Here is a 57,671-nt window from a genome sequence, read left to right on the forward strand (position 1 = left end):
AATCGTTAGAATATAAGTCTGTCTCAGATAAGTCAGGCTTAAATAACTCAGGCAGATGTTGCTTGAGCTGCAAATTGACATCTAACTCTGTGGCAAGGTCTTTCAATTGCTGAACATGAGCTAAGTTCTGCACCCCTTGCCCACTAAATAATATTGCGAAATTCATGTTCCACCTTCAGCATGAACAAAGTCACCCCCAATAAATCGGCACTCCCCCCCGGACTTAAGCGATGCTGAACGAAATAATCTTCCACTTTAACCACTTCTTGCATCCAATTGTGTTGTAGCACACCGCCTCGCGCTAAAAACTGCTTCGCCATATCTTGCACAATATATAAAGCCGATAAACCGCCACGCCAAACAATATTGGTATCTTGTAAATGAGACATTAATGCAAATAAGGCTTGAAGGGAGGCTCGCTTTTTATCTTCCGTTTTTACATAAATTTCTAAATAATGTGGAACAGCAACATCTAAAACAGTTTTAAAACCTGAAGCGACTTCCTCAATTGCACCTGTAATGCCGTATTGACTGCGCATGCGTTGCCCGTGGCTGTTTGGATTACGCTCTAAATGATGCAGTAATTCCTCTTGCCACGTCTGCTGAATCATACGACCCATGGAAATCGCATTCACAGAAATATCTTGAGCTAAGCATTTTCCTACCGCTGCGCTGGCAAAGCCTAAATTAAAAATTGCCCCTTTGTGGGTATTAATCTGAGCGGTTGCGGTCATCATTTTTTGTTCAGCTTGAATGCCACATTGCTGAATATTTTCAAAAGCAACGTCCTGATAACCGTTTAAACATTGCGATTGAAAATAACCATGTAAAGCATGAATACTGCGCTGAAATAAAGGGAAATCCATATCGGTATGGCTACCCTGCGTACTTGGGCAAACCAAGCCGGGCTTTTGTTCTAAACTGACTTCTTCATAAAGTGCTGTTCGCGCTAAAAGGTCTAATTGCATTGCATACTGTGAAATGTCTAATACACTTTCATGCTTCTGTATAATCTGCATCTTCAAGCGTCCCTTCTAATAATTGTTCTAATCTCAGCATATCCACCCTCTGCAATCCTTTTACAATAATGCTCTGTGCTTGGTCTGGATAAATCATCAGGAGTTCATTAAACGATACATGCCAAGCTGGATGTATTTGAATTTCTCCATCCAAACGTATCTGGCTCAGTGCTTGAGCCTGTTGAAGCAGATTTAGAATCTCAGGAATTTGTGTTAAATTTTTTGGATATAACACCAAATCCAAGTCGGATGTCGGGCGCACATAAGCTTCTTTACTAAGGTATTCATAGGCATAAGACCCGTAGACATACACTTCGCAGCCAAGCAGTTGCAAAGCCTCCGCAAAATCATGAATTACCGTATCTGAAAAGGTGTTTGCATGCTCTTTTAAGAGCGTATGTAAAGATAGTGGTCGGGTGATCAGTTCAATTTCAGCAATATCGACTAAACAGGCAACCCGATATTTGCAACCCTCAACCAAGCAGTTGATCGCCAGCTTAACTTGTCCATCTGCCGAACTTTCCTGCCGACATACCGTCATTGGAATATTCTGACTCAGTAACTGAGACACTTTTTGTTTAGCAGGTTCAGGTAAAGTACTATCCAAAAAATGTAATGTCGCTGAATCATAGAGATAAGCTAAGTCATGACGATCCATTTTCTACTCCTTAGCTCAGTGCCACTTTCTCGACAATTTGATTACAAAGCATACGCCCCTGACGCTGCTGTCCAACGACACGGCGCTGATCTGTCAAATAAGCTTCAAGATGTTGTTGTTGATTTAACAGTGCTTGGCTGACCCAATCGGTGTCCAAGTTTTCCCATACGGCGTTGATTGCGCCCATCTTGTAGAAATTTTCGACTCCTGGTGCAAAGATGGCTGAGCTTTGCGACAGTTGTTTCAGTTTTTCTACAGGAATTTTGGTCACCCGTGCCATCGCGTTCAGGTCCATGACTTTGACTTGAGAATCACTGAGTGCATAGACTTCATTGGCCATTAAGCCATAAGAAAGGAATCCACCACTGACCGCTTGACCGAAAATAATGGCAAGATTGGCATGTCCACTACGGCGTAATAGATCTACACAAGATGCCAAATGTGCAAAAGTACGGTTGAGGCACAACAATTCATCGGCACGGGAAAGATCTTGGCCTTGCGTATCAACAATAAAGACCACGGGAGTTTTATTGCCTTGTTGTACCAATTTTAAAATTTCTGAGGATAATTGAATGGCAATGTCCTGATTGATGGGTGCAGCATTAACCGTACCCAAAATTCGTACTGGCCCTGCGTCTGTCTGCGCATTGCCCTTAATCACATAACCTTCGATTTGATAATCCAGTTGACGCGGGAACAACTGTTGTAAAAGTAATTCTGTATTCATGAGCTCATCCTTGCTTTAACAACACAACTTCATGCGCAGACAACATCGGAATTTTTTCTGGTTGTGTAATTCCCATGTCATGCCAAATCTGTAAACCATCATTTTTACCAAACCAGCGTTGGTACTGCTGCTCAAGCTGTTGCTGTTGCTGCAATAATTGTTCTAAGTCTAAAGGAGCTGCCTTAGCGTCTAGCTGCGTTAAAATCGCATCACGAATATCGGCAATATCATCCTCAACCAAAGCCTGCACATGATTGAGTAAATAACGATGTTTCCCGCCTGTGACACGCCAAACCAAAGCACGATCTTTCGAGTCAAACTCTTCCACACCTTTGACTGTTTCAATCACTTCTGGGCCAGACAGTGCCAAACGTCCTTCTTCGGTCATGATAATGGTACTGCTTAAACACGCACTGATACCCATACCACCAAAAGCACCACAGGTTCCGCCAATCACGGTAATAATCGGAATCCCCGCATTTCGTACTTGCAACATGGCACGCATAATTTCGGAAATGGCGATGAGACCTGCATTGGCTTCATGCAGACGCACACCACCTGAGTCGACAAAAAACAGTACTGCTTGCGCTTGATCTTGAATGGCTTTATGTAAGAGACCGACAATTTTCGCCCCGTGGATTTCACCCACAGCCCCACCCATGAATTGACCTTCTTGGGCCATGATATGTACTGGTGTTCCGTTTACACGCGCTGTACCAATAATCACGCCATCATCAAAACTACCTGGAATATCCAAAGCAGACAGGTGCGGGCTAACCTCCACCTCCGTCGGCTTTAAGATTTCATTAAAACTCTGAGCATCGATGACCGCTTGAATACGTGCACGTGCGGTTTTTTCATAAAAACTATTTTTGAGCATCACTTGATCCATGTTCTATACTCCCTTAAACATAGATATTGCTTGGCTTAAACGTAGGTTCACCACTGCTGGGGTTGCGCCCATATCATTTAACTGAAATTTAAGCCCTGCTACTGCATGACGTTGTGCAAACTCATTCAGCACAGACTGCCAAACATGTTGAAAACCGACGGCTGATGTCGTGACTTCAATCTGACAAATATCCGCCTGATCATGCTGTGAAACCAAGACTTCTAAATTTCCAGAACCGACCACACCACAAATGACCGCCGCTTGTTCAGCGCTCAGTGGCGCTGATTGCAATTCAAATTTTAACTTTTCCATCTCGATCACCAGTTTCTAAAGCGACTTGGGGGACTATATAAACCACCCGACCATTTAACTAAATCTTTCACCGATTTTGCCGCTAACAAATCACGACTGACCTGTGTTGGATCGATACCCAAATCTTCTGGACGTTGAATAATGCCACGCTGACGTAATTCTTCCACTTTGGCCTCATCACGCTGCATCCCCACTGGGGTATAACCTGCCACACCACGAATGGCTTGTTCCCGTTCTTCTGGAGTCCGACATAACAGCAAGTTGGCAATCCCTTCTTCCGTCACAATATGCGTTACGTCTTCGCCATAAATCATGATTGGCGGCAGTTCGCTGTCCATTTTGTCCTGTAACTGCCACGCATCTAACTCTTCCACAAAAACGGGATGCATATGTTCACGGTATGTTTCGACCAATTGCACGACCAACTTACGCCCTTTAATCAGTTTACCGTCGACCGCTTCACGGCCAGCTTTGGTATAGGCATAACTGGCATGACGGCGTCCATGCGGGTCAGAGCCCATATTCGGCGCGCCACCAAAACCAGAAATACGGTCTACCGTGGCGGTTGAGCTGTTGCCTTGTAAATCAATCTGTAAAGTCGAACCAATGAACAGATCACAGGCGTATAAACCTGCGGTTTGACTAAAGGCACGATTGGAGCGCATGCTGCCATCACTGCCTGTAAAAAAGACATCTGGACGTTCTTTAATATAGTCTTCCATCCCGACTTCAGAACCGAAGCTATGAATAGATTCGACAAATCCACTTTCAATCGCTGGAATTAAAGTCGGGTGCGGATTCAAAGCCCAATTGGTACAGATCTGCCCCTTTAGTCCTAAGGATGCCCCATACGTAGGTAGTAAAAGTTCTATCGCCGCGGTATCAAAGCCAATGCCATGATTTAAGCGTTGAATTTGATACGGCGCATAGATGCCTTTAATGACCATCATCGCCATTAAAATTTGCACTTCGGTAATTTGTGCAGGATCACGGGTAAATAACGGTTCTATATAGTTGTGCTTGGGACTTTCAATATAAAAATCGACCCAATCCGCAGGCACATCGACACGTGGTAACTTATCGACAATTTCATTGACCTGTGCAATCACAATGCCGCTTTTAAATGCAGTCGCTTCAATAATTGCAGGGGTATCTTCGGTATTCGCACCCGTATAGAGGTTGCCCTCACGGTCTGCCGCATGTGCTGTGATTAAACATACATTTGGCGTGAGGTCGATAAAGTAGCGACCATATAACTCTAAATAGGTATGAATTGATCCAATACTAATTTTTTGCTGCTGAACCAATTGAGCCAGACGCAAACTCTGTGGGCCAGCAAAGGAAAAATCAACCTTAGAGGCAATGCCTTTTTCAAAGACATCTATGTGGCTGGGTAAAGCCAATACAGACTGTACAATATGTAAATTATTCACCACATCTGGATTACATTGACTTAAGCTCTTGGAGAGAAAATCGGCCTGCTTTTGGTTATTACCTTCCAAACAAACGCGATCACCACTGGAAATCACCGTTTCCAAAAGTTCAATCACCCGAGCATGCTCAACTTGTTTTGCAAAACCTTTTTCTTTGGCAAGATTCAGTTTTTCTTGTCGACGGGTGCGCTGCTTATCCCATAAGCGTGTCTTAACCATTTGGTTCATGGGGTCACCTTTATGCTGTGCTTAGCCGAAGATGGCATTAATTGTGAGAAAAAATACAGATGGCCCAAGTAAACAACCAAGACCGGTATAGAAGGTTGCGACCAATGCACCATAGGGTACTAAACGCACATCAGTTCCTGCCAAACCTGCTGCTGTACCACTAGTCGTTCCCGCCATTCCACCAAAAACCATGGCAGAACGTGGACTTTTGAGATACATAAATTTTGCGAACAACGGCGTACCCACCATGAAAAACACCGCCTTGATCAAACCAATTGCAATCGATAATGCAATCACTTCTGAGCTTGCACCAATGGCTGAACCTGTTACTGGTCCAACGATATAGGTCATCGCACCTGCGCCAATCGTGGTCATCGAAACGGGATCTTTATAGCCCATCAACCACGCCACCATTGCACCAATCAAAAATGGAATCACGCAGCCAAGTGCAAGCGCGATCAAGCCCACCTTTCCTGCTTTTTTCACTTCTTTGACGTCGACTTCAAACGCCGTTGATGCAATGGCCAAGTCACGAATCATGGCACCACCGAGTAAAGCAAAACCTGAGAAAATGGCGATATCTGAAATGCCCTTTTCACCTTGAGTATAAATCCCTGCAAAATAAGCCAAGACTAGCCCCATAGTGATGGCGATGGCTGAGCTTTGTAACTTCCCTTTGGTGAGATATTTCGACAAAAGATGCGACACATACATCATCAAACCAGTCATTGCGAGCGCCGCGACGAGGGCATTTTTGGTAAAAACCGTAATTATTTCTTCCATTGTGTTTCTTCCTTGTAACCGTACAACTGATTGTTATTTCGTGTTATGACAACACCCTTGTCCTTAAGTGGCTTTTTCAGTCTGCTCTACAGCCCATTCATAGCTTTCATAGTCGCCACTGGATTTATTCAACCAACGAATCACCAAGACGGTGCCAATCAAAGACGCAAGCGAAACAATCAGACCCAACATCCCGCCTGACATAGCAGCAACGACGTTTTGGCCTGCCGACATTGCAACGACAATCGGGATATACATACCTGACCAGTACAACACACCAAATTGAGTCACTTGAGGTAAGTGCCCGCGTTTAGCTAACAGTTCCTTCGATAGAATTAATAAAATCATGGCGATGGCCACACCACCTACATTGGCTTGAACACCGAGGGCAATGCCGAGTGCATTGCCTAGATAAACACCAAGTAAATGGCAGACTGCCAATATAGCTGTTCCGTAAATAATCATTGCTGAATCCTCCCTGGATCATGCAGCGCTTCTAATAATCTGACTTATAATTTGCTATAGTTATAGCTTATCTGTATCCAGTGTACAATATTTTGTACTCAAATAAACATAAATTGTATACAATTTTTGGTGATGTATGACTTCAATTGCGGAACTTCCTCTTTCTATTCAAATTAGTAAAAAGTTAGAGGATGATATTATTTATGGCTTTTTCCTGCCCGGAACTAAGCTAGATGAACAAGAGCTTTGCGAACGCTATGGGGCTTCACGTACCCCGATTCGTGAGGCATTAAAGCTATTGGCCGCTGAAGGATTGGTGGAAATTCGTCCACGTCGTGGCGCAATTATTCCAGCCATTAACTCACTCACCCTCTGTGAAATGTTCGAGGTAATGGCTGAGTTAGAAGCCATGTGTGGACGTTTGGCAGCACGTCGCATTCAACCTGAAGAAAAACAAGAATTACAGCGCTTACATCAGTTATGTCAGGACTATTTAAAGCAAAATGATTCGGAAAATTATTATGAGGCCAACCGTTTATTTCACTTTGCCATTTATCAAGCCAGCCATAATGCCTTTTTAATTGAGCAAGCGTGTACTTTGCACAAACGTTTGCATCCCTATCGTCGTCTACAACTCCGCGTCAACCATCGAATGAATCATTCTTTTTCAGAGCATAGCGCAATTTTAGACGCCATTTTTGCAGGTCATGAACAAGAAGCTGAGGCTTTGCTGAAAGCACATGTGGTCATACAAGGTGAGAAATTTACGGATTTTATTTCGACAATCGAGAGCATTCAGCTCAAAAGTTAGTCTTTTGTAGAGATTCGAGCACCAATCTGGGTGCTCCTCAGTTCAGCCACTTAAAACGGCTCCTGTTTATGAAGCCGTCGTGATTTTTGAATGATTTAACTCTGCAAAACTTTGAATTTTATCAATGTCTTTTTGAATCGAACTCGACACCACATTGGGTAATATCTGATTCACTTTGACAAAGATTTTTTCAGGATACCCGACTTGATAGTACAACTTGTCGTTCTGTAAAAATTGATACAACTCTTCAGCTACAAAAACAGGACTATCCATTTTTACACCCAACTTGGCATTCATTTCTACCACCACTGGACTGTTCATGGTGGTAGCGGTTGCCCGAGGTGAAAAGTATTTAAACTGAATTGGTGAGTTGGAATATTCACGTGCCAAGGCTTCGGTTGCACCGCGCAAGGCAAATTTACTGGCACAGTAGCTCACATAACCTGGATAACCAATGCTGCCAAAAGTCGATCCCATATTAATAATCTGGCTTGGTGCGGTTTGTGACATTAAAGGAATAATTTTCTGAATTAATTGTAGTGGGTACACCACATTAATCAGCATCATTTGTTCAATCGCTTCACTCGACTGGTGGCTAAACAAAGAAAAATCATTCACCCCTGCATTGTTAATATAATAATTGATCTGAATCTTTTGCTGCGTCAGTGCTTGGATAAATTGCTCACAGCTATCAGGATCACTCAAATCGCAACACAGACTTTGTAGCTTTAATTGCGGATATTGCGCGTGAAGTTCTGACTGCATGGTTTGCAATGCTTTGGCATTACGTGCCACCAAAACTACATTCACATTGTTTTTGCATAAATTCTCAACGATGGCTTTACCTATTCCACCTGTTGCCCCAACAATCACTGCGGTTAAATTTGACATAACCCTATTCCTTTTCATTGTATTAAGACTTAGTGCTTAAAATGTTTCGTTCAATCCTAAACCCATACTGATATAGAGTTTACGCTGCTCAAGAGGGACTAAAATTTCACGTCGACCATGCATAAAACGTTTGTTGTCGATGATCGCAACATCACCATCTTGCCAGTCAATTTCCTGCGTATGCTGTTCACACAGTTCCGCAAGTTCAGCAATCAGTTCTTCGCTAATAATGCTGCCATCCGCAAAGGTGAATTCCGGTTTTTGATAATTATAAGATGGTCCTAAAATGGTATTGGCAAATGCAGGGACACCTTTCAAATTATCTCGGCGAATCATATTCATTTGCAGGTGGTATTCCACACCTTCATCGTGAGATGGAGTAATCGCTTGTCCTGGAATCATCTGAATAAATTGGTTTAAATCCGCCCATGTCACCGTCTCCGCTTCCGCAATATTGAAAGCAGTCGCCACATATTTCTGCCAAATCTGTTTTGGTAAATAACGGCTGATGGTCATTGGTGCTGCAAACTTTTGTTTTAATGGATCAGATAAGTTTTTCCATACCGCATGTCCATCACACACAGTGGTTTGCGAACCTTGGGAAGCGCTAACTTCACTAAAAAAAGCAATAATATCTGGAGGTAATGGCGTTGAACCATTTTCAATATGCAACCCAACAGCCTGAGTGCCTGCATCCACTTTCTGAGACTGTTGTGTGATATTTTCACGGGCAGGGTCATAGGTCAGCTTTTGGCATAAGGCTGTCATCAATTCACTAAAACGGTGCACGTCATAATGTTCATGTCTGAGTAAAATCCAACCTTGCTCACGTAAGGTATTCTTGATTTCTGCATGACTTGAAGCTGAGTAACTACGACTCTGCTCAAGGTCAAATATGGATTGTTCAATATTCATATCTTTACTCACTGTTTAGTGAAATTTTATGCTTTGAAATTAAATCGTCAGGTCTTATTGCGGCTATCGCTTGCTTAGCTGAACTACAGCTCATTGAAGCGACAAATACTGCCCAAATTGCTTTTTAATTTCGTTGCGTCTCAATTTCCCGTTGTCGGTTAACATCTGATTATTCAGTGAAAATGGTTCTGATGATCGATACCATTGCTTAATTTGGGCATAGTCAGGCATGCGGTCATTCGCTTTCTGTATCGCTTGCGCTAACATGCCATCCGAAATATTGTCTTTGGCATAAATCACCGCAGAAAGATAAGGCTGTGCTTCACCAAAAATGGCAATCTGGTTAATTTCGGGTTCACTCGAACCATTCGATTCCACCCATTCAGGTGAAATATTTCGCCCAAAACTACTGACAATAATTTGCTTAATACGCCCCGTAATAAACAGATAACCGTCTTTATCAAAGAAGCCTGCGTCACCTGTGTGAATCAGAGGATCGACTGCGACCTCATTGAGATAACCCTGCATGGCATTGCCGCGTACAACCACTTCACCATTGTCCGCAAGTTGCACATCTACATGGGGTAATGGCTTGCCTACACTGCCAATTTTTCTGGCATTCGGCAGATTGAGGCTAACCACCGAAGCGCATTCTGATAGTCCATAACCTTCATAAACAGGCAAATTCAACTGTTGCGACTGCAACAACAAATCAGTCGAAACCTTACCACCACCCACTGCAATAAATTTCAAACTCGTAAAAGCCTGAGCACCAAATTGCTGAATATATTCCACCATTGCCTTGAGCATTTGCGGCAATAAAATCACGCTCTGAATCTGGTATTGCTGTACCGTAGCTGCAAAGTTTTCCACCTTAAACTCATGATTCGATACCAGTCCAAAATGACTGACATTCCCTACAACGATTGAACGCCCCATATTCAAGGCAACATAAATCCCTGCAATGTTTTCCAATAAAGTAGCGAAGGGAATCAAACATAAATGTCGTCGCAATTGGCTCGACTGTAATGCTGCACTGAGCGATTCTGTAATCGACTGAATCGTGTCTTCCGCCAGACATACCCCTTTAGGTGTACCGGTGCTGCCTGAGGTATACGTAATCTTTGCGGGAACGGCAGAATCTATCGTTGTGGGTGCAGTCACATTTAAACGAATAAAAGTACCAGAAGCCTGTTCAGCATTAAGTAATTGTTGAATACGGCCCTGCTCATTCAAGCTATGCAACCATGTATGATTTTGTGCCACACAATCAAGGTGATACGCTGACAGGGTAAGATTTACATCTGCCATAAAAATCGTATCGACTGCACTGTCTTTTAACAGATGTAAAATCTGCTGAGCACTAAAAAATAGAGGGATCGGGATCACGGTAATCCCTGCTTTTTTAGCAGCTAAATCAATCAATACCCAATCAATACTATTCATGCCCCAGATCGCAAGTTTCTGCGTCTGTAACAGCCCCAGTTCCTTACTGAGGCGTTCTACAGCATGATGAAGTTCTACATAACTTACTGTACGTACTTCGGTCACAATCGCTTCACGTTTAGGCATTTGCTTAGCGTACGCTGCAATAACATCAAAAAATTGATTCATAGACTTCACCCACGGATTGCAGCACGATTCACTTTGAAATCATAATGTTGTTGGGTTACAGCCAAAGCATCAGCAACATTAATTGCCAACACCAATGGTTTTTGCTGATAGTAATTACCCCATTGTTTTTTGGCTTCACCCAACACGTCTGGATTTGCTTTTTCTAATACATGAAAATGCAACCCCATTTGCTGTAATACATAGCGTACGGCAATCGTACCCGTACATACCGCCCACTCGACTTCCGCTACCGTGAGATAGAACACCAAAAATGCCACGATCATTTTGGCGTATTCCATGTTCTGAGAAGCAAGATTGCCAATTTCAATAATCTTTTCTCGAGCTACATCGCGTTGAATCATTTTCGTTAACGTCTGTTCAATCGGCTGTACGAGATATTGTTCTAAAAATGCCTGATGGGATTTGAGCGGTTCAATGCCAATCGCCACTTGAGTTTGCTGCTGAAATTCCCCCACAAATAAGGTGGAGGAAAAATGTGACAATGTTGCTTTATGCATTTCCTGATACTTAGTACTGATAAAAGCTTCCACCTGTTTTCGCTCAGGTTGACCTTCTTGCACAGCATGAATGTGAAGCAGCATCTTTTTTTGATGTGATAAAACTTGATAGGTTTTCTGGTTGTCTAATAGATTTAAATGTTCTAGCTTTGCTGTAGAATTTTTATAAACTAGATGATTCTTATAATAATTCAGACCATTAAATTTGGTTGAAAAATCTGTCCCAAAGATGAATGTCGTCATAGTCATCTCGCCATAAATTAATTCATTAAAAAATAAGTTTTGAAACTTAAAATTTACTTAAATCTTTATGACAATTTTATGACAACGCCACCACAGAAAAATTACAAATCATTAATATTCAATATCTTAATACATTTATACTTGTTTACATGAAATTTAAGATACAAAACAATATATTTAAACGGAAGATCAAAAAAACTAACTGAAAATTGTTATCTTTTACACTCTTCATTATACCCACCAATTGCTGATGAGATCTTTTATAAAGCCTAATCTGAGAAACCAAAATAAATACATGCTAAACACTTAAAATAATTATATTTTATTAAAATATATAAAGTATAAAATGACCATCTCCAATTTTTTAATTCACTCAAATGAAATTGATTATAGCTTACACTTAGTTTTAGTCTTGAACAAAAAAACTGTAAAATTCGTTGATAAAACAATATATTGAATAATTTAACCCATAACTACCCATTACGTCATAGGTCAAATATTGAATCTATTAAGCTTGAACTAAAGCAATCGCCAAGTCACCTGTACCGTCTAACTCCGAGACTTGCCCATCCAATGGCTGACTGAACTGAATACGCTTGATTTGAGACGCTTTTTCTTCAGAAAAGACTGGAATTTGGCTCATAGCGAATTCAGACAGTGCTGTGATGGTTAAAGATGGATTTACCCCTAAATTCCCCGGAACAATTGAGCCATCAATCACGCGTAGGTTTTTATAACCGAAGACTTGCCCTGTAAAATCCACCACACCATTCAATTGGTCACGCCCCATCGGCACACCACTCATAATATGAGCTGTGGTAGGTGTTCCCAATATAATTTCTGTCAATGCAGAACCAGGTTCTCCACCCAGCTTTTCAGCAATCAGTTTGGTGGCTTTTTCTGCCGCAGGGAATGAAACTGTCAATGGCGTGTCTTCGGGCTTTTGCACCGCAGTAATCCTATTTTTAAACAATCGATACCACTTACGGCGCCATTCCAAATGAATAAAGGCTTCTGACTTTTGCATGACCAATAAAATAATAGAATTTTTAGCTTTACCCTTGTAACGCAGGACTTTGTAAGTTTTCCACGGATGTAACAGTGTATTGAACACAAACTTCATAAAACGAATAAAACCTTGTCCTGTTACCATGGGTACATAAGGAATGTAGATCCAAGAAGCATCCGCCCCTTCAGGGAAACGGGTCACCTCAATATTGGTATCTGCATCGACTGAAATAAAGGAACTGATCGCTACGCCATCGTCTAATCGTTCACGCGTGTTGTTCGCTGTGGTTAAGGTTTCCGAATTGGTTCGAATCTCTTGCCCTAACAATTTTGAAATATTTGGCAAAGTCTTATATTGATCCCGCATTTTTAACAGCATCGGTACAGTGCCCATTACTCCTGCGGACAACACCACCCCACGACTGCGTAGACTATACTGACGAACGTGTTTCGCTAAAGTTTCTTTAACAATGATTTCATAACCTGCACTGCCATCTTCATTCAGTGGCGTGATTTTGATGACTTCAGAACTTGGACGAATCTCCACCCCATTACGCTCAGCAAAATACAGATAATTCTTCATCAGGGTATTTTTCGAATTATTACGGCAACCTAGCATACATGCACCACAGTAATTGCAGGTTTTACGTTCTGGTCCATCACCATTGAAATACGGGTCGTTCACCGTTTTATTTTGCTGACCATCCACTTGCGGAAAAAAGACGCCTGTAGTCACCGTTTTAAATGAATTTGCATAGCCCATCTCTGCGGCAACTGCTTTTAAGGTATGGTCTGCTACATTGGTATAGGTATTATGGGCTGTTCCTAACATGCGCTGCGCCAAACCGTAAAATGGTTTGAGCGTTTCTTTCCAGTCTTTCCGAATTTTAGTCCATGCCTCTGACTCAAAAACCGCATCGGGTGGAATCAAATGTACATTGGCATAAATTTGTGAACCGCCACCCACGCCTACGCCATGTAAAATGGTCGTTTTACTGGTAAAGGTAAATTGCATGGTGCCTTTCAGTCCCAACTCAGGCATCCACAAATAATTTTTGGTATCTAAATTGGTGGTTGGAAAATCATGGTCTTCACGGCGTAAGCCCTTCTCTAAGATCAGGACGTTATAGCCTTTTTCACTTAAGCGTAGTGCACTGACTGAACCACCAAAACCAGATCCGATGACAATCTGATCAAAATCAAAATGTTGATCACGCATTCTATTAACTCCTTTAATAGCTTTTTTTTATTTTTTAAACATGCGTCAGTCCTGAGCTTCAAAAATCATTCTAAAGCTCAACTGCCCTATTTAAGGGTTTAAACAGTAAAACTAAGACTTCATACGAATTAAAAAATTCAGCACCCAAGTGGCAAACTTGCCATACGGCGGCGCCAGAAATTTCAAACTCGAAAACCCTGCCTGATAAAATACTGGTCGCATTTTTGAGAACGTAAGAAAACCTTCATAACCATGATAATGCCCCATACCACTTGCACCCACACCACCGAATGGTAAGTCGTGTTGTCCAACGTGGAATAATGCATCATTCACAGACACACCACCCGACATGACACGACTGATATAGAACTCGACTAAACGCTTATTGTGACTAAATGGATAAAATGCCAGAGGTCGATCACGCTGCACAATATAGTCCACCACTTGTTCAGGGCTTTGATAAGTTTTCACCATCAAAATGGGACCAAAAGTTTCGCGCATATCAATTTCCATCTCATCTGTGCTGTTGAGCACCAGAGTCAGCGGAATTTTTCGTGTAGTGGCATCAGCTTCTTGTTGGTTTAAATTAATCAGCGTTGCCCCTTTGGCTTCTGCATCAGCAAGACTGTGAATTAAACGTTGATAAGCACGATGATCAATCACCGAAGTATAATCTTTACTATAAATATCAGGCACATGCTCTTGTACCCAAGCCTTTGCAGTTTCAATAAATTGCTGAAGTTTCGCTTCATGCACAAATAAATAATCAACATTGGTACAGATTTGTCCCGCATTAAACTGCTTCACGAACATAATCCGCTCAACTGCTTTGTCAATTGGGTATTCTGGATCAATGACCGCGGGTGATTTACCCCCGAGTTCCAAAGTCACAGGAGTTAAGTTTGCAGCCGCAGCCGCCATCACTTTACGTCCTGTAGCACCTGAACCTGTAAACATCAGATGGTCAAATGGCAGTTTGGAAAACGCGACGCCAATCTCACCCGTTTCATCAAAAATTTGTAATTTTTCTTTGGCAAAATATTTAGGGCTAATCTCAATGAGCAACTCTGCCAAATGACGCGAATTTTCCGACATTTTCACCATAGCGGTATTCCCCGCAGCAAACACGGCGGACAATTGCGAAAACATCAAATTAATGGGGAAATTCCACGGCACAATAACGCCAATCACCCCCAGCGGTTGAGGAATTAAGCGGTTCTTGGCACCAAAGTACATGCTGTGATCGACTCTGCGCTTTTGCACCTTCGTCCATTGGTTCAAATGTTTAATACTGCTATTGATATCGTCAGTTGCTGTAATAATTTCTGCCAGTAAAGTTTCATGACGTGAACGATTGCCATAATCACGATTTAAAGCTTCAATAATCGCTTCTCGATGATTCGTGATCATAGCTTTTAAATTCAATAAATGCTGTTTGCGTTGTGTATTGCTTTCAATGCCTTGCTGATGAAAGCTCGTGCGCTGTAATTGGAAACAGTCTTGTAATGTCTGTTCGATAACTGTTTGCTCTAAATGCGACTGAACTGTAAGTTGCATAGTCTTTCCTTTTAACGGCTAACGATTATTGACTCGTTCTTGATGCCTAGATGGAGAAAATCTCTCACTCTACTTTAACAAAACACTTGAATTGAGCTTGACTTTTTAGGACACTAACTTGATCTTTTAGGACATTCAGGAACATTGTTATGGCAAGTTATATCCGTGCAGCCAGTCTTGGCGGGTTCGAAGAACTTGTTCGTAGTTACGGTGTAAATCCTATAGAAATATTAAAAAAAGTCGGTATTTTGCCATCTTTGTTACGCGATCCAGATGCTTTCATTCATTATGATCATTATTTAAGTTTATTAGAAAATGCTGCGTTGCGCTGCCAAGAAGAATGTTTTGGTTTAAAACTTGGCGCACTACAAAATATTAGCACGATTGGTTTAATTGGCGTGTATATGTCCCGACAAGCGACCATTTTAGATGCGTTGAATGTTGCCCAAAAATATGTTTATTTACATGCCGAAGGCATCGTGTTTCAGGTTTCACAAGTAAATGTACAACTGTCTAAACTGACCTTTGTTCGTTTAAACGAATACAATGTCGATGTCCCACAAAAGTCACAACTGGCAATCTGCCTCGTGACGAATATTTTAAAAGATTTGATTGGACCGACTTGGCATGCAGAAAAAATCCATTTGAAACAACCGATGCCCAAACACCCTAAAGTATTTACAGACCATTTCGCTTGCCGAGTTGAGTTCAAAACAGAAGAAGATGCTCTCTATTTCCCAGCCAGTTTTTTAACACATAAACCCTACGCATTTAATGAAGATTTGGTAGATCAACTGATCGTACAACGACTGGAAACTCAGAGCAGCACCAAAGCTACTCTTGATCCTACATTGATTGAAAGCTCAGTCCGCATGTTAATGGCAACAGGTGATTGTAGTATTGAAAATATTGCTTTATGTATGGGTATGCATCCAAAAAAGTTACAGCGACTCTTAAAAATGCAAGGCACGACTTATCGAGATTTACTCGAAAACGTCCGCAAGAAAGAAGCGCTTCGTATGATTAACGCGGGTAATGTCAGCCTCACAGATTTAGCCTTACAACTCGGTTATGCAGAACTCTCAATTTTCAGTCGTAATTTTAAACATTGGTTTGGCATCAGCCCTTCCGAATGGCGTGATCATAATAAACAAGCGTTTACGCATTAAAACCGTATTGAGTCTTTTAGCATGATTTGATTGGCTTCAATCCGTGCCAACTGACATATGCTCATAGACATGGCATCACGCTAAATTCGCGAGAGAATACTTAACGCTTTCATTCAAAATTATTAAGATTAAACAGAGACTTATCGCATTAAATACTTTTCACAAAAATCAATATATAAAAATATAATATATTCATGATAAACATGGTAATTTAAAATAAACCCATACAAAATATAAGGTGATTTACCATGAGCTACACCGAACTTACACAAGAAATTTCTGCCAACATCAAAAGTATGCGTGATCAATCCCCCGATCTGATCAAGAGTTTTAATTCACTCTCGCAAGCTGCCATGAAAGATGGCATTTTGGATGCTAAAACCAAAGAATTGATTGCCCTTGCCATTGGCGTTGCCAACCGTTGTGATGGCTGTATTGGTTTTCATGTGCGTACCTTGGTCAAAATGGGCATGAGCTTTGAAGAACTGAATGAAGTGCTAGGTATCGCTGTGTATATGGGTGGTGGGCCATCGTTAATGTATGCTGCCAATGCTGTAACTGCATTTAATGAGTTTAATCATGCCGAATAATTCAGATATGCCTATAACGAATGAATGGGATGCTCGCTATGCCGAGCAAGATCATCTTTATGGTCGGGACGCCAATGTGTTTATTCAGCAGATCGCACAAAAAATTGACATTTTAGGTAATACCCTTGGGCTTGCCGAAGGTGAAGGTCGCAATCTGCTGTATTTGGCTGACTTGGCAAAACAACAGCAACGCCCCTTTCGCGCTGAACTCTGGGACTATGCTCAGGTTGCGCTAGATAAAGCACAACGCCATGCAGTTGAACTCGGCATCGCACTTCATACGCATAAAGTGGATTTAACTCAGGCAAATTGGCAAGAAAATCAATATGACAACATCATCTGTGTATTTGGGCATTTTAATGCGATAACACGCCAGCAGATGTTGCAAGGTGTTCGCAACAGTTTGGTTGATGGCGGATGGTTTATTGGTGAAGTTTATTCCACAGAACAGCTTGCCTATCAAACTGGTGGACCTCGGGTCAAAGCAATGCTGTACGATCCGATAGAATTTCTAAATCATTTTCAACACGACCATATTCAGCACTTTTTTGTCGGTGAAGTTGAGCGCTTCGAAGGACAGCTCCATCATGGCTTATCACACGTCATTCAATTTGCGATTCAGATCCGTAAGTCCGACGTATCTCAATAAACAACAGCACAGGATGATGATTCGTCCTGTGCTGTTTGAGTTGCATCTTCAGATTTGGCTTAGCTGGCTTAATTCAATATAGGCTCTTAATCAAACCAAAGCTTTCACCAACATTGAAATCGCCACCACAATCACGGTAATGGCAAAAATCTTTTGAATGACGCTGGATGGCACAAGGTTCGTTGCTTTACGCCCCAATAACATACCCACAATACAGGCAATCACAAAAGTTGCGGAAATACTGATGGGATACTGAAAACCATCCAATACATGGATTGAAATACTCACACCACCTATCAAGAAGATAATCATCAGTGAAGTGGCCACAATACTATTCATGTCTAGATCAGTAGCCTTGCGCAACGCAGGTACAATCACAAAGCCTCCGCCTACACCTAGTAGTCCAGTCAATAATCCTGCAACCACACCAATAAAACCCAATACAGAAGCCGTTTTGAAATTCCAGATGAGTCGTCCAGTCGATTTATTCACTTTACAAGGTGGATTTTCCATATCATTGACTTTATTAAAAAAGACTCGATAAGCCACCACCAACATCACTAGGCTAAAAGCAATGCTCAGCCATACTGGAGAAATGATATTGGAAAGCTGTACACCATAACGTGCCGAAGGAATACTAATCAGCGCAATCCAAATCGCAGCGCGATAACGCACGATTTTTTTGAAGAAACCCTGAATTGTTCCCACAAAAGCCGACAAGGTGACAGCCAATAAGCCGACTGGGGCTGCCTGAGCCACACTCCATCCCTGACTCGCCATCAGTGCAGGAACTGCGAGTATTCCTCCGCCAGCACCCGTCATGCCAAGCAAACATCCTATTGCCAAGCCTTCTAAAACTAACAACCACATGGTTCTAGACCTCTTTACCTCAAGGGGGACTCTTTTTAAAATAAAAGAGTCCCTCACCCATCTGTAAAATGACAGATAGGGACTTGTTTTTTAAGGAGTTAAAATAATTACCGTTTAGGTTTAACCATCCATTCATGCCCTTTGAGCATGCCATCCCAATACATCGGTGGAAGAATCTGCTCTTTTAATAGCCATGCCAGTCGTGTTGGTTGTTCACCATTAAGCAGCCATTTTGGAAAGCTTGGGAGTAACTTGCCACCATAACCAAACTCAGCCAGTACAATTTTTCCACGCTCTACGGTAAGTGGACATGAACCATAACCATCGTATTGGGCAAAGTTGGAACCGCCTTGTAAATACTCCAGTACATTCACAGCCACAATCGGTGCTTGCTTACGTGCTGCCGCTGCCGTTTTGGCATTCGGTGCATTCATGACATCACCCAAAGCAAAAATATGCGGATATTGGGTATGCTGTAAGGTATGTTGATCGACACTGATCCAACCTGCCTGATCAACCAAATTACTTGCCCGAATAAAGTCAGGAGCTTGCTGTGGCGGCACCACATGAATCATGTCAAAATCGGTTTCAACAATACTGCTGTTTTCACCATTCAGTTGCTTAAACCAAGCACGTTTTTGCAGACCATCGACCTTGATTAATTGATGGTTAAAATGCAAATTTGCGTCATAACGTTTGACGTATTCCATCAAGGCAGGTACATAGGCGGGCACGCCAAATAACGCTGCACCTGTATTGTAAAAATCAATCTGGATATCTTTAAGTACGCCCTGCTTTTGCCAATAATCCGCAGATAAATACATGGCTTTCTGCGGCGCACCTGCACACTTAATTGGCATAGGCGGTTGAGTGAAAATCGCCTTACCGCGTTGCATTTCTCGGACTAACTGCCAAGTATAAGGTGCTAAGTCATAACGATAGTTAGAAGTCACACCATTCTTACCCAGCGTTTCGACCAAACCCTCAATACCATGCCAATTCAGTTTTAACCCTGGGCAAACCACCAAAGCTTCATAATTCAGTGGCTTACATCCTTCCAGTAACACTTGTTTATTGTCTGGATCAAAAGCTGCAACAGCCGCTTTAATCCATTGCACTTGTTTCGGAATTAAGCTTGCCATGGTCCGCACAGTTTTTTCAGGCTTAAAAATGCCGCCGCCCACCATGGTCCAACCTGGTTGGTAGTAGTGAACCTCTGCGGGATCAATAATCGCAATATCTAAATTCGGCTGACGTGAAAGTAAGCTCGATGCTACAGAAATACCCGCAGCACCACCCCCTACAATCACCACACTAAACTTTGGAATATGCTCTTGTGCATGCGTCGATTGCTTTAAAATACGGGGTACTACACCTTGTAAGTCATAGCCTAAAGTTTTTGCTGTCAGTAACATTTTCTCTAAGGTCTGATCTGCCACTTGAGACAATGCCCAAAGCGTAATAGACCGTGTTCCCGATCGGCAATATGCCAATAATGGCTTTTGTGCCTGCATATAAAGTTGCTTAAACTCTTCGGACTGCTCATCAGTCACCTTACCGCTGACCACAGGCAAATACTGAATTTGAATCCCATACGGTTGCAAGGCCTGTTCAATTTCAGCCACATTCGGTTGATCAGCACCTTCACCATCTGGACGATTACAAAAGATGGTTTTAATACCACGTGCTGCGATCAATTCAATATCTTGTACAGTAATTTGATCGGCAACCCAGAATTCAGCATTGACTTGTTTTAATTGCATCTTCGCTCTCCTTTACTGACCACATGCTTTATTGGCGGGTAATGCGATATCAATTTTTTTCGGATATGGAAGATTTAAATTGTTCATAATTTCAACAAATTCAGCTTTGTTTCTCGCTACACCTAAACGCGAATTGTGCAAACGCTCATGTCCGACTGTCGAAGCTAAACGGCCTTTATAATCATGACCCGGGTAAACAATAGTCTCATCTGGCAAAGTAAAGATTTGAGTATGAATGCTGTCATACAAGGTTTCGGCATTCCCTTCCTGAAAGTCAGTACGTCCACAACCATCAATCAATAAAGCATCCCCAGTAAATACCATACCTTCTGCAACATAACTGGTACATGCATTGGTGTGTCCTGGGGTATAACGAGCTTCAATATTTATTTCACCTATCCGAATCGCACTACGATCAGTAATAAAAATGTCGCCACAACTCACACCTGAATTGCGATGTAATACAGTTTTACAGCCAAACTTTTCACGTAATAGATTGGCAGCGGTAACATGATCCGCATGAACATGCGTATCCAAACTATAGACCAGTATTAAGTTATGCATTTCTAAATACTGGGTATAGACGTCTATTTCAGAAGCAACTGGGTCAATCAATACTGCTTCACGTGTCTGCTCTGAAGCCAAGAGATAAGTATAAGTTGAACTTTCTACTTCAAAAAATTGATGAAAGATCATGTTGTAACACCTGAATAAATACGTTTCTTTATTCTTAAATTGCAAACTCAGTGCCAACTTTTAGCTTTTTTAATTATATTCATAAAAAACAATACATTAAGGTTTAAATTATAAATTCACTCTTCCATACTGTTTCATCTTTGTTTCATTTTATGTTTCAATAAGAAACAAATAAAACAGATAGTGAAACATCATGCTAACGCTTAGTTTTACCTTACAAACTCAGCTAGAATTATTTTTAGAACAATTACAAAGTCTTATTGATGAAAGTTTGATCTTGATTCAAGAACAGCAGAGCCAAAACTTTATTTATGAATATGGTACATCCGAGTTCAATAAAAAAATCATCACGACATTCAAACATTTAATTCAAAATACAGAACTGCAAACGGGGCTGATTCATCTGCCTGAAACCTCTGCACAATATTTATTGACCCGAAAAAAACTCGATGTACTTGATCAACAGTTTGTAGGCGAAATTTTTGTATTGCAGCCTGTTTCTTTAAATACGGTAAAACCAAAGCCTGTAACAGCATTATCTCTACAACAGACTTTTCATAGCCGCTCAAGTTCTATGCAGCATATGTTCTCCATTATTGAACGAGTTGCAATTACCGAATTTCCTGTGCTGGTTCGGGGGGAATCAGGCAGTGGTAAAGAACTCGTGGCACAAGCCATTCATGAACATAGCCAAAGAAGAAAACATCCGTTCATTGCCATCAACTGTGCTGCGCTCAATGCCAGCCTGTTAGAAAGTGAATTATTTGGACATGTTAAAGGGGCTTTTACAGGCGCAATTCGTGAACACAAAGGCGTATTTGAGCGCGCCGCAGGTGGCACATTATTTCTGGATGAAATTGCAGAAATCCCATTGGAACTACAAGCCAAATTATTACGGGTTCTCGAAACAGGAGAGTTCACGCCTTTAGGTGGTGAAAAATCGTTGAAGTCCAATGTCCGAATTATTGCGGCGACTCATCGTGCGCTACGTGAAGAAGTAAAATCTGGTCGTTTCCGTCAAGACTTGCTCTACCGTTTAAGGGTCATCCCGATTTTCGTACCTCCATTGCGTGAACGTAAAGAAGATATCCCCCTAATTGCTGAGTTTCTGCTGAATGAACATCGGACTTCCGCACATGCCCCTGTCCTTTCAGAGGATGCCCTGCAAACTTTAATGAGGTATGACTGGCCGGGGAATGTCCGCGAACTCAAGAATACGTTGTTATATGCACTGGCAATGGCGAATGGCCGTTCCGAAATAGGTGTTTCTGATTTACCTGATGAAATCATTCACGTATTGCAGGATTCTGTATCTGAGCCTGAAACATATGAACAAGCTGTGCAAATCAGTTCCACAAAACTGGATGCCTATACCTTGCAGCAAACCCTAAAGAAATATCAATATGACTTGGGATTAACAGCACAAGCCTTAGGAATTAGCCGAACCAGTTTGTGGCGCTACCGCAAGAAATTTGGAATATAATCCTTATTCCATGCGGGTTTGGGTCGTGAGTAAAAATAGCATCGGATCTGCATTTTGCATGGATCTGCATTTTGCATGGATAAGATGCTTTTCTCCCTCTCTTTTAATGCCATCAATTGCTAAAATAAAGCCGAAGCCGTTGCACCATTCCTTGATCTGATTTTTTGAGCAAGTTGTCATAATCACGTTGAGCCAGTTTCTTCACCAACGCCAACCAGATTTGGCGTTGCGCTAAACTAGAACCCCGTATAGAACCTAAATAATGTGTTTTTACCGACCCTACACCACAAAATTTTAATGTCGTATCTTTAAGTTGTCGTGTGCTCGGTTCGCCAAAATACCATTTATAAGTCCAACCTGCTTGGTCTAAGGTGGTAATAATTCTGGCCGTTTTGCGTTTTAAATGCCCCTGAATACGGTTGCTGTTTTCAAAATAGCTAAAGGCTTTGCCCGGAAGAAATAAACGATCAATAAACCCTTTCGCTACAGCAGGTAAACCGCCCCACCACACTGGGAAAATCCAGACCAAATGATCCGCACTCATTATTTTATTCCATGCTGCTTGTAAATCAGGTTCAAGCTCCATTCTTTGCTCATAGCCATATTTCAGATTTGAATCAAAATGTAATTTGCCAATTTCAATCACTTCAACCTGCAAGTCAGATGGTACACCTTCAATATAGGCTTGCGTTAAAGCTTGATTAAAACTGGTCGATGATGGATGAGCATTGATGACCACTATTTTTCTTTTCAACTGCTGACTCATATTCTTCTCTAGGTTAGAACAGATTTACCTTTTCGGATATCACATGATATCTGAAATAGACCTAGCCAAAATAACGCTTAAAGTTTAAGATATCAAGTGATATCTGAAATTTAAATTAATCTATGAAACCTACAAAAATTTCTCGTGATGAAAAACAAATTCAAACTAGAAATCAGTTAATTGAAGCAGGATTTCATCTTATATCTGAGCAAGGCTATACCGCTGTATCTATTCGGAATCTTTCAAAAAAGGCAGGCTATACTCAAGGCGCTTTTTACTCAAATTTTGAGCATAAAGAAGATTTTTTACTGACCTTAATGAAAATTCAATTTGAACAAGAAAATCTGCAATTACAGAAAATTATTACTCAAACAAATTTGCTTGAGCTAGACCTAAAAGCAGCGTTAGAACAGTGGTTAATCGATTTTTTCCAGAATGATGAATGGCTGAAAATTTCAATTGAATTGCAATTATATGCGGCACGTGACGAAATATTTTCCAATGAATATCAGCAAGTTTGGCAGAATCATCAGGCGCAAGTTTCTGAAGTTTTACAACAACTCATTCCAAATTTTTCTGCGGCAGAGTCAGCTCAGCATGAATACAAGCTTCTAGAAATTATCTCTTTGAGTTATGGCTTAGCACTTCAATATATGATTTTTAAAGATGATGTGCATAAATATGTAAATATTATGATGCAGCAACTCACCCAAATAATGCCAGCACGTTAAAGCTGACTCTTTCAATACCTATCCCCTCATCAAATCCCGCATCTAAACGCTTTAAAATAAAAGCAGCACAGACTGGATAAACATCTGGAAAAAGTGGATAGAGACAAGTGCTTAATCACGTTTCAATCAAGCTAAAGCTGATTGATTAAAGGATTGAGCACATGACCTCATCAAATTTACAACAATGGAATGACTTGGTGGATGGATGCATCGATTTCCGTCCTCAAGATGGTGTGTTTCGCGTCGCAAGAGATATGTTTACCCAGCCAGAACTGTTCGATCTGGAAATGGAATTCATTTTTGAAAAAGTCTGGATTTATGCCTGCCATGAAAGTGAAATTCCCAACAAACACGACTTTTTGACCGTTCAAATTGGTCGCCAACCTATTATTGTCAGCCGCGATGGCAACGGCGAGTTACATGCTATGGTCAACGCTTGCGAACACCGCGGTGCAACACTGACCCGTGTTGCAAAAGGCAATCAATCAACTTTTACCTGCCCGTTCCATGCATGGTGCTATAAATCTGATGGTCGTTTGGTCAAAGTCAAAGCGCCAAGTGAGTACTGTGAAGATTTTGATAAATCAAGCCGTGGGCTTAAACAAGGACGCATTGCGAGCTATCGAGGTTTTGTGTTTGTTAGCCTAGACACACAAGCGACAGACACCTTGGAAGATTTCTTGGGCGATGCCAAAATTTTCCTTGATTTAATGGTGGATCAATCTCCAACGGGAGAACTTGAAGTTCTGCAAGGCAAATCAGCCTATACCTTTGCAGGAAACTGGAAACTGCAAAATGAAAATGGCTTAGATGGCTATCATGTCAGTACCGTGCATTATAACTACGTTTCTACGGTGCAACATCGTCAGCAGGTAAATGCTACCAAAGGGGCTGAACTGGATACGCTCGATTACAGCAAATTAGGCGCAGGTGATGCTGAAACCGATGATGGTTGGTTTAGCTTCAAAAATGGACATAGTGTTTTATTCAGTGATATGCCAAATCCAACGGTACGTCCAGGTTATGAAACCGTTATGCCTTATATGGTCGAGAAATACGGTCAAAAATATGCTGAATGGGCAATGCATCGTTTAAGAAACTTGAACCTGTACCCTAGCCTATTCTTTATGGACCAAATTAGCTCGCAACTCCGGATTGTCCGTCCTGTGGCATGGAACAAAACAGAAGTCATCAGCCAATGTATCGGTGTAAAAGGTGAATCCGTTGAAGCGCGTCGTAATCGTATTCGTCAATTTGAAGATTTCTTTAATGTTTCTGGTTTAGGGACACCTGATGACTTGGTCGAATTCCGTGAACAGCAAAAAGGTTTTCAAGCCCGATTAGAACGTTGGAGTGACATTTCACGTGGTTATCAAGCTTGGGAATATGGTCCAAGCAAAAACTCAATTGATTTGGGCATTGAACCTGTTATCACAGGGCGTGAATTTACCCATGAAGGTCTCTATGTCAATCAACACGGTCATTGGCAACGCCTGATGCTCGATGGCTTCAAGAAAAAGTCATTAAAAATGTTCGACATCACTTTTCAAAATCAAAACGTAGCGGATGAGGTGTAACCATGTCACAACAACTACAATTTGCAGTTTCTCAATTTTTGTATAAAAAATCAGAACTTTGCGATAAATATGACTGGGACGCCTATCTTGATCTTTATGATGAGGACAGTGAATACCACATTCCGCAGTGGATTGATGACCACAATTATGTGCAAGATCCAAATCAAGGCTTGTCCTATATTTACTATGCCGATCGTTCAGGTTTAGAAGACCGTGTATTTCGCATTCGTACAGGTAAAGCGGCATCGGCGAGCCCTTTACCTCGTACCTTTCACAGCATTAACAATGTGCAGGTACAAACCCGTGAAGATGGTTTGGTTGAAGCCAAAGTGGCTTGGCATACCCTATATAACCGCCAAGGTTTGGAAGGTTCCTTCTATGGTCATGCGACTTATCTCCTCCGTCAAACGGAGCAAAGCTTCAAGATTCGTCGTCAGCACAGCATTTTGCTGAATGACAAAATTGATTCTGTTTTAGACTTCTACCACGTTTAAGGAGCATAGAAATGGGACATTCAGTTGCTTTAAATTTTGCCGATGGTAAAACCTTTTTCATCTCTGTGAACCAAGACGAATTGCTGCTTGATGCAGCAGTTCGACAAGGGATTAATTTACCACTCGATTGCCGTGAAGGCGTGTGTGGAACCTGCCAAGGAAAATGTGAAACGGGTATCTATGCGCAAGATTATGTCGATGAAGATGCCTTAAGTGAACGTGACTTGGCAGAACGAAAAATGTTGGCTTGCCAAACTCGGGTAAAGTCTGATGCCGCGTTTTATTTTGATCATAATTCAAGCATCTGTAATGCGGGTGAAACTTTAAAAATCGCAACAACAGTCACTGCCGTTGAATTGGTTTCAGAGACTACCGCCATTTTGCATTTGGATGCCAGTAGCTTTAGCTCTCAACTACAATTTTTAGCTGGGCAATATGCACGTTTGCAAATTCCAGATACCGATGACTGGCGCTCTTACTCCTTTGCCAATCGCCCAAATGCCACAAACCAATTACAATTTTTGATTCGCCTATTACCCGATGGCGTAATGAGCAATTACTTACGCGAGCGTTGTCAAATAGGTCAGACGCTACTGATTGAAGCACCTTTAGGCAGCTTCTATTTACGTGAAGTAGAACGCCCACTGGTCTTTATTGCAGGGGGTACAGGATTATCCGCATTTTTAGGTATGCTCGATAATTTGGTTGAACAACCCAATACCCCACCGATTCAACTTTATTATGGGGTGAATTCAGAGTCAGATTTATGCGAGCAACAGCGTTTACACCACTATACTGAGCAATTTTCAAACTTTAGTTATCACCCAATTGTGACCAAAGCATCAGATGAGTGGCAAGGCAAAGCGGGTTATATTCATGAACATTTGAACAAAGCACAACTGGCTGAACAAGCATTCGATATGTATTTATGTGGTCCCCCACCGATGATTGAAGCCGTTAAAAGTTGGCTCGATGAACAATCCTTACAAGACTATCGTCTATATAGTGAAAAGTTCTTACAAAGTAATACTGCTCGAACCTAATTTTAAAACCGAAATCGCGCATTCTTCATGGTAATTTCTAGTGAATAACGCAAAAAGAGCCAAGATTATCCTTGGCTCTTTTTTATTCCATCAATAAATACATATCTGATAAACATATATTCGGGCTTAAACATCAATACTCAGATCAAATAAAACTGATAAATCCGAAGATTTATCAGTGCATTCCGACTTAAACCACGCCAGCAAAGTCACGTAACATGCTAATAAACGCGTCTTTTTCCTGTTGAGGATATTTTTCAAATACTCCATTTTGATGGCTATCTGCGATTTCAAACAAATATTGTGCTGTTTGTTTGCCCTTTTCTGTCAATTGATACAAGTTCTCGTGATCTGAAAGTAGCCCTTCACGTTTTAAAATTTCCGCAGCGCGTTCTACTTCTTGCATCGGCATAGCAATATCCCGTGGTAAATCTTCCTTGCTTGAAGCAGTTCCACTGGCAAGCACTAACAGCAATCGAGATTCACTGGTACGAAACCCCGAAGCCAATTGCTTCGGAATATAATCCGTTTGATAGGCTTTAAAAGCGCGGCTCATTAAATAACAAACATTGTTATATAAATGCCCTTGTTGTGGAATTTCAGAAAGTGTTGGTTCACTGTGTTTTAGCTTTAAACTTGGATGTGGCATCACACATGAATATGCACCTTGATGATAGACCAAAGGACTGCGCCCTTGATCATGAAATTTCACCACTTTACCAATCATAATCCAGTGATCCCCCCCTTCAATAATCTGGTGACGTTCACATTCAAATATTGCAGAACAGTTTTCTAATAATAAACTTGCACCCTCACCTTCCTGATAATTGGTTCCTTCAAACTTATCAATATTGCGGCGTGAAAACTTGTTGGACAGTTCAATTTGCGAACCTGACAAAATATTGACGGCAAAATGTGTCGCTTGCTCAAACACAGCAAAACTAGATGATTTTTTATCAATGCTCCATAAAATCAGCGGTGGATCGAGTGACACTGAATTAAAGCTATTGGCAGTTACCCCGACCTTTTCACCCTGCTCATTTTGCGCAGTGATAATAGTTACACCTGTTGCAAAATTGCCTAATGCGCGTCGGAATTGCAAAGGATCTATGCTTAACGGTTGTACTTTTTGTATTACATTCATCTTTTTCTCCTTAATTTCCATATCACAAGGAAAAGGCTTAAATATCTAAAACTAAACGGGAGGATTTGGAACGAGAGCAGCAGACCAGAATTTGTTCATTACTGGCTTTTTCTTCATCAGTAAAATAAACATCACGATGATCGGGTTCACCTTCAATCACATCACACATACAGGTGCCGCAAACCCCTTGCTCACAAGACATTTCAATGTTGATGCCTTGTTTGGCTAGTGCCTGCAAAATGGTTTCACCCGCATCTACCAAAATAATTTTTCCACTCCGTTCAGCGATCACTTCAAATGCATCGCCCGAAGTATCGGTTTCAACTTGGAAATATTCTTTATGTATCTGTGCTTGTGGGAAATGATGGATCGTGGCGAGATTAATCACCCAGTCCATAAAACCCACAGGACCACAGGTATAAATATGGCTTGTTACATCAATATGCTGAATTGCGGCTTCAAAAAACTGGCGATGGCTCGCTCCTTCAGATTTAAAGTGGAACGTTGTAAATGGTGCCAGTTCGCCATTTTTAATTTCATCAACAAAAGCACAACGGTCTTCGCTCGCACCGCAATAATGCAGCTCAAAAGATGCACCCTCATGCGCTAATTGATATGCCATGGTGATAAGCGGTGTAATGCCAATTCCACCGCCAATCAATACACTGTGTTTGGCTTTTAAAAGTGGAAATAAATTTTTTGGCTCACTGACCTGAATTTGCATGCCATCTTTAATTTCATCAAAAGCAGATACTGAGCCGCCACGTGATTCAGGGTCACGTAAAATTCCAAGGCGGAACTTACCTTCGTCATTTGGATTTTGGCAAAGTGAATATTGACGCACCATACCATTCGGTAAGTGCACATCAATATGGGCACCTGCTTCAATTTTAGGTAATACTTCGGCATTAGCAGACTCAAATTCCATGACTGCAATATTGCCACCTTCTACATGGCGGTTTTTTACGACAACATCATAAAGTGTAGTCATTTTTGTTTTCTCCTTTTCACTTGCTTGGCACAAGGCTTAGCGCATGAATAAACCACCATTAATATCCCAAGTTGCGCCTGTGACGAACCCTGCATTGGGACTGGCCAACAACGCACAGGTTTCAGCAATAAACGACATACTGCCCAAAGCTTTGACTGGAATATTCTGGATAAACTGTTCCATTTTTTCGTCTGGCACCACGCTATGCACAATGGCTGATTCCATTGGGCCGGGAGCAACGGCATTTACTGTCACACCTTTAGCTGCAAATTCTTTGGCAAAGATTTTGGTTAAGGTCACAATGGCACCTTTGCTCGCTGCATAATGTGCGCCTGTTGCCGTACCACCATTTTGCCCTGCCAAAGACGCCATATTAATAATGCGCCCATAGCCTTTTTTCGCCATATACTGACCAATAATTTGGCAAGACTGGAATGTACCGCGCTGATTAACTCGGGTAATCCAGTCAAAATCAGCAGCCGTAATCTCCAAAACTGGGGTTGCCTTAGTGACCGTCGCGTTATTGATCAACACATCAAGCTTTGCAAATTTTTGTTCGATCCACTGCACCACGGCATGAAAGTCGTCTTCAACTGAAATATCCAGTTTCACTGGAAACATTTGCTCAGGAAACTGACTTTCTGCTTTGGCTTTTTCCGCCTTTTCCAAAGTACTGGCAGATAAAATTACCCGATGACCTTGGCTGGCAAAATATTCCGCAATGACATTGCCCAAACCTGAAGCAGCACCTGTCACTAATACAACCTGTTGCATGCCAATGCTCCTATAGAATGTAGCTAATACCTGCCAAGGTATCGGTAGAATTAATTAAATTAATGATTTTACGGTTAATTTTTAAACCTGCGTCGGTATCACGGTTTAAATGGTAAGTCACATCTGCGGTGTAGTGTTTGAGGTTCTCTTTACGGAATTCACGCAAGTTTTGCGCACAACGTAAAACGATTTCACCTTCCTCATGTTTTAAAATCCGAATACGTGAAATGCTCCGAACCGTATTTGCCTTGGGTGAAGTTGAAATTGCTTCGCCATTTTCTAAACGCTGAACACGCAATTTACGCATGTGATGATCGTCATAGGCATAGTTCAGATTGTTTTCATAATTGGTAAGCGTCGGATCAATTGGAATGATATACACGCCTTTTTCATTCCAAAGATTTAACCAAGCATCATGCTCAGAGTGATCCAGCATATCGGCTTCTGACCAAATAAACGCTGTGACTTCATTGAGTAAATTTAAATCAATTTTCATGTTCTTCCCCTTAAGCCGTCATCAACTTTTTCCACTGTTGATAGGCAGAGCGCATCCCTGTTTCAGCACTCACATCACTTTTCAAACCATCTTCAGTTTGTACTTCGCCCGCTAAACCACGGTTCAACATAATCCAGAGGTTTTCGCCTGCGGCTGCCCCTTTTTGCACACGCTCCCATGCTTCAGCATCATCGGGCGTACCAAACCCAAATGGGCCTTGGAAATGCTCATGCAAACGCAGGCGATATTGATTCGCAATTTGTGGGCCGCCATCCATGGTAATCACGGAGTGATGAATCTCTGTTTTATCGACGGAAATCGGTTGCATGACGCGGAAAAACGCCATTGAACAAGCGATGTTCGGGAACAGGTTTAAGTTAAAACCAGAACCGCCCACAGCACGTACAATACGACGCACTTCCAGTTCTGCATGACCTTCATCACGCAATGCTTGCGCTAAATCTTCAAAGCGTTCCTGAATTGGACGTTCCATTAATTCTTCGTCTAAATCGATCAGTTCTGGAATCATTACCATCACGCTGTGACCATTGCCTAAGTCTTCGACAAAACCGGGTTGATTTTCAAAGTTAAATAATTCTTCCGTTTTTTCATCGACTGAACTTAAGAAAGACTTGTGTACCAATGGAAAATGATAAGCATCAGTGGTGTTTTCAAGCTGGATTTTCCAGTTCCCTGGGAAGGTAAAACGATGCTCGCCTAAAACTTTCACTGGATAACCTGCACCTTGTTTCATGAACAAATCAATCCACTTTTTCGCAGGTCCAAGAAATTGTTCTAAAGGCTCAACCTCATGATTAAATGACGCGAAAATCATGCCGTTATATTCTTCAACACGCAGGCTGACCAATGGCAATTCAGATTTATCTAAACATTCACCATAACTTTCTGGGGAAGGAACGCCGCGCAGTGTGCCATCTAAGGCATAACTCCAACCGTGGTATGGACAAACAAAGCTATTGGTTTTGCCTTTTTTGTGTTCACAGACTGTCGCAGCACGATGGCGACAACGATTCAGCAATACATGCACTTTTTTCTTGCGGTCACGAACGACGACGACGGGTTGTTTACCAATATTGATGGTTTTATAGCTGCCGCCTTCAGGAATTTCGCTAGCATGTGCTACCCATACCCAAGTGCTATAAAAAATCTTTTCCATTTCTTCATCAAAGATACGCTCATCTTTGTATAAAGACGTATGTGCACGATCACTTTGCACCAATGTTTCATAATCCACACCAATATTCAGTGTTGAGATAATTCCATTCATTTCATTAATCCTTTGATAAATTGGTAATTTAATTCTGGGTCGGGACAGGTAATTCAGCGTCACTCTGCCAATTTGTCACTGGTCGGCTAAAAATATTCTGGGTTTGAAAATGCTTGATCTTCCAACTGCCGTCCGTTTGTTGGGCAAATTTCACCTTCAGCTTGGCGCTATTTAAATGACTGCGTCCATCGCGGAAAGTGGAGGTTTGCAACATCAGCCAAGTCGCCGTGGCATACTGTTGCTGTACTTCAATTTGCTCCGAACTGACAAAGTGAGCATTCATGACAAAGTGAGATTCTGTTTGGGTATAGCTTTTGAACATGTTGTAAATGGCTTGCCAAGAATCATATCGCCCAAAAGATTTGGCGTACTTTTCCCCAATACCTTCCCAAATGCACTCCGCATCAAAAAGCTCCATCAGCTCATCTAAATTGGTCTTTGGACTCAGCTCATCACAAATTTCCATATAACGATTGAGACAGTTACGGATGGCGTTATGTGCTTCCAACTGTTCTAAACGTGAGAGGATTTTTACCAAATTCACCTTGTCATCCATGTCTTGTACCTTAACGTTGAATAATCAATTCACGTCCAACACGTGCTTCGACTTTGCAGTATTTCCATAGTTTGTAAGGACCTTCGCCCACAACCGTGGTTCTGAACAAATTACACGCCGCATGTACAGTTTCAATATCAGGTACATCTGCCAATAAATAGGTCGTCCATGGCCAACCCGTACTAGGGCCAACCATACTTTGGTCATCATCGAGATTGCCAAAAACATGTACGCCCGGCAGGTCATGAATTGCGTTCCACATCTCACCAAATGCCGCCCAAACCGCTTTTGCTTCAGCAGGTTCTGCATCAAAAAAATTCTGATTAATACCCATGCAGAACAACACACGTAAAGTTTTTTTAGCGTCCATTTTTATTTCCTTCTCTCAAGTTTAAATTTATAAATATCCTGGGCTTGGCTTTAAGCCAAAACGAATTGAACCCGCATTTTGTAATGTGGCATCGCCCATAAAAGCGTGCTGTGTAACGACATTGGTGTCATTTACAAAACGGCTAAATGGATTCTGGGTATAAATAGCAGTCATGCCTGCTAACATTTGCATTTTTCGCGTGACTTTGGCGCAAACCCGAGCAGCATGGGTACAGGCCAAACGCATATCACTAATCTGTTGTGTGGTTGCTACACGCCCTGCAACGACTTCGTGCCAAACGCTATCCATGGTTTGATAGAACCATGCTTTGGCTGCCTGAAATTCTGCATCTGCTTGGGCAAATTCATATTGCGTCACAGGACGATTCGCAATTTCTGCACCACCTGTAATCGATGCTTTGCCCGGTGCTAAAATTTGAAATTCTTCTAAAGCGGCTGCCGCCACACCAATACCGACAACAGTTAAAACTTGGGTCGCTAGCGAGAGTGACGGATATTTAAAAAAGGGTTCTGGTAGTTTGGAAGGTTCGCCACGTACAAATGTCCAATGCTTTTCGACCAGTACATCTTCCACAACCAAATCGTGACTGCCTGTGCCTTTTAAACCCACTGTGTCCCATGTCATTTCAATTTTGGCTTTATAGGCAGGCATCACTGCCATACGCGGTAGGCCCTGCATTTCATTATTTTTTAAAGGTGAAATACCAACGCCTATAATGTCTGCACCCATGCAACCACTAGAAAACTTCCAACGTCCACTAACTCGAACGCCTTCATCGGTAATTTCCGCAGGCTGAGGTGGGAAAATGCCCCCTGCGAAAACCACATCGGGTCCATCTTTATAGAGTTCTTCAAGTGTTGCTTCTGGCAGACTGCCTAAATAAGCGGGGCTCATCCCAAAACTTGCCACCCAACCTACCGAACCATCCGCCTTAGACAAAGTTTCAATCAGTTCACAAAACTCACGTGGTGAAACAGCATCACCACCAAAGCGTTTTGGCACAAGCGCGCGGTAAACTCCCAATTGCTTGAGTTTTTCAATCATGTCCTGACTAACAAAGGCTTGATTATCGAACTCGCCCGTACAGGCTCTTGCTCGAATTTCTTGACATAAAGCATCAAGATCAACGGCTTTTTCTGGTGCTACAAACTCCATTTTAGATAATTCATTCATTATCTAACTCCTTGTAATATATTTGTTTTATTGCGAAAGATATTTTGCAATCGCGCATAATTTTTCGTCTTGCTGATGCCCAGCAACCAACTGTAAACCTACAGGGAAGCCATCTTCTGTCTGTAATGGAATTGAAATGGCAGGGTGTCCAGACAAATTAAAAGGACGAACCAAACGGGTTAAATTTAGGAATGCGACTGTATTTTCGGCATCTTTTACTTTTGGTGGAATTTGCGGCAATGTTGGCAAAACCAAAGCATCGTATTGATTTAATAGAATATTTAATGCTTGAGTAAATTGTAATTTGACCTGTTCTGCCTGTTTCACCTGCTCTAGGCTAGTATCCGCTGCTTTTAATAAGCGTTGCTTTACATCGGCACCAATTAGACCCGTCTGTGTTAATTCACCATAAGCCTGCCAGTTTTCATAATTGATCATCTGCATGCCTGCATCATAAGCGGCATCAAACGAGTCGATGGTTTCACGCGGTAAATCAAGCTGATGCTGTACAAAGAATTGCTTAATACAACGGCATACCTCATCACTCGCAGCTACATTTAAATAAGCCAACTTGGGTGGCTGTTGCAGCTTTGCAGCAGGCTGAAAACTTGGCTCAATAATCTGCATGGCAACTTCAAGCATTTCGACTGAATTTGCAAAAGGCCCGACACAATCTAAACTGCTTGCGGCAGGATGCACTCCTTGACGACTGACACGCCCAAAAGTCGGTTTTAAACCATAAATTCCACAGCATGCAGCGGGCATACGAATAGAACCACCTGTATCGGTTCCTAAAGAGAAATCTGCCAGTTTTGCCGCCACTGCCGCAGCCGACCCACTTGAAGATCCGCCTGGAATTAATTCAGGATATTTAGAATTAAAAGGTGTTCCAAAAGCATGATTAATGCCCGTAATGCCAAATGCCAATTCATGTAAATTGGTTTTGGCTGTGATTTGACAATTGGCTTTCAAAATATTGTCGACCACTTCTGCATTGTGTTCCGCAGGTTGGGTATTTAAGTAAGCTTTACTGCCTGCAACTGTTTTAAAGCCTTGAATATCAATCGTATCCTTGATCATGACTTTAAGTTCGCCATGTCCTCGCGAAAGTGATTGTGCAATAATATTCATTCACTTTTCCATGTATTTTTATAACTTAATATAAATATGAGAAATTTAAATATAATTGTCAAGTAATTTTTACAAGAGTCATTTAAGGCAAGCTGCAAAATTTTGTTTATAATAGATTTCTCAATTTTAACTAAGTCCTTGCTTAGCCATGCTGAACCATTTAGAACAATTTTTACCTAACAATGAACCAGAAAGTCTTAAAAATTTCCCCTTTTTCTGGATTTCTCAAGTCAATGGAAAATATTCACAACTAATTGAAAAATCAATAAAAAAATTAGGAATAGACAATACGCGTCGTAAAATTATTCTGAGTACCAATGCTTTAGGTGAAGCCAGTATTACTGACATTGCCAATCTTTCTACACTCAAACTCACTACCGCAACCAAAGCAGTGTATCGCTTAGTGGAAGATGGCATTGTTGAAGTTTTTTCTTCCGCGACAGATGAACGTATTTCTATGGTAAAGCTAACAGATAAAGGCTTAAGCCTTGTCGAACAGATTAACCAAATCAGTGCCGTTACTTTAGCAGGCATTCTGAATGCCTTTTCTGAAGATGAACTTCATCATCTGAACCAACAACTAAAAAAACTATTTGAATTAATGCCCTCTAGCTAAGTCTTGCTTTTTTAATTGTATTCAGCAGTTGATGAGTGAAGACTCATCTGCTGCACTCTTCTCTCCTGCAAACTCCTATCTAAAATTCTAAGAATAAACCTTTGATCTAAAATTATTTTTTAGCTTAGCCGAGTAAATAGAATACCCATAGGGTATTTTTAAATACTCAAAAAGTAATGGAATTTTACATATAAAAAGAAAATAATCCTGCAATGATCAACTTCTCAATCGCCGAACGGCTGACTGAATTCTAATTATTTTTCCTAAAAATATTATTGATCAAATACAAAAGTTAAGCCTCTGAATCTAATCCGCACTAAATCCATCCGTTTAGCGCAAGCAACCTTATTCAGAAATTTCAAACCGAGCAAGCTAAATACAAAAGGACAAATCAATGGATCATGTAGATGTCTACGTAGAAAAAGCGGAGCATAAAAAAACCCATCTGTATTCATGGTATGTGGTCATACTCTGTATGCTGGCCTATATCTTCTCTTTTATTGACAGACAAATCTTGGCGCTGATGATTGAGCCAATTAAAGCCGATTTACATTTAACCGATACTCAATTTAGTTTATTACATGGCCTCGCCTTTTCCTTGTTTTATGCCTTTATGGGCTTACCCTTAGCCTATATTGCTGACCGTTTTTCTCGCCCTAAACTTATCTCTATTGGCATTATTGTTTGGAGTCTTGCAACAGCAGCCTGTGGCATGAGTAAAAACTTTCTTCAGTTATTTTTATGCCGTATGGGCGTGGGGATTGGTGAAGCTGCATTGTCTCCAGCAGCTTACTCCATGTTTAGTGACATGTTTAGCAAAGACAAATTAGGACGTGCTGTAGGAATTTACTCTATTGGCGCATTCTTAGGCGGTGGTATCGCATTTCTCGTAGGTGGGTATGTCATTAAACTGCTTAAAGGTGCAACTTTAATTCAAGTTCCCTTATTAGGCGCCATGAAAGCTTGGCAAGTTGCCTTTCTGGTGGTGGGTTTACCCGGTATTTTCATTGGTCTGCTGTTCATTTTGACCGTACGGGATCCTGAACGTAAAGGTCAGCACTTGAATGCTTATGGCCATGTCGAAAAAGGTGAATTTAAGCAATGTTTACAATTTATCCGTAAACATGGCAAAACCATTACTTGCCATTATTTAGGTTTCACCTTTTATGCTATGGCTTTATATAGTCTAACCAGTTGGACGCCTGCTTTTTACATTCGCAACTTTTCGCTTTCACCGACTGAAACTGGCTATATGCTCGGTTCCATTATGTTAGTTGCCAATACCTTAGGTGTTTTTTGTGCTGGCTGGCTCAATGACTGGTTCATTAAGAAAGGCAGACAAAATGCACCGATGCTCACAGGTGTGATTGGTATTATTGGATTAATTCTCCCGATCTCTCTTTTCACCCAAGTGCAGAATTTACACATTTCGGTAGCGTTACTTATTCCTGCCATGTTCTTTGCCTCCTTCCCTTTGGTGATTTCTGCAACCGCTTTACAAATGTTAGCTCCTAATCAATTTCGTGCTCGTCTGTCTGCCATTTTCTTATTGGTCAGTAACCTGATTGGTTTAGGTATTGGCACCACTTTAGTTGCAATTTTGACTGACAAATACTTTGGCAACCCAATCATGGTGGGGTCTTCATTGTCAATTATTGGTGGCACATCCTGTGTGTTTGCTTTCATTCTCTTGCTTAAAGGCTGCAAATTTTTCAACGACAGTATGCAACGCGAAAATTTACATTAATTGCCATTTTAATCTCTGCATTCTGATGTCTGTCCCAAAGTAATGTTTTGGGAAGGCACTTCAGAATATTTAAAAAGTTAATGCCCGATATCAGCATTTACCTCTTGGAAATAATATGCAACGCTCACCGTATTTCAAACAACAAAAACTCGCCCTAGCCACATTAATCATATTCAATGGATTTTCAATAACAGCTATTCACGCAACTGAATCTACAGCAGCATCAGCAGATGAATGGAAATTTACCCTGAGAAATGCGTATATTGACCGTGATTTTGATAACACTGGTGTCAAAGATACGGGCAGTTGGTCGCAAGCAGCCTCTTTATTCTATAAATCTAAAATGCTAGATACACCCTTAAATATTGCCGATCAACCTATCACAATTGGTGCTGATGCTTCTGTGCAATATGCCGTGCGTTTAAGTTCAGACAAGCACGTTTCCGATTCCATTCTTCCTTTTGATAAAGTTGAGCAATCACAAGCATCAGATTTTTTAAAATATGGCGCAACTTTAAAACTCGGTTATGGTAATTCCTTATTAAGAACGGGTGAACTCTGGTTGGATCTGCCTGTGACTTCGGTGGATACCAGTCGTCAGTTATTAACCTCTTATTGGGGAACCAATCTGCGCTCGCAAATTACCGATCAATTCCAGACGGAAATTGGTCGCATCGAAAAAGTCTCACCACGGAATGAGGAAGAGTTTCGTAAATTTTCCTACACCTCTAAAGGTGTCACACACTATTCAGATGGGTTGAACTATATTGACCTACGTTATCAAATTACCCCAACGTTAAAGGGTGAATATTATTTTGGCAATCTGGAAAATTTATATAACACGCACTATGCAAGTTTAGATCACACATGGAAACAAGCCAATTTTTCGCTTAATTCAAAACTGAAATATTTTAATTCTAAAGACCATGAGAATACGTTCACTATTGATGCGCAAAACATTGGTCTGCTGGAAACTTTGAAAGTGAATAATCATTCTTTTGGCTTAGGCTATCAGCAAATTATTGGCGATTCTGCCTATCCATTATTAGATGGTTATTTACCTGAAACCTATTTCATTAACTGGAACGTTACAGGCTTTGCCAAACAAGATGAAAAATCATATCACTTCATTTATAGCTATGATTTTAAGGACTTTGTACCAGGGCTAAGCACTGCAGTAAAATGGGTCTATGGTCATGATTTCAAATCATCCACTGGTGAAGATAATCAAGAAACCGAAGCCAATTATGTACTGAATTACGCTTTTCAACAGCCTTATCTCAAAGGGCTCGGCTTTCAATATATTCACATTGATTATAATGTGAAATATGGTAATGACTTTGTTGAAGACCGTATTTTCATGAATTATATGAAAAAATTTTAAAGCTATACTTTTTCGCCTAGATGCCTCATACAGGATGAGGCATCTTTTTTGTAGAATGTGTCAACGACATCCGATCAATTTAAGTTTTTAGAAATGTTCTCAGTCCGATAGATTTCTTCAATACACTCTAAAATTTTTGGAATATACGCACTTTGGTCCATGTTGCGCATCGACAACGAAATTGGACTATGGGCTTCTAAATCTAAAATATTCAGATATTCGACATTTTTCATGCCAATGTCGCAAGCACTTTCTGGAATTAAACAAATGCCCTCGCCTGAGGCAACCAAACCCAAAGCCATGTGAATTTCACGGACTTCCGTCCACTTGGTTGGAATAAGCCCCAGTTGGGTAAACATGGCTTGTATAGTGGTTGAAAAGTTCGGTTTAGGGGTATTGGGATAGGAAAAAATGGTTTCATTCACAATTTGCGATAAATACACGCCAGTTTCCTGATAAGTATTTAAAGGATGCTTTTTAAAAATCGCCAGTTTTAATTTTTCTTTGCGTAGCAACAGTCTTTTAATTGCAGGGTCACTGATCGGCAACCGACCAAAACCAATGTCGATTTTACCTAGTTTTAATGCCTCGACCTGATCCTTGGTGCTACATTCAATCAACTCAACTTGAATATCTGGATTTTTTTGACGGAATAAATAAATAATTTGTGGCAATAAACCATAGAGCAATGAACTGACATACCCAATTTTTACACTGGTATTGACTGCGTTGATTTTCTTGATCATGGTCGTGGCTTGCGCTGCATGCGTTAAAATCTGCACCGCATGTTGATAGAAATATAAGCCAGCCTCCGTCGCTTTTAAGGGTCGAGAACCTTTTTCAAAAAGATCGATCCCCAATTCTTCTTCTAATTTTTTAATTTGGCGAGTTAATGGTGGCTGAGCAATAAACAGCTTTTCCGCAGCTTTGGTAATACTTTGCTCTTCAACCACGGTCACAAAATATCGTAAATGTCTTAATTCCATTAACATACCTTTTTAGTATTTTAAAATACCAGTCCATATCTATTTTAGGTCATTACATTCTTCTATGGTATACAAACAAGTTCGAAACAGTTGAAACTTCATGTATAAAAGCATAGAAACCATACTCGTGGATATTCCAACAATCCGCCCGCATCAACTGTCTGTGACAACGATGCGTATTCAAACATTGGTATTAGTAAAAATAACAACTACGGATGGTTTTGTCGGTTGGGGCGAAGCCACCACCATTGGTGGGCTGAATTATGGCGAAGAAAGCCCCGAAAGTGTTAAAGCCAATATTGATACTTACTTTGCACCATTACTGGCTTCAGTGAAAGCGTTAAATGTTGCACAAACCTTAAAACTGATCCGTAAAAATATTAATGGTAATCGCTTTGCCAAGTGCGCCATTCAAACTGCGCTGCTGGATATTCAAGCCAAACGTTTAGGCTTACCCATCAGCGAATTACTTGGTGGACGTTTACGCGAAAGTTTACCTGTACTGTGGACACTGGCTTCGGGTGATACCGAAAAAGATATTGCTGAAGCGAAAACAATGATTGAGCTGAAACGTCATAACACGTTCAAACTCAAAATCGGTGCACGCCCTTTACAGCAAGATGTTGATCATGTGATTGCAATTAAAAAAGCCTTGGGTGCAGACATCAGTGTACGTGTAGACGTAAACCGTGCTTGGTCAGAACTGGAATGTATCCGTGGTATTCAGCAACTTCAAGATGGCGGTATCGACCTCATTGAACAACCGTGTGCTATTCAAAATACGGATGCTTTAGCCCGTCTAACTCAGCGTTTTGACGTTGCCATTATGGCAGATGAAGCCCTTACAGGCCCTGACAGTGCTTACCGCATTGCTAAAAGTCATGGTGCAGATGTCTTTGCTGTCAAGATTGAACAATCGGGCGGACTGCTCGAAGCCTGTGAAGTTGCCAAAATTGCGAGTCTGGCAGGCATTGATTTGTACGGTGGCACCATGTTGGAAGGTCCTATTGGCAGTATTGCCTCTGCACATGCCTTCTCGACCTTCGAATCTTTAGCCTTTGGGACAGAATTATTTGGTCCATTACTACTGACCGAAGAAATTTTGAAAACACCACTTCGCTATGAAAATTTTGAACTTCATCTGCCTACAAGTGCAGGTTTAGGCATTGAAATTGACGAAGACAAAATTGAACTACTACGACGTAAAGACAAGGAAGCCGTAAATGTTATTTCACGTACGCATGGATGTGCATATTCCGCTTGATATGCCCATTGAAAAAGCCAATGAAATTAAAGCTGTTGAAAAAGCATATTCTCAGGAATTGCAACGCTCTGGAAAATGGCGACACATCTGGCGTGTTACGGGACAGTACTCCAACATTAGTATTTTTGATGTTGCGAGTAATGAAGAGTTGCATAACATTTTACAAGGTTTGCCACTCTATCCATTTATGAAAATTGAAGTGATGCCTTTAAATCGACACCCTTCTTCTATCCGAGAGGATGATTCATAGAATCTGAATCACCATTAATCTGTATTTTAAACATAACAAGGACTGTGGCATTAGAACCAAGTAGCTAAATCAATAGCCAATAATAATGCCATCCATAATCTACATACTTCAGGAGTTATAGTATGAACCGTCAACAAATTGATGCACTTGTAAAAAAAATGAATGTCGATACCGCACAAGGACCTGTCGATGCACGCATTCAACAAATTATTGTTCGTTTGCTTGGCGATCTATTCCAAGCCATTGAAGATTTAGATATCCAACCCTCTGAAGTTTGGAAAGGCTTGGAATATTTTACCGATGCAGGTCAAGCCAATGAACTTGGTCTTTTAGCTGCTGGCTTAGGTTTGGAGCATTATCTCGATTTACGTGCCGATGAAGCAGATGCCAAAGCAGGTGTTACAGGTGGTACACCACGTACCATCGAAGGTCCTTTATATGTGGCAGGTGCACCTGAAACTGTAGGCTTTGCACGCATGGATGATGGCAGTGAATCGGACAAAATTGATACTTTAATTATTGAAGGGATTGTCCGTGATGCAGACGGTCAAATCATTGAAAATGCAAAAGTTGAAGTTTGGCATGCGAACAGCTTAGGCAACTACTCATTCTTTGATAAGTCTCAATCGGACTTTAATTTACGCCGCACCATTTTAACCGATGCACAAGGTCAATATGTGGCTTTAACCACTATGCCTGTGGGTTATGGCTGCCCTCCTGAAGGCACAACGCAAGCCGTACTGAATAAGTTAGGTCGTCACGGTAACCGTCCTTCACATGTGCATTATTTTGTCTCTGCGCCAGGTTTCCGTAAATTAACCACCCAGTTCAATATTGAAGGTGATCAATATTTATGGGATGACTTTGCTTTTGCAACCCGTGATGGTTTAGTCGCAACTGCGGTAGATGTCACTGATCCTGCTGAAATCCAACGTCGTGGTTTAGACAAACCATTTAAGCACATCACATTCAATATTGAATTGGTCAAAGATGCGGCTTCTGCTCCTTCAACTGAAGTTGATCGTCGTCGTGCGGTGGCTTAACGCTTAGAAATAAAATTATGAATGAGCTAAGACAACTCTTAGCTCATTCCATTCAGTTTCCAAATAACGCTACATTTTTTTAATTTCCAACTCCCCTTTTCGACATTTGATATTTGCACGAATGAAGCAGATCCGAAAATCAATGTATGGGTGCTTTACATGATCAATAAATCAACCGCTTCAATTCATGAAGTTTTATCCCAGATACAAGACGGCTCAACCATCATGATCGGTGGTTTTGGTACAGCAGGACAACCTGCTGAACTGATTGATGGCTTAATTCAACTCGGCATTAAAGACCTTACCATCGTCAGCAACAATGCTGGTAATGGTGACTATGGTCTGGCGAAACTGTTGACAGCGGGTGCCGTGAAAAAAGTCATTTGTTCGTTCCCGCGTCAGTCCGACTCTTGGGTCTTCGATGAACTCTATCGTGCAGGCAAAATCGAATTGGAACTGGTCCCTCAAGGCAATTTGGCCTGCCGTATTCAAGCTGCGGGCATGGGACTCGGGGCAGTCTTTACTCCAACAGGCTTTGGCACCTTATTGGCCGAAGGCAAAGAAACCCGTCACATCGACGGTAAAGATTATGTACTGGAATACCCGATCAAAGCTGACTTCGCTTTGATTAAAGCCCAACAAGGCGACCGTTGGGGTAACTTGGTCTACCGTAAATCTGCACGTAACTTTGGCCCGATTATGGCGATGGCAGCCAATGTGACCATTGCTCAAGTTTCTGAAGTGGTCGAACTCGGTGCGCTTGACCCTGAACACATCATCACCGCAGGTATTTTTGTTCAACACGTGGTGCAGGTTCAGCCTGAACCTGTGGCTGTGTAATCGGGAGAACATCATGAGCTATCAAAAACTCAGCCGCAACCAAATTGCAGAACGTGTGGCACAAGATATTCCTGATGGAGCTTATGTCAATCTCGGTATTGGCTTACCGACTAAGATAGCCAGCTATCTGCCTTCAGACAAAGATGTGTTCTTACATTCTGAAAATGGTTTATTGGCTTTTGGTCCACCACCAGCCGCAGGTGAAGAAGATCCTGAACTGATCAACGCAGGTAAAGAATACGTGACCATGTTACAAGGCGGAGCCTTTTTCCATCATGGGGATTCTTTTGCCATGATGCGGGGTGGTCACTTAGATATAGCCGTCTTGGGTGCCTTTCAAGTGGCAGCCAATGGTGACTTGGCCAACTGGCATACTGGTGCACCCGATGCGATTCCGGCTGTGGGTGGTGCAATGGACTTAGCGGTCGGTGCCAAGAAAGTGTTTATCACCACCGACCATGTGACCAAACAAGGTGAGCCGAAGATCGTGGCTGAATTGAGCTATCCCGCGACAGGTTTGAAATGTGTCGATCGTATTTACACCGAACTGTGTGTGATTGATGTCACTGCTGACGGTCTTAAAGTGATTGAGAAAGTGGACGGTCTAAGCTTTGCAGAATTGCAGGCGATGACGGGTGCTCCGTTGGTGGATGCGACACAACAGAATTAATGATTGGAATCCCCCTAAATCCCCCTTTGCTAAAGGGGGACTTTTCCAGCATCAAGTGCGGTGAGTCTCCCTCCTTTTTAAAGGATGAGAAGCATAGCTTCGCAAGGGGGAGGATTAAGAGAAGAATAGACATGAAAAACGCTTATATCATCGATGCCATTCGTACCCCATTCGGCCGTTATGCGGGTGGTTTAGCCCCAGTCCGTGCCGATGACTTGGGTGCCGTGCCGATTCAAGCCTTGATGCAACGTAATCCTAGCGTAGATTGGACTCAAGTCGATGACGTGATCTATGGCTGTGCCAACCAAGCCGGTGAAGACAACCGTAATGTTGGTCGTATGTCGGCATTGTTGGCAGGTTTACCGGTTGAAGTTCCAGCCACGACTGTGAATCGCTTATGTGGCTCATCACTCGATGCGATTGCCATGGCAGCTCGTGCGATTAAAGCCGGTGAAGCGCACTTGATCATTGCAGGGGGTGTGGAAAGCATGTCACGTGCGCCCTTTGTGATGGGTAAATCGGAAACGGCTTATGGCCGTAGTCAGAAGATTGAAGACACCACCATGGGTTGGCGTTTGATCAACCCGAAGCTGAAAGCTATGTATGGTGTAGAGACCATGCCGCAGACCGCAGAGAATGTGGCACAACAATTTCATATTGATCGTGCAGATCAAGACCAGTTTGCCTTGACGAGTCAACAGCGCACAGCAACCGCGCAAGCTCAAGGCTTTTTTAAACATGAGATCGTCCCTGTCAGTATTGCGCAGCGTAAGGGTGATCCGATTGTGGTGGATACAGATGAACATCCTCGTGCATCGACCACACTCGAAGGTTTGGCTAAACTGAAGCCAGTCGTCACAGCAGAAGGCACCGTCACAGCGGGAAACGCGTCAGGCATCAATGACGGTGCGGCTGCTGTACTGATTGCTTCGGAACAAGCCATTGAACAGTACCAACTTAAACCACGTGCCAAGATTATTGCATCTACGGCTGTGGGGGTTGAACCTCGCATTATGGGCTTTGCCCCAGCGCCAGCGATTAAGAAACTTCTTAAACAAGCCAATCTGACATTAGAACAGATGGATGTGATTGAACTGAATGAAGCGTTTGCGGCACAAGCACTGGCGGTTACCCGTGACCTAGGTCTTGCAGATGACACGACACAGGTGAATCCAAACGGTGGGGCGATTGCTTTGGGGCATCCACTTGGTGCATCGGGTGCGCGTTTAGTCACCACGGCTTTAAACCAATTAGAACAAACGGGTGGAACTTATGCGCTATGTTCAATGTGTATTGGTGTTGGTCAAGGTATTGCAATGATTATTCAGCGGGTTGAAGGCTAATTTAGACAGATCGCTAAGTAAAAGATAACTTAAGGAAGAACAGTATGCCTATTTTAACCACGCCTGATGTGCAACTGCATTATCAAACTTTTGGTGATGCCGCCAATCCTGCTTTGGTATTTTCCAATTCTTTGGGGACCAATTATGGCATGTGGCAGCAGCAGTTTAATGCTTTAAAAGAGCAGTTTTTTGTGGTGTGTTATGACACGCGCGGCCATGGTGCTTCATCTACCCCGCAAGGTCCTTATCGCCTGCAACAATTGGGTGAGGATGTGATTCATTTGCTGGATCATTTAAAGATTCAACACGCTGCATTTTGTGGGATTTCTATGGGGGGCTTAACCGGTCAATGGTTGGCCATTCATTATCCTGAGCGTTTTAGCCATGTGGTGGTGTGTAATACGGCGGCTAAAATTGGTCAGGAGCAGGCTTGGCTGGATCGGGCGGCTTTGGTCAGATCTCAAGGTTTACAATCCATCGCGGACAGCGCAGCTTCGCGATGGTTTACAGTTCCCTTTATCCAAAGCAACGCAGCAACGGTTGCAACGCTTTCAAACGACTTAGGTGCTGGCAGCCCAGAAGGTTATGCGAGTTGTTGTGAAGCTTTGGCTAAAGCGGATGTTCGGGAGCAATTAAAGACGATTACGGTGCCTGTATTGATTGTTGCAGGACGGCAAGATCCTGTGACGACAGTGGCAGATGCTGAGTTTATGCAAAGTCAGATTCCAAACAGTCAGTTGGTAGAAATTGATGCATCGCATATTTCTAATGTGGAACAGCCAACGGCGTTTAATCAGAATCTTATGAATTTCTTACAAGTGAATGCATGTCTATAGGCATACATTCATTTAAATACATCATATTTTAATAAGATCAGCATCATCCAAGTGATCATAAAATTGACCAGATCACTTGGATTTGCTATAAAATTGTATCGATCTTAAGGACTAAGATCTGAATAAGAAAACCAAGCGCATGGAATGGAATCTTCAAGTATATGCCTGTTATTAAACACTTAAAATAAGGATATTGATTCCTTCACTGAATACTTGTTGAAAGCAGCATTTTTTGGCAATTCTGGTCTGTATCTTGCATTGATCTTTATATATTTTGCGCACAACTGAATCATCTAAGTGCAGTATTTACACCCGCTTCAAAATTCTTCCGAGCAGAATTTTCAAAGGTGAAATACAAGCAGGAGTTAGCCAAAGGAATAACGATATGTATCAAGCCAACTCTTCTGAATTAAATGGACGGAATTTCCAGCAGGAATCTATTTTTTCTCCCCATAATTTACTTTTCAACCATCAAGATATAAATGAAATCTGTAAAAATGTGGGGCAAGTTTTTAAACCTCACCTGTTAAAAATCTCCAAGCCACAGAAAAATTTTAGTGCAACCATGCACCATATTAAAACAGGCGCCCTGTCGATTAGCCGTCTAGTCTACGGTGCGGATGTGATTATAGAACCTGACCATTTAGACAAATTTTATTTAATCCAGATTCCAACCCATGGTTATGCTGAAATTGAGTTTGGACGCCAAAAATTTATGTCCTATTCGCAAGTCGCATCCATCATCTCACCGCAACAATCTTTACGGATGCATTGGCATGCCAACTCTCCGCAACTCATTTTAAAAATTTCTAAAGATGATTTTCTGCATCATTGTCGCCAACATATTCCTGACACTGACAACACTCCGCTTATTTTTGATCCTAAGCTCGATTTTACTAGCCAAAATGGCAGCTACTTTTTGCAATTGCTCCGCACCTTAATGGATGCACTGGCATGCGACAAACATCCACTGCATCATCCATTGGCTTTTAAACAGTTTGAATCGAATCTATTAAACGCGCTGATTTATGGGCAGCCCAATAATGGCTTGGATAAAATTGATTCTTATAAAGATAAAACGATTTCGCCACACTTTATTAAACGGACTGAAGCCTATATTCAACAACATTTACATGAGCCGTTAAGTGTGGAAACGCTGGCCGAACAAGCGGGTGTAAGTGTTCGTACTTTATTTACGGGCTTTAAAAACTATTTGGGCACGACCCCAATGGCATATCTGAGAGAATTACGTTTTGAGCAGGCACACTTAGAACTTGTACGAAATGAACATTTAACCGTTACGGACGTGGCATTTAAATGGGGATTTATGCATTTAGGTAGATTTTCTCAAGAATATAAAAGACGCTTTGGAACTTTGCCATCATCTACCCGTCGTTGTAGCTAACCCACTTAAAATGCAATCTACAATTCAGCTCTAAAAGAAATAAATCGCCTTTTATCCTGCATGGGATAAAAGGCGAAGTTGAATTAGAAATGATGAATATAACGAACTTGCATTCGCGTCCCTTCAGGACGATTTTCTGCATCTTGTTCAAAATAGGCATTGGCAACCACATGGTTATTTGGTGAAAAACTGTACATTGCACCTGGACCAATTGCCCAAACTTTTTCTTTACGTCCTTTTACTTTCTCGCCATCCACTTCGGTATCGGTGATTTGCTTTAACCAGTACCCATTTAGCCCTAAGCGAAATTGTGGCGTAACTGCATAATCTGTAGCAAAGTTCGCGTGCAATGCCTGCCCCGCTTGAAGCTCATCTGCACCTGAAAATGCATAACTTGGATCATCATTTTTAAAATTATACAGATAATGAATGCGTGTCGAAGCCGTCCATTTTGGATTAAACCAGTAGGTTGCAGCCCAATACGGATTCAACGAAACGGCATGATTACTTGGATTGATATCTTTTTGTGCACTGTAATCCCCTGTTGGCAGGTTCACTTGGAACTCAATCCGATGTACAAATTTTGGACCTGCTGCGCCCATAATTGGATCGAATTGCACAAAAGGACCAATCATGACATCGCCAAAACCACTTTGCGACTTGATTGCCAGATTATTCAAGCCATCGTCCATATCCATTTTGCTCACAAATGGAATCAGAAAGTTAATCCCTAAACTGGCATGATCGCCTAATTTAACATTAGATAAGTAGCTAATTTGCTCCAGGATCACTTGATAGTTGAGGTCTGTTTTCGGTAAAGGGAGTTTGTTCCCATTTGCATCGACCAATTCATCACTTTCATAGTTTTGAAAATAGGTCTGTGCATACCAACCTGTCCCCGCAGGTAAGCCACCATCTAAAAAGCTGGTCATACCTAAATTTACAGTCGGCAAATCATAGGCTTGAGCCATAACAGAAATACAACTCAAACTACAGAGCAAAACACTTTTTTGTACTACATGAGACTTCATTGTTTTTTCCTAAATAAAAAAGTCACGATGTTTCATCGTGACTAAATCTTTAATTGCTTAGCTCTGGATGAGCAGCCGCGACTCGGTATTTCCCCGCATGGAAAACCAATGGCTCTCCCTGCCGTTGTTGATATTGCTCAATTTGACCAATAAAAATAAGGTGATCGCCTCCTTCGTATTGGGTCACATTTCGACAGACAAGGGTTGCCAGTACATCCTCCAGAATGGGTACACCTACATCACATTCTCGATGTGCAATTCCTGCGAATTTATCGGCAGAGGCTTTGGCAAAATGTCCTGAAAGCACATGATGTTCTTGTGCCAACATATGAATCGCAAAATGTTCAGCATCAACAAAATCTGACATGCTTGGGGCAGTTTTAGACAAACTCCATAAAATTAATGGCGGGTCGAGTGACAAGGAAGAAAAAGAGTTCGCAGTCATGCCTACTTTACGCCCCTGCTTACTGCGTGTCGTGATGACCGTTACACCTGTTGCAAACTGCCCAAGTAAATTCCGTATTTCTCTTGGGTTTTCAACGTTTACTGGCTGTAATGCCATATCTTCAATGCTATCAATCATGAGTAATATCCTTTTTACAAAGCCCGATTAGGCAACTTTTTGAGCTGTTTTCATGGCAAGAAAATGCTGAGCCTGTTCCGCATCAAACCACCATGGTGCAAAATCTCGTGGGTCATCAAAATTATTTGCCATCACTGAAGCAATCGCTTGGTTCTGGCTGGCTGCTGCAAGTAATTCCACAACATGCGGTTGCGGTGGTAACAGCAGACTATTGGTCCACGCCACGACTTTTTCGGCATAGGCCCAATAACGCTCAAAGGTTTGTTGCATCCATGCCTCACTAAAGATCTGATCATCATTAGACAAAATGGCATCGAAATAAATTTTGCTGCATTTGGCAGCATTATTTGAACCCTGACCTGTAATTGGATCATTTACGACTAGCGCATCGGCCATACCAAAGATTTTTTTACCTGAAGGCAGCGTCAAAACAGGTTTACGCACTGTTGGTGGGAATCGACCTGCCAAATAGCCGCCTGCATCGGTAAGTTCAACATTGCTGCAACGCTCAAATTCCCATGGCACATATTTTTTAAGCAGTTCAAGGCTGCGCTGTAAATGCTGTTCAGGCGTTTGTACATCTTGCCAACAGTCCATGGGGCCGTTAGGAATGCCTTCAAAAACCATAATGTCGCATGGTCCATTAATGGTCAGTGCTGGGAAAGAGAAGTATTCCCCCACTTCTGGAATGATGTTGAAAGTGACGCGTGAATACGGCGAGACGGGTTTCATGCCTTTGACATAGGTCAGTGCCAAGGCACGTTGCGGTCGATCAAAAGTGCTTCGTTCCGCATCACGTTCAAATTGCTTGACGACCTCACCCTTTCCTGCGGCGAGTAAGACCAACTCATATTCATTGGCCAATTGCTCTAGTTCTTCAATATCAACATCCTGAATGATTAATCGACCACCACGTTTTTCAAATTCCTGCATCCAAAAGGGCATTTTTACGCGCTGATCGACCGATTGTGCATAGCGTTCCAGACGCGCACTCCATTCAAATGCTTTGCCACCATGTTCAGGATTGACCAAAGCCAAGCCAATTCCTTCCACTGCAGGACATTGTTCTTCCCAAAAGTTCAGCCCTAAGTCCCGTTCTGTTTGTAAAGCCGTATGAAACATACATTGACTCGACATGACTTTGCCCTGACGGATTTCATCGGCAGTACGGTTGGTAATTAAGGTCACGTCATAGCCTGTATCTAACAGACCTAATCCAAGTTGCAGGCCTGATTGTCCTGCTCCAACAATTGCAATACGGCGCATGTGCTTCTCCAAATTTCTTAATGTTCTAAATAATGAATGTCTGTTTTAGCTGGCTAAGCGTGGAATGGCGGGTTGTGCCCCTTCAGGTCCCATGACCGAATATCCACCATCAACGGCATAATCTGCCCCAGTTACAAAACTCGCTGCAGGTGACAGTAAAAACTGCACCACATTGGCCACTTCTTCTGGATGTCCCAAGCGACCCAATAAGTGATAATCCGCAGCCACGTTATCTGCTTTTTCACGGTTGTTGCCGCTGACTTCGGCAATCACCCGTGACCATGTCCAACCTGGGGAAATCGAATTGACCCGAATGCCATCTGCGGCAAAATCCATAGCCATACTTTGAGTTAATTGGCGAATAGCCGCTTTGGATACGGGATATAACCAGCGTCCTGTTTGCGCATACTTGGCAGAAATCGAAGTAAAATTCACAATCGAACCACGATGCTTTTTTAAGTCTGGATAAAAGGCACGCGTTAACTCCACCACAGACAACACATTGACATCCAATGCCTTTAGCCAATCCTGACGAGAAGACTGAAAACCATCATCCAAGTAAGTACATGCCAAGTTCACTAAACAACTGACTTCACCCAAATGCTGATGAATGTTCTTGACTGCCTGCTGAATCGCAATATCACTGGTCAAATCCACTTGTATGAACATCACGTCATAAGGAAAACTTTCTGCAATTTTCTTTCCGTTGGCATCGATATCCAGAATGGCAACGCGCGCGCCTGCATTCACCAAAGCCTGAACCACGGCTTTACCAATGAGAGTTGCACCGCCACTGACCACGGCAACTTTGCCTTTTAAATCAATGTTCATCATCACACTCCCTCACCAATCGGTTTACCTTCGCTGCTGTTCCATGACGGCATCAGCGTATTGGAAGGTAAATCTTCATTCAGGAGTTTTTTAGCCGTCTCAACACCTGCCACAGGCAATCCTTCAGGGTTGAGTAAACCAATTTGCACCAGTACCGATGCCTGATCCCAATAAATATGTTCATGACACAGTTTAGAACCGCGAAATTGAATAACACCCAGCATTGGAATTTCGACATATTTGCCTGTTGGTTTCACCCCAGGGAGTAGCCAATCAATTTCGGTGTCGTGGGTAAAACTCATGATGAATTCATCGACCACCTGTGTTGATCCGACCGTGCGTGAAATAGAGGTAATCTTCATGTCTTCAGGGTTTTGATGGACAAAATGGTAACGATAGAAACGCGCTAACTGACTTTGACCCACACCACCTGTCAACGTTGGAATATGATTGACATACGGTTCAGCCACCATGGTTGCCATCGTCGCAGGGACATCTCGAGTATCAAACTCATGCCGAATATGCTCTTCCCATAACGCCACTAAGTCATAATGTGGTCCAATCGTGTCATGCAGTGCAGTCACTGTGCGCTCATGGGCAAATCGGGCTGATGGTTTGTGGTAATGTTCACTTTTCGGTCTAGCAAAGGCATGATCGACATCTTCATAGACATAGGCTTTGACATTGCTATATTGACTCGCGGCTTGCAAAATTGCTTGTCGCGCATCTGGTGGCGTAAATTGATCTAACTCTGCAATATGCAGCACCAAACGTCCTTTTAGGTTTGCCAGCTCATCCAGTACATTTTCTAAACCAACCCCGTAGTATCCAACGGCGCAAGTAACTTCTGGCAAACGACAGGCAGCTAAATATGCCAGTTTTCCGCCCAAGCAATACCCAACAACACCCAGCCCTGTAGACGTATCGCATTCAGGTCGTGTTTGCAGATAAGCCAGACTGTCCTGAATATCTTCTACGCCTAAATTTTCATCGTATTGCTGATAAAGTGCATAAGCTTTTTGAAAATCTTCTGGGGTATAGCCCAATTCAATATTGGCTGCACTACGCCAAAATAAATCAGGAACAAGAACGGTGTATCCTTCCTCGGCAAGAAAATTTGCCTTTTCCCGCATTGCAGCATTGACCCCAAAGATTTCCTGACACAACACAATGCCTGGACCTTTACCTGAAGATGGGGCGACCAAGTAAGCACTAAATTGTTTACCAGTCTCGGTTTTTATCTGAATCGTTTGACCAGCCATAATCGTCAACTCCTGACTTTGTTATGGCTTTATCTTCTATCCAAATTTTTAAGATGACTGTCCAAAAGCTGCGAGCACTATCCAATCCATGCGCAATTCTAAATCGCGTTTCTAAATATGAATGCTTCTTTTGCTTGTGTAGGTGACCCAAAATAATCTGTAAAAAAAACTATCCTGCACGAATGGAAAAAATGGATGAAGTTCAGGAGTTAGTGGATAGTCCTCTAGGTATAAAAATAGTTCAATCAAGATATGTTCATACCTCGCGATATCACAACTTACTCTACCGTTTAAAGAGTCCTGATACCTATCAAAATAAGGTTATGACTCTGGTGTAAATAGAACACCCTTCACTCATGCTCATGACATAAGAACATTGCTCACGCAAAATTCATCCATCAATGCCATGAATAAATTTGTATAAAAAGGGTCAATCCAACCGAGTTAAATCATACTTTCAAAGGAAGAATTATGAGAACAATTGAAGCAACCAATATTATCAATCGAGAGAAGCTCTCCCCCTTACAATGGCTCGTCTTTATTCTGGGTTTTTTGGTCTTTTTCTGTGATGGTCTAGATACGGGAATTATTGGCTTTATTGCGCCTGCTTTACTGGATGATTGGGGCATTAGCAAACCACAACTGGCACCCGTACTCAGTGCCGCATTAGTCGGCATGTCAATCGGTGCGATTATCTCAGGTCCCCTGTCCGATAAGTTTGGTCGTAAAGGCATTATTGTCACAACCACACTGCTATTTTCAGTATTTACCATTCTTTGCGGTTTTGCCAGCTCTACCCAAGAACTGATGATTTACCGTTTTATTACGGGGATTGGATTAGGTGCAGCTATGCCAAACATCAGTACCATGGTGTCTGAATATATGCCAGTTAAGCGCAAAGCCTTCCTCACAGGACTCGCAGGTTGTGGTTTTATGTTAGGCATTTCTTGTGGTGGTGTATTGTCCGCTTATTTACTCGAAGGATTTGGTTGGTCTAAGGTCATTATTCTTGGCGGTAGTATTCCTTTACTGTTGGTGATTGTCTTGCTACTTGCATTGCCTGAATCAACACAATCGCTGATTGCACGTAACCGCCAAGATAAAGCACTCACCATCTTAGAAAAGATTCAAGGACATCCTTTTAATGAACCTGTGAAACTGGTCTTGCCACAAACCGAAACCACCAATGAAAATCCTGTAAAAATTGTATTGGGCAAGTACTTGTGGGGTTCAAGCATGTTGTGGTTATGCTGTTTTACCAGTCTATTGGTGTTTTATCTTTTAACCAGTTGGATGCCAACTATTTTAAAAACGGCGGGCTTTAGCACACAACAATTTAGCTTAATTGCCGCAATTTTCCCTTTTGGTGGCGTAATTGGCGCAACCATCATGGGTTGGTATATGGATAAAGTGAATCCAACCACCGTAATTAAATATGCCTATCTCATTGCATTCGGCTTATTCCTTGTTGCAGGTGTAGTCAGCTCAAATATTTTGTTGCTCGGCATCACCATTTTCTTGATTGGTGCATTGCTTGCTGGTGCGCAGTCTTCATTGCTACCGTTAGCAACGATGTTCTATCCAGCCGTTTGCCGCGCAGTTGGGGTATCTTGGATGCATGGCATCGGACGGATTGGCGCAATCTTAGGTGCATTCTTCGGTTCACTCATTTTTACCTTTAACTTAAGCTTAGGTGGCATCTTCTTTGTACTGGCTATCCCAACTTTCATTTCATTTATAGCTTTAACCCTAAAAGTCATCTATGAAAAATCCAAATCTAAAGCAATATATAACTTAGAAAATTCGGTCTAACACATTTGCATATCGCATAGAAAAACCCCTGATGAGATTTCTCAATCAGGGGTTTCTTGTATCTAATCATTTATTCACGCGACTTATTTTTAGTTTCACTTGGCTTTTCACCAAACTCCTCTTTATAGTCTTGGGAAAAACGACTGAGGTGAGTAAAACCCCAATCGTAAGCCAGTTTTGAAATCGATAACTTAGCACTCATATTGGTATGACTTAAAATTTTATAAATTTGCTGCAAGCGATATTTGCGCAAAAAAGACATCGGGCTAGTACCATAATATTGCTGAAATTCATCGTACAGTTTTGACTTTGAAACACCTGCCAAACGTTGTAAATCATCAGCACGAATATCTTCATGTGCATGCTCAATAATAAAATTTTTAACTTTGCGAATATAGATCGGCTCTTGTTGCTGTGCATGTACTTTTAATGCCGCAGAATAATTGTGCTCCTGAGAAAGCAATAACGCCTTAATCACAAAATTTTCATAGTCATCAGACAACATTTGCAAGCCAAAAAAACCATTATTCTGTGCATTAAACTGCAAGAAATTTTGAATATTTTTCCACCATGCATGAATTAATTGTGTCGAATCAATGTGCATTTCTGGATTAAAAATAATGGGCTGATCAATGGACTGATTCAACAAATCTGCCAAAACCATGTGCATACTTCGCTCAGGAATCACCACCTGCAATTTCTGGCAATCACGGTCAATAATTAACTCCTGACAATCATTATTCGAGACAATTAACCCTCTATTCTCATCCGAAACATAATTTTCACCACGAATACTTAAAGCCTGTTTCCCCTGTAAAGGCAAGCTAATACTGTAGGCTTTTAAATTGGAAATATTGATGGCAACATTTGCACCATAACGAATCGTGCCAATTGCCATTTTTCGATTAGGTAACCGCATACCATCATAATGAAAATCTAAGGTATCACGTGCACTTGTCTCTAAACGATGCTCACCACAAATGCTCGCCATTAAATTCTGAGCAAAATCTGCTTGCCGAGAATAGTGGTTCACATTCATCTGTTGGCTGAGTGATGTCATATCCTTTTCACCTAGCTAAGACCCTATTGCTTAAATCAGCAACTTTTATGCCAATCAAAATCCTTCGATTGGTCATTCTTTTATCCATTCATTTAGACTATATCTCAAGACAAAATCTTTTTCCTTTTTTAAATGAAAAAATTAATTTTGTGAAATACCTCTAGAGTATATTTTTATATCAAACTGATTCAGCAAATTTGTTTTTGTTACATGTTTTCCCAGAAATGATGAACCAATACATTTCTTTGTATTAAATTATAAGCAAATAAAAGGGCTAGTTTTACCAGCCCTTTAGATTATCAATTACCTCGATAGGTCGAGTATCCATAGGGGCTTAATAACAAGGGAATGTGGTAGTGACTGACACTGCCATCAACTTTGAAGATAACGGGGACTTCTGGGAAAAAAGTGCTCTGATTATTCTTTTTGAACCAGTCACCAGTTTTGAACGTAACCTTATAAATCCCTTGTGCTAACGGCTGATTTTCAGGAAAAAGTGCCGCAATACGACCATTTTGTCCTGTAACTTGCTGATTCAGCTTCACCCAGTGATTGCCAGAACTCTTTTCGAGCACTACTTCAACATCAGCAGAAGGTAAACCATTTTCTAGATTTAACACATGCACACTTAATGGGTTATTTTGTGCAAACGTCATTGATGTCAATAACAATGTTGAGAGTGGTAAAAATTTCTTAAACATAATGGAATCCTTAACGATTAAAACTAGACTGAATGGCTGCCTCAGCACAATACTGGTCATTTTTGGCACCTCCTGCACCCGCAACCCCAATTGCACCGACCACCTGATTTTCATAACGCACTGGTAAACCACCCCCTAACAACAGCAAATTAGATAAAGTGGTTAAATTTTTTGCATCACTGTTTTCATGGGCATTTTGACTTAACAGCAAGGTCGCTGTTTTGGTCGATAAAGCGGTATAGGCTTTCTTTTCGGCTGCGCCCAAATTATGGGGGCCGACATTTTCATGCCTACTTGCCATCAAGGTATTTCCTCCCCGATCAACCACAACCACAGCAATGTTGTGCTGTATTTTTTGACAAGCAGCCACTGCGGCATCAACAAGGATGTGTGCAGCTTTGGAATCGAGTGAATAAACTTGATTCAATTGAACAGTTTGTGCAAAAGTACTGCTACTCATCAGCATTACTGTTAAAACAAGCCCTTTGAGATTGTTCATCATGATTGCCCCGAATTAAGTTTTACAAAATCTTATACAACCTGAATGATTTGAAGCATGACAATCACATTACAAAGTTGTCATCTTCAAAATGAGTCTAAGCAAAATGTGTATTCTAATTATCGAAGATGAAGTGAAGATCGCCTCATATCTGGTGAAGGGCTTAAATGAATCTGGCTATGCGGCTGAATGTGTTCATTCAGGGCTCGAAGGCTTGGAAAAACTAAAAATGCAACCTTATACCTTGGTCATATTAGATGTGATGCTACCCGATATTGATGGCTGGGCAGTCTTAAAAGTATTGCGTCAATTTTCCCATATACCCGTGATTTTTCTCACTGCCAAAGACCAGATTATTGATAGAGTCAAAGGTCTGGAACTGGGTGCCGATGACTATCTGGCCAAACCTTTTTCATATATTGAATTACTCGCGCGCATTAAAAGCTTGCTGAGACGGCAACAGTATGTTCAGGAAAACGAGCTATGGATGGGCAATTTAAAAATGGACTTAATCCATCATAAAGTTTGGCGTAATGAGCAGTTAATTGAACTCAGTAAAAAGGAGTTTAATTTATTGCACTTTATGCTACGGCACCCAAATGAAATTATTACGCGCAGGCAAATTGCTTCCGAAGTTTGGCATATCAATTTTGATACCGATACGAATTTTATTGATGTCGCGGTACGACGCTTACGCAGTAAAATTGACGAGGGGCATGAGATAAAATTAATTCATACTGTCCGTGGCTTGGGCTATAAAATTTCGGTTGAAGCATAATGTTCAAGCCCATTCGCTCTTTAGAACTCCGATTAACGCTATTGGTTACAGGGTGTGCTGCAATGGTCTTGTGCGCTGTAGCATTTATGACCTATCTGGGTATCAACCAGATTTTAATTGCTCAGCAAGATCGGGCTTTGGTTGAACGAATTGAGCGACTGGAAATTTTGCTACAAGACAGTAGCAATATTGAACAGATTATTGCTCGTCCGAAGCTGTATCAAAACATGTTGGGAAATCAGGATAATTTGTTTTTATTGATTCAAGGCGATCAGATTCTCATCAACATCAATCCTCTTGGCATTCCGCTGCCTGAATTTACCCATCAACCCCAGATTCAATTCCAAGATTTATCGGTTCATGCTTACCCCACCCGTATTGCTTGGAAAACCATTC

59 protein-coding genes and 2 pseudogenes (2 of these 61 cut by a window edge) are annotated in these 57,671 nt (G+C 41.6%); 23 read left to right on the plus strand and 38 right to left on the minus strand.

What is annotated here, in order from left to right; all coding sequences use genetic code 11:
- The 9 genes from DCO44_RS04730 to madL all read right to left on the minus strand — a co-directional run.
- On the minus strand, positions 1-166 hold the beginning of the coding sequence (locus tag DCO44_RS04730) for an ACP S-malonyltransferase (protein ID WP_116759561.1). It extends 758 nt beyond the left edge of the window; 166 of the gene's 924 nt are visible here — the first part of the coding sequence; it begins with the start codon at positions 164-166; the stop codon falls past the left edge of the window.
- The gene (gene mdcB / locus DCO44_RS04735) at positions 144-1,019 is read right to left on the minus strand and encodes a triphosphoribosyl-dephospho-CoA synthase MdcB (protein WP_116759563.1); all 876 of its coding nucleotides are present in this window, start codon (positions 1,017-1,019) and stop codon (positions 144-146) included. Before mdcB ends, DCO44_RS04730 begins: the two co-directional genes overlap by 23 nt.
- Positions 997-1,677: a malonate decarboxylase holo-[acyl-carrier-protein] synthase gene (gene mdcG, locus DCO44_RS04740; protein WP_116759565.1), complete on the minus strand. Its 681-nt coding sequence runs from the start codon at positions 1,675-1,677 to the stop codon at positions 997-999. Before mdcG ends, mdcB begins: the two co-directional genes overlap by 23 nt.
- Positions 1,678-1,687: 10 nt before the next feature.
- Positions 1,688-2,404 carry a biotin-independent malonate decarboxylase subunit gamma gene (mdcE, locus tag DCO44_RS04745; RefSeq protein WP_116759567.1) on the minus strand — a complete coding sequence of 239 codons (717 nt, stop codon included), beginning with the start codon at positions 2,402-2,404 and terminating at the stop codon, positions 1,688-1,690.
- Positions 2,405-2,408: 4 nt separating this feature from the next.
- Positions 2,409-3,296: a biotin-independent malonate decarboxylase subunit beta gene (locus DCO44_RS04750; protein WP_116759569.1), complete on the minus strand. Its 888-nt coding sequence runs from the start codon at positions 3,294-3,296 to the stop codon at positions 2,409-2,411.
- Between the two features lie 3 nt (positions 3,297-3,299).
- Positions 3,300-3,608 (minus strand): malonate decarboxylase acyl carrier protein, encoded by a 309-nt coding sequence (mdcC, locus tag DCO44_RS04755; RefSeq protein WP_016166424.1) that lies wholly within the window; start codon positions 3,606-3,608, stop codon positions 3,300-3,302.
- A gap of 5 nt (positions 3,609-3,613) precedes the next feature.
- Positions 3,614-5,269, minus strand: a complete 1,656-nt coding sequence (gene mdcA, locus DCO44_RS04760; RefSeq protein WP_116759571.1) for a malonate decarboxylase subunit alpha — start codon at positions 5,267-5,269, stop codon at positions 3,614-3,616.
- 21 nt (positions 5,270-5,290) lie between these two features.
- The gene (gene madM / locus DCO44_RS04765; protein WP_116759573.1) at positions 5,291-6,052 is read right to left on the minus strand and encodes a malonate transporter subunit MadM; all 762 of its coding nucleotides are present in this window, start codon (positions 6,050-6,052) and stop codon (positions 5,291-5,293) included.
- A gap of 63 nt (positions 6,053-6,115) precedes the next feature.
- Positions 6,116-6,517, minus strand: coding sequence for a malonate transporter subunit MadL (gene madL, locus DCO44_RS04770; RefSeq protein WP_116759575.1), 402 nt, complete (start codon positions 6,515-6,517; stop codon positions 6,116-6,118).
- Positions 6,518-6,653: 136 nt separating this feature from the next.
- Here madL and DCO44_RS04775 point away from each other — a divergent pair, with 136 nt between their 5' ends.
- Positions 6,654-7,328, plus strand: coding sequence for a GntR family transcriptional regulator (locus tag DCO44_RS04775; RefSeq protein WP_116759577.1), 675 nt, complete (start codon positions 6,654-6,656; stop codon positions 7,326-7,328).
- 66 nt (positions 7,329-7,394) lie between these two features.
- Here the strand turns inward: DCO44_RS04775 and DCO44_RS04780 are convergent, their stop codons facing one another.
- The 6 genes from DCO44_RS04780 to DCO44_RS04805 form a co-directional block, all read right to left on the minus strand.
- Complete coding sequence (locus tag DCO44_RS04780; RefSeq protein ID WP_116759579.1) at positions 7,395-8,219, minus strand: SDR family oxidoreductase; 825 nt, start codon at positions 8,217-8,219, stop codon at positions 7,395-7,397.
- Positions 8,220-8,255: 36 nt separating this feature from the next.
- Positions 8,256-9,134: a TauD/TfdA family dioxygenase gene (locus DCO44_RS04785; RefSeq protein WP_116759581.1), complete on the minus strand. Its 879-nt coding sequence runs from the start codon at positions 9,132-9,134 to the stop codon at positions 8,256-8,258.
- Positions 9,135-9,224: 90 nt separating this feature from the next.
- On the minus strand, positions 9,225-10,748 hold the full coding sequence (locus DCO44_RS04790) for an AMP-binding protein (RefSeq protein ID WP_116759583.1): 1,524 nt from the start codon (positions 10,746-10,748) through the stop codon (positions 9,225-9,227).
- A gap of 5 nt (positions 10,749-10,753) precedes the next feature.
- Entirely contained in the window at positions 10,754-11,509 is a 756-nt protein-coding gene (locus DCO44_RS04795; protein WP_171304937.1) for a thermostable hemolysin, read from the minus strand.
- A gap of 508 nt (positions 11,510-12,017) precedes the next feature.
- Positions 12,018-13,736, minus strand: coding sequence for a GMC oxidoreductase (locus tag DCO44_RS04800; protein ID WP_116759585.1), 1,719 nt, complete (start codon positions 13,734-13,736; stop codon positions 12,018-12,020).
- A gap of 111 nt (positions 13,737-13,847) precedes the next feature.
- Entirely contained in the window at positions 13,848-15,293 is a 1,446-nt protein-coding gene (locus tag DCO44_RS04805; RefSeq protein WP_116759587.1) for a coniferyl aldehyde dehydrogenase, read from the minus strand.
- A gap of 149 nt (positions 15,294-15,442) precedes the next feature.
- On the opposite strand from DCO44_RS04805, the gene DCO44_RS04810 reads away from it, so the two are divergent.
- From DCO44_RS04810 to DCO44_RS04820, 3 genes are all read left to right on the plus strand, one after another.
- Positions 15,443-16,462, plus strand: a complete 1,020-nt coding sequence (locus DCO44_RS04810) for an AraC family transcriptional regulator (RefSeq protein ID WP_116759589.1) — start codon at positions 15,443-15,445, stop codon at positions 16,460-16,462.
- Between the two features lie 248 nt (positions 16,463-16,710).
- Positions 16,711-17,052, plus strand: coding sequence for a carboxymuconolactone decarboxylase family protein (locus DCO44_RS04815; RefSeq protein WP_116759591.1), 342 nt, complete (start codon positions 16,711-16,713; stop codon positions 17,050-17,052).
- Entirely contained in the window at positions 17,042-17,701 is a 660-nt protein-coding gene (locus DCO44_RS04820; protein WP_228157506.1) for a class I SAM-dependent methyltransferase, read from the plus strand. Before DCO44_RS04815 ends, DCO44_RS04820 begins: the two co-directional genes overlap by 11 nt.
- A 90-nt stretch (positions 17,702-17,791) precedes the next feature.
- On the opposite strand, the gene DCO44_RS04825 is transcribed toward DCO44_RS04820, so the two are convergent.
- From DCO44_RS04825 to DCO44_RS04835, 3 genes are all read right to left on the minus strand, one after another.
- Complete coding sequence (locus tag DCO44_RS04825) at positions 17,792-18,571, minus strand: sulfite exporter TauE/SafE family protein (protein WP_116759593.1); 780 nt, start codon at positions 18,569-18,571, stop codon at positions 17,792-17,794.
- Positions 18,572-18,678: 107 nt separating this feature from the next.
- On the minus strand, positions 18,679-20,334 hold the full coding sequence (locus DCO44_RS04830) for a bifunctional protein tyrosine phosphatase family protein/NAD(P)/FAD-dependent oxidoreductase (RefSeq protein ID WP_116759595.1): 1,656 nt from the start codon (positions 20,332-20,334) through the stop codon (positions 18,679-18,681).
- A gap of 12 nt (positions 20,335-20,346) precedes the next feature.
- Complete coding sequence (locus DCO44_RS04835) at positions 20,347-21,030, minus strand: MBL fold metallo-hydrolase (protein ID WP_116759597.1); 684 nt, start codon at positions 21,028-21,030, stop codon at positions 20,347-20,349.
- A gap of 193 nt (positions 21,031-21,223) precedes the next feature.
- On the opposite strand from DCO44_RS04835, the gene DCO44_RS04840 reads away from it, so the two are divergent.
- Entirely contained in the window at positions 21,224-22,513 is a 1,290-nt protein-coding gene (locus tag DCO44_RS04840; protein WP_116759599.1) for a sigma-54 interaction domain-containing protein, read from the plus strand.
- A 112-nt stretch (positions 22,514-22,625) separates the two neighbouring features.
- On the opposite strand, the gene DCO44_RS04845 is transcribed toward DCO44_RS04840, so the two are convergent.
- Entirely contained in the window at positions 22,626-23,279 is a 654-nt protein-coding gene (locus DCO44_RS04845) for an NAD(P)H-dependent oxidoreductase (RefSeq protein ID WP_116759601.1), read from the minus strand.
- Between the two features lie 122 nt (positions 23,280-23,401).
- Here DCO44_RS04845 and DCO44_RS04850 point away from each other — a divergent pair, with 122 nt between their 5' ends.
- From DCO44_RS04850 to antC, 4 genes are all read left to right on the plus strand, one after another.
- Positions 23,402-24,010: a TetR/AcrR family transcriptional regulator gene (locus DCO44_RS04850; protein WP_116759603.1), complete on the plus strand. Its 609-nt coding sequence runs from the start codon at positions 23,402-23,404 to the stop codon at positions 24,008-24,010.
- Positions 24,011-24,171: 161 nt separating this feature from the next.
- Positions 24,172-25,587, plus strand: coding sequence for an anthranilate 1,2-dioxygenase large subunit (gene antA / locus DCO44_RS04855; protein WP_116759605.1), 1,416 nt, complete (start codon positions 24,172-24,174; stop codon positions 25,585-25,587).
- 2 nt (positions 25,588-25,589) lie between these two features.
- Positions 25,590-26,081: an anthranilate 1,2-dioxygenase small subunit gene (gene antB / locus DCO44_RS04860; RefSeq protein ID WP_116759607.1), complete on the plus strand. Its 492-nt coding sequence runs from the start codon at positions 25,590-25,592 to the stop codon at positions 26,079-26,081.
- A 5-nt stretch (positions 26,082-26,086) separates the two neighbouring features.
- Positions 26,087-27,124 (plus strand): anthranilate 1,2-dioxygenase electron transfer component AntC, encoded by a 1,038-nt coding sequence (antC, locus tag DCO44_RS04865; RefSeq protein WP_171304938.1) that lies wholly within the window; start codon positions 26,087-26,089, stop codon positions 27,122-27,124.
- A gap of 190 nt (positions 27,125-27,314) precedes the next feature.
- On the opposite strand, the gene DCO44_RS04870 is transcribed toward antC, so the two are convergent.
- From DCO44_RS04870 to DCO44_RS16990, 10 genes and pseudogenes are all read right to left on the minus strand, one after another.
- Complete coding sequence (locus DCO44_RS04870; RefSeq protein WP_116759611.1) at positions 27,315-28,268, minus strand: p-hydroxyphenylacetate 3-hydroxylase reductase component; 954 nt, start codon at positions 28,266-28,268, stop codon at positions 27,315-27,317.
- 37 nt (positions 28,269-28,305) lie between these two features.
- A complete protein-coding gene (locus DCO44_RS04875) occupies positions 28,306-29,259 on the minus strand; it encodes a PDR/VanB family oxidoreductase (protein WP_116759613.1) in 954 nt (317 codons plus the stop codon).
- A 36-nt stretch (positions 29,260-29,295) separates the two neighbouring features.
- The gene (locus DCO44_RS04880; protein ID WP_116759615.1) at positions 29,296-30,033 is read right to left on the minus strand and encodes an SDR family NAD(P)-dependent oxidoreductase; all 738 of its coding nucleotides are present in this window, start codon (positions 30,031-30,033) and stop codon (positions 29,296-29,298) included.
- A gap of 10 nt (positions 30,034-30,043) precedes the next feature.
- Positions 30,044-30,529 (minus strand): aromatic-ring-hydroxylating dioxygenase subunit beta, encoded by a 486-nt coding sequence (locus DCO44_RS04885; protein WP_116759617.1) that lies wholly within the window; start codon positions 30,527-30,529, stop codon positions 30,044-30,046.
- Positions 30,530-30,539: 10 nt separating this feature from the next.
- The gene (locus DCO44_RS04890; protein WP_116759619.1) at positions 30,540-31,817 is read right to left on the minus strand and encodes an aromatic ring-hydroxylating oxygenase subunit alpha; all 1,278 of its coding nucleotides are present in this window, start codon (positions 31,815-31,817) and stop codon (positions 30,540-30,542) included.
- Between the two features lie 28 nt (positions 31,818-31,845).
- Positions 31,846-32,373, minus strand: coding sequence for a nuclear transport factor 2 family protein (locus DCO44_RS04895; RefSeq protein WP_116759621.1), 528 nt, complete (start codon positions 32,371-32,373; stop codon positions 31,846-31,848).
- A gap of 10 nt (positions 32,374-32,383) precedes the next feature.
- A complete protein-coding gene (locus DCO44_RS04900) occupies positions 32,384-32,743 on the minus strand; it encodes a hypothetical protein (protein WP_016166452.1) in 360 nt (119 codons plus the stop codon).
- 27 nt (positions 32,744-32,770) lie between these two features.
- A complete protein-coding gene (locus DCO44_RS04905) occupies positions 32,771-33,919 on the minus strand; it encodes an acyl-CoA dehydrogenase family protein (protein WP_116759719.1) in 1,149 nt (382 codons plus the stop codon).
- A 45-nt stretch (positions 33,920-33,964) separates the two neighbouring features.
- Positions 33,965-34,405, minus strand: a pseudogene (locus DCO44_RS16985) (amidase family protein); the annotation flags it as partial.
- A gap of 77 nt (positions 34,406-34,482) precedes the next feature.
- Positions 34,483-35,068 (minus strand): annotated as a pseudogene (locus DCO44_RS16990) (amidase family protein); the annotation flags it as partial.
- Between the two features lie 148 nt (positions 35,069-35,216).
- On the opposite strand from DCO44_RS16990, the gene DCO44_RS04915 reads away from it, so the two are divergent.
- The 3 genes from DCO44_RS04915 to DCO44_RS04925 all read left to right on the plus strand — a co-directional run bounded on the left by DCO44_RS04915 (position 35,217) and on the right by DCO44_RS04925 (position 38,815).
- Positions 35,217-35,684: a MarR family winged helix-turn-helix transcriptional regulator gene (locus tag DCO44_RS04915; protein ID WP_116759625.1), complete on the plus strand. Its 468-nt coding sequence runs from the start codon at positions 35,217-35,219 to the stop codon at positions 35,682-35,684.
- Positions 35,685-36,078: 394 nt separating this feature from the next.
- Positions 36,079-37,431, plus strand: a complete 1,353-nt coding sequence (locus DCO44_RS04920; RefSeq protein ID WP_116759627.1) for a spinster family MFS transporter — start codon at positions 36,079-36,081, stop codon at positions 37,429-37,431.
- 115 nt (positions 37,432-37,546) lie between these two features.
- Positions 37,547-38,815 (plus strand): OprD family outer membrane porin, encoded by a 1,269-nt coding sequence (locus DCO44_RS04925; RefSeq protein ID WP_116759629.1) that lies wholly within the window; start codon positions 37,547-37,549, stop codon positions 38,813-38,815.
- Positions 38,816-38,889: 74 nt separating this feature from the next.
- On the opposite strand, the gene DCO44_RS04930 is transcribed toward DCO44_RS04925, so the two are convergent.
- The gene (locus tag DCO44_RS04930) at positions 38,890-39,801 is read right to left on the minus strand and encodes a LysR family transcriptional regulator (protein WP_116759631.1); all 912 of its coding nucleotides are present in this window, start codon (positions 39,799-39,801) and stop codon (positions 38,890-38,892) included.
- A 100-nt stretch (positions 39,802-39,901) separates the two neighbouring features.
- On the opposite strand from DCO44_RS04930, the gene DCO44_RS04935 reads away from it, so the two are divergent.
- From DCO44_RS04935 to DCO44_RS04970, 8 genes are all read left to right on the plus strand, one after another.
- Entirely contained in the window at positions 39,902-41,065 is a 1,164-nt protein-coding gene (locus DCO44_RS04935) for a muconate/chloromuconate family cycloisomerase (RefSeq protein ID WP_116759633.1), read from the plus strand.
- Positions 41,025-41,315, plus strand: a complete 291-nt coding sequence (gene catC, locus DCO44_RS04940; RefSeq protein ID WP_116759635.1) for a muconolactone Delta-isomerase — start codon at positions 41,025-41,027, stop codon at positions 41,313-41,315. Before DCO44_RS04935 ends, catC begins: the two co-directional genes overlap by 41 nt.
- A 122-nt stretch (positions 41,316-41,437) precedes the next feature.
- On the plus strand, positions 41,438-42,358 hold the full coding sequence (gene catA / locus DCO44_RS04945) for a catechol 1,2-dioxygenase (RefSeq protein WP_116759637.1): 921 nt from the start codon (positions 41,438-41,440) through the stop codon (positions 42,356-42,358).
- A 159-nt stretch (positions 42,359-42,517) separates the two neighbouring features.
- A complete protein-coding gene (locus DCO44_RS04950) occupies positions 42,518-43,198 on the plus strand; it encodes a 3-oxoacid CoA-transferase subunit A (protein ID WP_116759639.1) in 681 nt (226 codons plus the stop codon).
- 13 nt (positions 43,199-43,211) lie between these two features.
- The gene (locus DCO44_RS04955) at positions 43,212-43,868 is read left to right on the plus strand and encodes a 3-oxoacid CoA-transferase subunit B (protein ID WP_116759641.1); all 657 of its coding nucleotides are present in this window, start codon (positions 43,212-43,214) and stop codon (positions 43,866-43,868) included.
- A gap of 131 nt (positions 43,869-43,999) precedes the next feature.
- The gene (gene pcaF, locus DCO44_RS04960) at positions 44,000-45,211 is read left to right on the plus strand and encodes a 3-oxoadipyl-CoA thiolase (protein ID WP_116759643.1); all 1,212 of its coding nucleotides are present in this window, start codon (positions 44,000-44,002) and stop codon (positions 45,209-45,211) included.
- Positions 45,212-45,255: 44 nt separating this feature from the next.
- Entirely contained in the window at positions 45,256-46,047 is a 792-nt protein-coding gene (gene pcaD, locus DCO44_RS04965; protein ID WP_116759645.1) for a 3-oxoadipate enol-lactonase, read from the plus strand.
- Positions 46,048-46,432: 385 nt separating this feature from the next.
- A complete protein-coding gene (locus tag DCO44_RS04970) occupies positions 46,433-47,452 on the plus strand; it encodes a helix-turn-helix domain-containing protein (RefSeq protein ID WP_116759647.1) in 1,020 nt (339 codons plus the stop codon).
- An 83-nt stretch (positions 47,453-47,535) separates the two neighbouring features.
- Here the strand turns inward: DCO44_RS04970 and DCO44_RS04975 are convergent, their stop codons facing one another.
- The 5 genes from DCO44_RS04975 to DCO44_RS04995 all read right to left on the minus strand — a co-directional run bounded on the left by DCO44_RS04975 (position 47,536) and on the right by DCO44_RS04995 (position 52,425).
- A complete protein-coding gene (locus DCO44_RS04975) occupies positions 47,536-48,423 on the minus strand; it encodes a transporter (RefSeq protein WP_416224518.1) in 888 nt (295 codons plus the stop codon).
- 109 nt (positions 48,424-48,532) lie between these two features.
- On the minus strand, positions 48,533-49,063 hold the full coding sequence (locus tag DCO44_RS04980; RefSeq protein WP_116759721.1) for a flavin reductase family protein: 531 nt from the start codon (positions 49,061-49,063) through the stop codon (positions 48,533-48,535).
- A 30-nt stretch (positions 49,064-49,093) separates the two neighbouring features.
- On the minus strand, positions 49,094-50,332 hold the full coding sequence (locus tag DCO44_RS04985; protein ID WP_213066309.1) for a styrene monooxygenase/indole monooxygenase family protein: 1,239 nt from the start codon (positions 50,330-50,332) through the stop codon (positions 49,094-49,096).
- Positions 50,333-50,377: 45 nt separating this feature from the next.
- The gene (locus tag DCO44_RS04990) at positions 50,378-51,163 is read right to left on the minus strand and encodes an SDR family oxidoreductase (RefSeq protein WP_116759653.1); all 786 of its coding nucleotides are present in this window, start codon (positions 51,161-51,163) and stop codon (positions 50,378-50,380) included.
- Positions 51,164-51,165: 2 nt separating this feature from the next.
- Positions 51,166-52,425: a dienelactone hydrolase family protein gene (locus DCO44_RS04995; protein ID WP_116759655.1), complete on the minus strand. Its 1,260-nt coding sequence runs from the start codon at positions 52,423-52,425 to the stop codon at positions 51,166-51,168.
- Between the two features lie 471 nt (positions 52,426-52,896).
- Between DCO44_RS04995 and DCO44_RS05000 the strand changes: the two genes are divergently transcribed.
- A complete protein-coding gene (locus DCO44_RS05000; protein WP_116759657.1) occupies positions 52,897-54,237 on the plus strand; it encodes an MFS transporter in 1,341 nt (446 codons plus the stop codon).
- A 70-nt stretch (positions 54,238-54,307) separates the two neighbouring features.
- Here the strand turns inward: DCO44_RS05000 and DCO44_RS05005 are convergent, their stop codons facing one another.
- From DCO44_RS05005 to DCO44_RS05015, 3 genes are all read right to left on the minus strand, one after another.
- Positions 54,308-55,297, minus strand: coding sequence for an AraC family transcriptional regulator (locus DCO44_RS05005; RefSeq protein ID WP_116759659.1), 990 nt, complete (start codon positions 55,295-55,297; stop codon positions 54,308-54,310).
- A gap of 299 nt (positions 55,298-55,596) precedes the next feature.
- Positions 55,597-55,998, minus strand: coding sequence for a hydroxyisourate hydrolase (gene uraH / locus DCO44_RS05010; RefSeq protein ID WP_116759661.1), 402 nt, complete (start codon positions 55,996-55,998; stop codon positions 55,597-55,599).
- Positions 55,999-56,008: 10 nt separating this feature from the next.
- On the minus strand, positions 56,009-56,497 hold the full coding sequence (locus DCO44_RS05015; protein ID WP_171304939.1) for a GlcG/HbpS family heme-binding protein: 489 nt from the start codon (positions 56,495-56,497) through the stop codon (positions 56,009-56,011).
- Positions 56,498-56,603: 106 nt separating this feature from the next.
- Between DCO44_RS05015 and DCO44_RS05020 the strand changes: the two genes are divergently transcribed.
- Together DCO44_RS05020 and DCO44_RS05025 are read left to right on the plus strand one after the other, a co-directional pair.
- Positions 56,604-57,275: a heavy metal response regulator transcription factor gene (locus DCO44_RS05020; protein WP_116759665.1), complete on the plus strand. Its 672-nt coding sequence runs from the start codon at positions 56,604-56,606 to the stop codon at positions 57,273-57,275.
- Positions 57,272-57,671 carry the 5' portion of a heavy metal sensor histidine kinase gene (locus DCO44_RS05025; protein WP_116759667.1) on the plus strand. It continues 983 nt past the right edge of the window, so the window shows 400 of its 1,383 coding nt (coding positions 1-400); it begins with the start codon at positions 57,272-57,274; the stop codon falls past the right edge of the window. The genes DCO44_RS05020 and DCO44_RS05025 overlap by 4 nt, the downstream gene beginning before the upstream one ends.

Origin of the sequence: Acinetobacter sp. AM, assembly GCF_003105055.1 — a bacterium.
GTDB lineage: Bacteria > Pseudomonadota > Gammaproteobacteria > Pseudomonadales > Moraxellaceae > Acinetobacter > Acinetobacter tibetensis.

Coding starts and splice junctions, on each gene's coding strand:
- DCO44_RS04975 (WP_416224518.1), bottom strand. CDS start 48,423: ATGGCTCAAGCCTATGATTTGCCGACTGTAAATTTAGGTATGACCAGC.
- DCO44_RS04890 (WP_116759619.1), bottom strand. CDS start 31,817: ATGAATGGAATTATCTCAACACTGAATATTGGTGTGGATTATGAAACA.
- DCO44_RS05015 (WP_171304939.1), bottom strand. CDS start 56,497: ATGAACAATCTCAAAGGGCTTGTTTTAACAGTAATGCTGATGAGTAGC.
- pcaD (WP_116759645.1), top strand. CDS start 45,256: ATGCCTATTTTAACCACGCCTGATGTGCAACTGCATTATCAAACTTTT.
- DCO44_RS04885 (WP_116759617.1), bottom strand. CDS start 30,529: ATGAAAATTGATTTAAATTTACTCAATGAAGTCACAGCGTTTATTTGG.
- DCO44_RS04875 (WP_116759613.1), bottom strand. CDS start 29,259: ATGACTACACTTTATGATGTTGTCGTAAAAAACCGCCATGTAGAAGGT.
- DCO44_RS04810 (WP_116759589.1), top strand. CDS start 15,443: ATGGCAAGTTATATCCGTGCAGCCAGTCTTGGCGGGTTCGAAGAACTT.
- DCO44_RS04970 (WP_116759647.1), top strand. CDS start 46,433: ATGTATCAAGCCAACTCTTCTGAATTAAATGGACGGAATTTCCAGCAG.
- DCO44_RS05020 (WP_116759665.1), top strand. CDS start 56,604: ATGTGTATTCTAATTATCGAAGATGAAGTGAAGATCGCCTCATATCTG.
- DCO44_RS04780 (WP_116759579.1), bottom strand. CDS start 8,219: ATGTCAAATTTAACCGCAGTGATTGTTGGGGCAACAGGTGGAATAGGT.
- catA (WP_116759637.1), top strand. CDS start 41,438: ATGAACCGTCAACAAATTGATGCACTTGTAAAAAAAATGAATGTCGAT.
- madL (WP_116759575.1), bottom strand. CDS start 6,517: ATGATTATTTACGGAACAGCTATATTGGCAGTCTGCCATTTACTTGGT.
- DCO44_RS04845 (WP_116759601.1), bottom strand. CDS start 23,279: ATGAGTCAGCAGTTGAAAAGAAAAATAGTGGTCATCAATGCTCATCCA.
- DCO44_RS04750 (WP_116759569.1), bottom strand. CDS start 3,296: ATGGATCAAGTGATGCTCAAAAATAGTTTTTATGAAAAAACCGCACGT.
- pcaF (WP_116759643.1), top strand. CDS start 44,000: ATGAAAAACGCTTATATCATCGATGCCATTCGTACCCCATTCGGCCGT.
- DCO44_RS04995 (WP_116759655.1), bottom strand. CDS start 52,425: ATGGCTGGTCAAACGATTCAGATAAAAACCGAGACTGGTAAACAATTT.
- mdcE (WP_116759567.1), bottom strand. CDS start 2,404: ATGAATACAGAATTACTTTTACAACAGTTGTTCCCGCGTCAACTGGAT.
- DCO44_RS04895 (WP_116759621.1), bottom strand. CDS start 32,373: ATGGATGACAAGGTGAATTTGGTAAAAATCCTCTCACGTTTAGAACAG.
- DCO44_RS04930 (WP_116759631.1), bottom strand. CDS start 39,801: ATGGAATTAAGACATTTACGATATTTTGTGACCGTGGTTGAAGAGCAA.
- DCO44_RS04850 (WP_116759603.1), top strand. CDS start 23,402: ATGAAACCTACAAAAATTTCTCGTGATGAAAAACAAATTCAAACTAGA.
- DCO44_RS04835 (WP_116759597.1), bottom strand. CDS start 21,030: ATGATCTTTCATCAATTTTTTGAAGTAGAAAGTTCAACTTATACTTAT.
- DCO44_RS04840 (WP_116759599.1), top strand. CDS start 21,224: ATGCTAACGCTTAGTTTTACCTTACAAACTCAGCTAGAATTATTTTTA.
- DCO44_RS05000 (WP_116759657.1), top strand. CDS start 52,897: ATGAGAACAATTGAAGCAACCAATATTATCAATCGAGAGAAGCTCTCC.
- DCO44_RS04915 (WP_116759625.1), top strand. CDS start 35,217: ATGCTGAACCATTTAGAACAATTTTTACCTAACAATGAACCAGAAAGT.
- DCO44_RS04825 (WP_116759593.1), bottom strand. CDS start 18,571: ATGTGGTTGTTAGTTTTAGAAGGCTTGGCAATAGGATGTTTGCTTGGC.
- DCO44_RS04985 (WP_213066309.1), bottom strand. CDS start 50,332: ATGCGCCGTATTGCAATTGTTGGAGCAGGACAATCAGGCCTGCAACTT.
- DCO44_RS04795 (WP_171304937.1), bottom strand. CDS start 11,509: ATGACGACATTCATCTTTGGGACAGATTTTTCAACCAAATTTAATGGT.
- antB (WP_116759607.1), top strand. CDS start 25,590: ATGTCACAACAACTACAATTTGCAGTTTCTCAATTTTTGTATAAAAAA.
- catC (WP_116759635.1), top strand. CDS start 41,025: ATGTTATTTCACGTACGCATGGATGTGCATATTCCGCTTGATATGCCC.
- DCO44_RS04815 (WP_116759591.1), top strand. CDS start 16,711: ATGAGCTACACCGAACTTACACAAGAAATTTCTGCCAACATCAAAAGT.
- DCO44_RS04785 (WP_116759581.1), bottom strand. CDS start 9,134: ATGAATATTGAACAATCCATATTTGACCTTGAGCAGAGTCGTAGTTAC.
- DCO44_RS04955 (WP_116759641.1), top strand. CDS start 43,212: ATGAGCTATCAAAAACTCAGCCGCAACCAAATTGCAGAACGTGTGGCA.
- mdcG (WP_116759565.1), bottom strand. CDS start 1,677: ATGGATCGTCATGACTTAGCTTATCTCTATGATTCAGCGACATTACAT.
- DCO44_RS04900 (WP_016166452.1), bottom strand. CDS start 32,743: ATGGACGCTAAAAAAACTTTACGTGTGTTGTTCTGCATGGGTATTAAT.
- DCO44_RS04880 (WP_116759615.1), bottom strand. CDS start 30,033: ATGCAACAGGTTGTATTAGTGACAGGTGCTGCTTCAGGTTTGGGCAAT.
- DCO44_RS04905 (WP_116759719.1), bottom strand. CDS start 33,919: ATGGAGTTTGTAGCACCAGAAAAAGCCGTTGATCTTGATGCTTTATGT.
- DCO44_RS04870 (WP_116759611.1), bottom strand. CDS start 28,268: ATGAATGTAATACAAAAAGTACAACCGTTAAGCATAGATCCTTTGCAA.
- DCO44_RS04805 (WP_116759587.1), bottom strand. CDS start 15,293: ATGCAACTTACAGTTCAGTCGCATTTAGAGCAAACAGTTATCGAACAG.
- DCO44_RS04820 (WP_228157506.1), top strand. CDS start 17,042: ATGCCGAATAATTCAGATATGCCTATAACGAATGAATGGGATGCTCGC.
- mdcC (WP_016166424.1), bottom strand. CDS start 3,608: ATGGAAAAGTTAAAATTTGAATTGCAATCAGCGCCACTGAGCGCTGAA.
- DCO44_RS04935 (WP_116759633.1), top strand. CDS start 39,902: ATGTATAAAAGCATAGAAACCATACTCGTGGATATTCCAACAATCCGC.
- DCO44_RS04920 (WP_116759627.1), top strand. CDS start 36,079: ATGGATCATGTAGATGTCTACGTAGAAAAAGCGGAGCATAAAAAAACC.
- DCO44_RS04775 (WP_116759577.1), top strand. CDS start 6,654: ATGACTTCAATTGCGGAACTTCCTCTTTCTATTCAAATTAGTAAAAAG.
- DCO44_RS04990 (WP_116759653.1), bottom strand. CDS start 51,163: ATGAACATTGATTTAAAAGGCAAAGTTGCCGTGGTCAGTGGCGGTGCA.
- DCO44_RS05005 (WP_116759659.1), bottom strand. CDS start 55,297: ATGACATCACTCAGCCAACAGATGAATGTGAACCACTATTCTCGGCAA.
- DCO44_RS04925 (WP_116759629.1), top strand. CDS start 37,547: ATGCAACGCTCACCGTATTTCAAACAACAAAAACTCGCCCTAGCCACA.
- DCO44_RS04830 (WP_116759595.1), bottom strand. CDS start 20,334: ATGCAATTAAAACAAGTCAATGCTGAATTCTGGGTTGCCGATCAAATT.
- DCO44_RS04790 (WP_116759583.1), bottom strand. CDS start 10,748: ATGAATCAATTTTTTGATGTTATTGCAGCGTACGCTAAGCAAATGCCT.
- mdcB (WP_116759563.1), bottom strand. CDS start 1,019: ATGCAGATTATACAGAAGCATGAAAGTGTATTAGACATTTCACAGTAT.
- DCO44_RS04950 (WP_116759639.1), top strand. CDS start 42,518: ATGATCAATAAATCAACCGCTTCAATTCATGAAGTTTTATCCCAGATA.
- uraH (WP_116759661.1), bottom strand. CDS start 55,998: ATGTTTAAGAAATTTTTACCACTCTCAACATTGTTATTGACATCAATG.
- DCO44_RS04800 (WP_116759585.1), bottom strand. CDS start 13,736: ATGCGTGATCAACATTTTGATTTTGATCAGATTGTCATCGGATCTGGT.
- madM (WP_116759573.1), bottom strand. CDS start 6,052: ATGGAAGAAATAATTACGGTTTTTACCAAAAATGCCCTCGTCGCGGCG.
- antA (WP_116759605.1), top strand. CDS start 24,172: ATGACCTCATCAAATTTACAACAATGGAATGACTTGGTGGATGGATGC.
- mdcA (WP_116759571.1), bottom strand. CDS start 5,269: ATGAACCAAATGGTTAAGACACGCTTATGGGATAAGCAGCGCACCCGT.